This window comes from Prosthecodimorpha hirschii (genome assembly GCF_001305515.1).
Classification (GTDB): Bacteria; Pseudomonadota; Alphaproteobacteria; order Rhizobiales; family Ancalomicrobiaceae; genus Prosthecodimorpha; species Prosthecodimorpha hirschii.
In genome coordinates this window covers 5298200-5355870 of sequence record NZ_LJYW01000001.1, presented here as the reverse complement: position 1 = coordinate 5355870, position 57671 = coordinate 5298200, and the positions used below count along the sequence as shown (strand labels likewise).

Below are 57671 nucleotides of genomic sequence, written 5' to 3'. Positions count from 1 at the left end.
TCCCGTGCCGGATCGCCTCCCAGCCGGCCGGCGCCACCGGGAGTGTCGGCCGCGATCCCGTGCCGGATCGCCCCCTCAGCCGGCCGGCGCTACCGGGAGCGCCGGCAGCGGCGTCAGCTGCCCGGGCGCCTCGACCCGGCCGGCGACCAGTTCGACGCCGAGGCCCACCGGCAGCGGAATCCGGTGCACGTTCAGCGTCAGCGCGACCATGCAATAGTAGCCGACCAGCGCGGTCAGTTCGACCACGCCGCCCTCGCCCCAGCGCGCCAGCACCGCCTGATAGGCCGCCTCGCCGACATCGCCGCCGGTCAGCATGTCGCGGACGAAATCGTAGACCTCGCGATCGGCCGGGTCGGCGAGCGCCGGCGCCGCGCCGTCGCGGATCGCCTCGATCGTCGCGACCTCCAGCCCGGCCGCCTCGGCCGCCCGGCGATGCACGCCCCATTCGAGCTCGCTGTTCCAGACCCGTGCGGTCATCAGCACGGCGAGTTCGCTGAGCCGGGTCGGCAGCCTCGTGCGGTAGCGCAGCGTCTCGCCCAGCTGGCTCCAGCGTTCGGCCAGTTCCGGATTGTGCAGGGCGGCGCGCAGCGGCCCGACCAGCTCGCCGCGCCGGCCGTTGATGATCGCATCGCGCACGCGCTTCTGCTCGGCGCTCATGCCGTCGGCATCGGGCAGCGAGATGCGCGCGCCGGTGCGGGTCGCCGCGATGGGCATGCGGCCGGCCGATGGCGTCGCGGTCATCGGGCGACCTCGCCGGCGAGGCCGAGTTCGGCCAGGATCTCGGCCGTGTGCTCGCCGAGGAGCGGCGGCGCGCGGTCGAAGGCGAGCGGCGCGTTGGCGAAGCGCATCGGGCTGACCACCTGCTTGACGGTGCCGGCGAGCGGGTGCGGCAGCTCGCGCAGCATCTCGCGATGCTTGATCTGGGCCTCCTCGAACACCATCGGCACGGTGTTGATCGGCCCGCACGGCACCTGGGCGGCGCCGAGGGCTGCGAGCCAGTGGGCGAGCGGCTGGGTCAGAAAGCGTTCGCAAATCAGCGGATGCAGGATGTCGAGATGGGTGACGCGGGCCGCATTGGTGGCGAAGCGCGCGTCGCCCGACCATTCGGGACAGCCGAGCACCTCGGCGAAGCGGCGGAACTGCTCGTCGTTGCCGACCGCCAGCACCAGGTGGCCGTCGGCGACCGCGAACACGTCCTGCGGCTGGATGTTCGGGTGCCGGTTGCCGCGCCGGATCGGCGCCGTGCCGGAGACCAGATAGTTCATCGCCTGGTTGGCGAGCATGGCGACCGAGACATCCAGCATGGCGATGTCGACGAAGTCGCCCTCCCCGGTCTCCGCCCGCCGCGCCAGGGCGGCCAGCACCGCGACGGTCGCATACATGCCGGTCATGATGTCGACGATCGGCACGCCGACCTTCTGCGGCCCGCCGCCGGGAAGATCGTCCCGCTCGCCGGTGACGCTCATCAGCCCGCCCATGGCCTGGATCATGAAGTCGTAGGCGACCTCGCTCTTGCGCGGTCCGGTCGTGCCGAAGCCGGTGATCGAGCAGTAGATCAGGCGCGGATTGACCGCCTTCAGGTCGTCGAAGCCGAGCCCGTAGCGGGCGAGCGTGCCGACCTTGAAATTCTCCAGCACGATGTCGGCCGTGCGGGCGAGCGCGACCACGACCTCGCGGCCCTCCGGCGTCGCGATGTCGACCTCGACCGAGCGCTTGCCGCGATTGACCGAGAGATAGTAGCCGGATTCCTGCGTGCGGCTGCCGTCGGCGGCGGCCAGATAGGGCGGCCCCCAGCGACGCGTGTCGTCGCCCTCCCCGAGCCGCTCGACCTTGATCACGTCGGCGCCGAGATCGGCGAGAATCTGGCCCGACCAGGGGCCGGCCATGATGCGGCTGAGATCCAGCACGCGGATATGCGAGAGCGGTCCGGCCAAGCCTCAGCCTCCCCCAAACACGAGGTCCATGACGGGTCCTTCGTCGGACCCGATATCGTCCTGAACGGCCGTCGCCACGAGCGAGGGCCGCGTTGCCTGTCGTGCCGCCCAGGCCGCGAGCCGCGGATGGGCGGACCGCCAGCCGCTGGTGCGGTAGCGGAAATCGAGTTGGCCGAGCGCGCACAGGATGGCGATCGCCCCGAGCCCGAAGGGCGCCTCGGCGAGCGCATCCGCCTCCCGTTCGAGCGCCGCAAGCGTGGCGATCACCTTGGCGCGGTAGCTCGCCATGGTGCCGGGATCGCCGCCCGAGGCGCCCGTGCGCTCGATGCGCCAGAGCAGCAGATTGTCGGTCAGGCCGTCGCCGAGCGCCTGCCAGCGCAACTGCGTCAGGCGGGCCTCGCCGGATGCCGGCAGCAGGCGTTCGCCGTCGCCGTCACCATCGGGCACCAGCGCGATCAGCGCCTCGGCGATGACGCGCGAATCGTAGAGCGGCGGCAGCCCGTCGCGCAGCAGAACGGGGATCTTGCCGAGCGGGTTCTCCGCCGTGATGACCGGGTTGGGCGCGCCGCGCGGCACCGCGACCGCGCGCACGCAGTCGATCCGGTCCTGAAGGCCGAGTTCGTAGACCAGGATCATCACCTTGCGCACGAAGGGCGAGCGCGGCGACCAGAGCAGCCTCATCGCCGGCCCTCCCCGCCCGTCATCGGGTCGGCTGCACCGTCGCGCTCCCAGGCGTCGAGCGCCTCCGCGATCGTGGCCAGGAAGGCGTCCGGCCGCTCGAAGACCGGGACATGGCCGGCATCGGCGATCGCGGCGAAACGGGCTTTCGGGATCGCGGCCGCCATGGTCCGCATGGTGTCCGGCATGGCGCCGTCCTCGGCGCCGGCGACCAGCAGCGTCGGCACGGCGATGCGGCCGAGGACCGCGCTCTCGTCGTAGCTCTTCAGCGCCGAGGCGGCCGCGACGAAGCCCTCGAGCGGGGTCGCCGCCACCATCGCGCCGAGCCGTTCGGCCATCGGCGTGCCGAGCCGTTCGGGCCTGAGCCAGCGCCGCACCGTCGCCTCGGCGAGCGCGGCCATGCCGTCCGCCCGGGCCAGCGCGATCCGTTCCTGCCAGAAGGCCGCGCCGGTCGCCGCGCTCTTCGCCTGCCCGTCGACCAGGATCAGGCCGCCGAACCGGCCGGGCGCCCGCGCCAGCGCGGCCAGCCCGGTCGGCACCCCCATCGAGAGGCCGACATAGAGGCAGCGCCCGACGCCGGCCGCATCGAGCACCTCGATGAGATCCGCGCCGAGTTCGGCCATGGCGAGCGGGTGCGGCGGCACCGCCGAGCGGCCGTGACCGCGCTGGTCGTAGCGCAGCAGGTTGAAGCGGCGGCCGAGCGGGCGGATGACCTCGTCCCAGAGCGACAGATCGGTCAGCAGCGAATTGCCGAACACGATCCAGGGCGCGCCGTCGCCGGCCCGCTCGATCTCCAGGTGGAGGCCCATGGCTTTCATGGTCAGCGGCCGACGAAGACGGGCGGGCGCTTCTCGACGACCGCCCGGGTCGCCTCGCGGGCGTCCTCGGTGGTCATCAGGCGGGTCGAGAAAGACTGCTCCAGCTCGTAGCCGTCCTCGGTCTGCATGAACTCGACGCGGTTCAGCGCCTCCTTGGCCATGCGCAGGCCGATCGGCGCCTTGGCGGCGATGACGGCGGCCATGGCCTGCGCGGTCGCGGCCAGGTCGGCATAGGGCACGACCTCCTGCACGAAGCCGACCCGCCACGCCTCGCGCGCATCGATCGGCTGGCCGGTGAAATACATCCGGCGCAGGAGGCCCTGCGGCAGGTGGCGGGTCATATGGGCGGCGCCGCCGCAGCGCCCGACATTGATCTCCGGCATGCCGAAGCGGGCATGCTCGGCCGCGATGCGGATATCCGCCACCGAGGCATAGACGCAGCCGGCGCCGAAGGCCGGGCCGTTGACGGCGGCGATCACCGGCACGGGGGCATGGCGCACCGCCGCGAAGGACCGGCGCACGATGGCGGCGCGCTTCGGGTCGTCCTGGATGGTGGCGGCCAGGAACTCGTTCAGGTCGAGGCCGGCGCAGAAGGCCTTCTCGCCCGCCCCGGTGAAGACGATCGCGTTCACGTCGTCCCAGGCCTTCGCGGCCTCGAAGGTCTCGGCGATCTCGCCATAGAGCGCGAGCGTCAGTGCATTGACCGGCGGCCGGTCGATGGTCACGGTCGCGATTGCGTTCTGCTTCTCGAACTTCAGCGTCATGCCGTTCCTCCCGCCCGATTCCCGCCGATCGCGGCGACGGCCTCGCGCCCGGCGCGGACCCGAGGCCCGTCCGTGTCGCGTCCGTGCCGAGCCGATCCCGGAACCGGTGTGCCGGCCGCCCCGTCCCGCGCACGGGACGCCCGGATCGAAACCCGGAGCGGCTTGTTAAATGATAAAGCTAGCTTTATGTATTTTCTCGATCCGGGGCTTGTCAATCGCCGCCCGGTCCGGGCAAGCCCGAGCCGGCCGGTCCGGCCGCCCGGCACGGTCCGGCCGCTCGCCATGGCCCCGCCGCCGCAACGCCGCCAGGCCTCGCCCGTCAACCGCCACCCGCAGGAACCCGACCCGTGTCCCCAGCCGAGACCGATGCCGCCGCCCTTCGCCTGATCGACCGCCCCGGCGGCATCCGCATCGGCTACCGGGTTGCGGGCGACGGCCCGCTGGTGATCCTGATCGCCTCGACGGGACGCTGCGCGGCCGAACTCCGGCCGCTCGCCGAGGCGCTGAACCGCCACGGCTTCCGCGTCGCCCGCCCCGAGCCGCGCGGCATCGCACCCTCCGTCGGGCCGATGACCGGCGTCACCTTCCATGATTTCGCCGCCGACTTCGCCGCCGTGATCGAGGCCGAACGCGCCGCCGGCACCGGCCTGCCGGCGATCGTCGCCGGCCACGCCTACGGCACCTGGATCGCGCGCACGCTCGCCAGCGACCGGCCGGATCTCATCGACGGCGTCGTGCTGCTCGCCTCCGGCGCGCGCGCCTGGCCGGCCCATCTCTCCGCCGCGATCACGGCCATCAACGATCCCGCCACGGCACCGCAAGACCGGCTCGCCGCGCTGCGCCTCGGCTTCTTCGCCGAGGGCAACGACGCCACCGAATGGCTCGACGGCTGGCATCCCGCCGTCGTCGCCAGCCAGCGCGCCGCCCGCGCGGCGACCGCCCAGGAGGACTGGTGGTCGACCGGCGTGGCGCCGATCCTCGACCTGATGGGCGGCGCCGATCCGTTCCGCCCGGCCGGGTCCGAACGCGAACTCGTCGACGAATTCGGCCCGCGCGTCACGGCCGCGGCCGTCGAAGGGGCGAGCCACGCCATGCCGGCCGAGAAGCCGGACGAGGCCGCCGCCGCGATCGCCGCCTGGTGGCGCGGCCTTCATCCCTGACCGGAGGACCGGCGGCCGGCACGCCATCAGCTGACCTCCAGCCAGGCGCGCCGGATCTCGTCGTCGGCCTGGAAGGCCTCGACCGAGCCGGAAAAGACGATTTCGCCGCGCCCCATCACGAAGACCCGGTCGGTCAGGCGCATGACCATGGCGAGCTTCTGCTCCAGGAGCAGGATGGCGAGGCCGCGCCGCTTCATCTCCAGGATGGTCTCGGCCAGCGCCTCGACCACCTTCGGGGCGAGGCCCTCGGTCGGCTCGTCGATCAGGATCACGTCCGGATTGCCGAGCACCGAGCGGAACAGGGTCAGCATCTGCTGCTCGCCGCCCGACAGGAACCCGGCCTTGACGTTGCGCCGCTCGCGCAGGCGCGGGAACACGTCGTAGAGCTCGTCGATCGTCCAGGCCGGCCGCCCGGACCGTCCCGCCTTCATGCCGAGGATCATGTTCTCCTCGACCGAGAGGTTGCGGAAGATCTGGCGATCCTCCGGCACATAGGCGACCCCGGCGCGGGCGACCTCGTGGGCCGGCAGGCCGGCGAGATCGCGCGTGCCGATCCGGACCGCGCCGCGGCTCGGCGGCAGCAGCCCCATCACGGCCTTGCAGGTCGACGAGCGGCCGGAGCCGTTGCGGCCGAGGATGGTGGCGATGGTCGCGTCCGGGACCTGGAAGGTGACCCCGTTCAGCACCTTCACATGGCCGTAGGCGGCGTGCAGGTTGGCGACGTCCAGCATCAGTGCTCCCCATCGCCCAGATAGGCTTCGCGCACCCGCGGATCGGACCGGATCTCGGCCGGCGTGCCGGTCACCAGGATGCGGCCGTTGACCAGCACGGAGACACGGTCGGCGAGCGTGAAGACGACGTCCATGTCGTGCTCGACCATCACCAGCGTGCGGCCCTCGGTCATGCGGCGGATGAATTCGATGATGTGCCGGGTCTCCTCGCGCGACATGCCGGCGGTCGGCTCGTCGAGCAGGATCACCGAGGCGCCGGTGCCGACCGTCATGCAGATCTCGACCGCGCGCTGCTCCGAATAGGCGAGATCGGCGGCGCGCTTCCCGGCCTGCGCGGCGAGATTGGCGCCCGCGATCAGCCGGTCGGTCTCCTCGGCGATCTGCGCCCAGACCGGGCCGATGCGCATCAGGCTCCAGCGCTTGCCGAACCGGCCCATCACGGCGAGCAGGATGTTCTCGCGCACGGTCAGCCGGTCGAACACATGGGTGATCTGGAACGACCGGCCGAGCCCGGCCCGGTTGAGCGCATGCGGCACCAGGCCGCCGATCGACGTGCCGTTGAGGGCGATCAGGCCGGAGGTCGGCGCGAAGGCGCCCGAGATCAGGTTGAACAGCGTCGACTTGCCGGCGCCGTTCGGGCCGATCAGGGCGTGGCGTTCGCCCTGGCGGATGTCGAGGTCGATCGCCTCCAGGACGCGCACCACGCCGAAGGTCTTGGCGACGCCCTCGAGCTTCAGGGTGTTGGCGTTCATGCGCTTTCTCCCGGGCGGGTCTGGTCGGCGCGGGGGCCGGGGCGCCCGGCGAAGAGCCGCGGCAGGATCGGCCGGCCGGCGCCGAGGGCAAGACGGCTGCCGCCGATCAGCGCGACGAGGCCGACCAGCCAGGGCCACGGCGTCAGCGGCGCAAACGAGATCGCGAAGATGCGGACCGGCGGCCAGACGCCCTTCAGCGACGCGATCTCGGCGCGGTAGGCCTCCGAGCAGATGGTGCCGGTCAGTTCGATCAGAAGCACCAACCCGGCCATCGCCAGCACGGCGCCGGCAAGTCCGGCGAGATCGCCGAGGCCGATGAGCGGCCCGGCGCCATCGCGCACGCGGCGCCAGCGGGCGAGGATCGCCCCGCCGATGCCCTCGGGGGCGAACAGCACCGTGACCACGAAGACGACGCCCAGATAGAAGGGCCAGAAATGCGACAGGCTGGAGCCGAAATAGGCGAAGCTGGTGGTCAGCGCCGCGCCGATCACCGGCCCGAGGAACACGCCCGCCCCGCCGATCACGGTGTTGAGCACCACGAAGGCCGATCCGGCACCGCCGAACAGCACCATGCTGGCGGATTCGTCCGAGATCGCCAGCAGGCCGCCGGCGAGGCCGGACACCGCCGCCGACAGCGCGAAGACCACCGTCTTGACCCGGTGCGCGTCGTAGCCGAGGAAGCGGATGCGCAATTCGCGCTCGCGGATGCCGCGCACGACCAGCCCGAAGGGGCTGCGCTGCAGGCCGTAGAGGGCCAGGAGCACGATCAGCGTCCAAACGAGCGTCAGATAGTAGACCGAGCCGGTCGACTGGAAATCGAGCGGGCCCCAATTGGTGCGGATCGAGCGAATGCCGGCCTCGCCGCCGAACAGCCCCTCCCATTTCTGGGCCAGCGCGCTGACCAGTTCGGCGATCGCCACCGTGATCATGGCGAAATAGACGCCCGACCGGACGGTCGCGAACCAGCCCGCCACCAGCCCGAACAGGAAGCCGGCACCGGCGCCGACCAGCGGCAGCAGCGGCGTCGGGAAGGCTCCGCCGCGGTCGATCGCATCCATCATGTAGATGGTCGCGAAGGTGCCGACGCCGTAATAGGCGGCGTGCCCGAAGGACGGCAGCCCGGCCTGGCCCCAGAGCAGGTTGAAGCCGAGCGCGAACACCGCCGCGATCATGATCTTGTTGGCGAGATTGAGCGTGGCGAGCCCGCCGAAGGCCGGCAGCGCGACGAGCGCCGCGGCGGCGACGAGGCCGAGAAGGACGAGGACGATCCTGGACATGGGGTCAGACCCGCTCGTCGCCGGCGATGCCCTGGGGCCGGATCATCAGGACCAGGAGCATGAGCAGGAAGGGGAGGACGCCGGCCGTGTTGGCGATCGGCACGTTGAGGAGCGTGCGGGCGGTCTCCGCCGATACGATGCCGACCTTGGCGAGGAGGTCGCCGAAGGTGGTGTCGACATAGACGACCGCATTGACCAGCACGCCGATCACCAGCGAGGCGATCAGCGCGCCGGAGAGCGAGCCGAGCCCGCCGACCACCACGACCACGAAGACGATGACGCCGAGTTCGGTCGCCATGTTGGGGTTGGTCGTGTAATAGGCCCCGCCCATCGCGCCGGCGAGCCCGGCGAGGCCCGCGCCGACCGCGAACATGCCGGAGAAGATCGCCGAGACATTGTAGCCGAGCGCGCGCACCATGTCGGGATTGAGCACCGCGGCGCGCACCACCAGGCCGATCCGGGTGAAGCGCAGCAGGCAGAAGATGGCCGCGAACATGGCGATCGCGGTCGCCCCGATCAGCACCCGGAAGAAGGGATACTGCACCGCCCCGATCGAGAAGGCGGCGAAGCGCAGGCTCTCGGGCACCGGATAGGAGACGGCGTAGGGGCCGAAGAACACCTTGACCAGTTCCTCGAAGGCGAAGGACAGGCCGAAGGTCAGGAGCAGTTCCTGGACATGGCCGTGACGCCGGACATGGCGCAGCAGCGTCCGCTCGCAGAGGAGCCCGATCAGGGCGACGCCGAGCGTGCCGAAGACGATCCCGCCCCAGAAGCCGAAGATGCGGGTCGCCGCGAAGGCCAGATAGGCGCCGAGCATGTAGAAGGAGGCATGGGCGAAGTTGAGGATGCCCATCATTCCGAAGATCAGCGTCAGGCCGGAGCTGATCATGAACAGCAGCAGCCCGTAGATCAGCCCGTTGAGCAGGGCGACGACGATGGTATCCATGCACTCCGGCTCCGGCGCATCGGGCAGAGGCCCGATCGGGACGACCCGTCAGGATCGCAGGTTTTCGCCCGGCAGGCCCCGGGAGCCGGCGCCGGAACGGCGCGGCCCGGGTCCCGCCGGGAAGGCAGGTCCGCTCAGTTGCGTACCATCTTGCATTCCGGATTGACCGGCATCGAGGTCTCCTCCGCGCTCAGCAGCTTGACCGGCTTGAAGCCCATGTCGGTGCCGTCGAGCTTGCGCGCGGCGTCCTTGGAGACCACCGAGACGACCAGCGGCAGCTGCAGCTGGTGGTCGTCGGCGCGCATGGAGAGATCGCCGAGCGGCCAGGGCGTCTTGCTCGTCTCCATGGCGGTGATCAGCGCCTTGATCGGCAGTTTCGGGGCGGCCGGAACCTGCTTCATGGCATGGGTCAGCATGGTCAGGGTGATCAGGCTGTTGCTCATGAAGGCGACCGGATCGCGCCCGGTCGCGGCATTGAACGCGGCCCGATAGGCCTCGCCCTTCTCGCCGCCCGCCTGGGCGTTGAAGATCTGGGCGGTGTAGTTGCCGAGCGCGGCCGGGCCGGCGGCGGCGAGGTTGCCGGGCTCGTCGAGGAACATGCCGGCGAACTTGGCCGGAAGGCCGGCCGAGGAGGCCGCCTGCAGGATCAGCTGCAGGTCGCTGCCGCCGCCGGCGGTGAAGATGGTCTCCGGAGCGACCGCGCGCGCCTTTTCGACGAAGGACGAGAAATCCTTGATCTTGAACACGTCGTGGCGCGCGGTGCCGACCACCTCGTAGCCGTAGGTCTTGGCGTTGGCGACGGTCGCCGCCTCCATGTCGCGGCCCATCGTGTAGTCGGGCTGCAGCGAATAGACCTTCTGGCCGAGCGCGCCGGTCTCCTTCATCACCTTGGCGAGGGCGTTCTGGCGGATATAGGGCGTCGTGGTGAAGCGGAAGGAATAGTAGCTGCAATCCGCGCCGGTGAAGTTCACGCCCTCGGCGCCGACGATCAGCAGGATCGCCGGATCGTCCGGGTTGCGCTGGTTCCAGCGCTTGATGTCGGCGAGATTCTGCGCGGCGAGCGGCGAGGTGCCGGCGCCGATGAAGATGCGCGCACCGTCGGCGACTGCCTGCTTGAAGCGGTCGGCCGCGCCCTGCGTCGTGCCCTGGTCGTCATAGACGGAGACCTCGACCGGGTTGCCGTTCCAGCCGCCCGCGGCATTGAACGGCTTGACCACGAAATCGATGGTCGGATCGTACATGGCGCCGATGAAGGCCATCGAGCCGGTCTTCGGCGTCAGATAGGCGACCTTGACCGGTTCGGCCGCAGCGGCGGCGACACCGAGCGCCAGAGCCGGGACGGCGGCGGCGACAAGCTTGAGCACGGGATGCATCCGTTTCCTCCGACATGAGGCAAGTCCCGGTCGGAGCGCGCCGCTCCGACCGGCGGGGACTTGCGTCGAGACTGTGAGCAGAGCCGCCGGCGATCGCCACGGATCCCGGGCCGCTCTGGGGTCCGGGCTTCTGGGGGCCCGGTTCGGCGTTCCGTCCGCTCGCGCGACCGGATTTCGGACCGGCCCAAAGGCCGACCGACCGGCGCAGGCTAGGCGGCCATCCGGTAAAAGTCAATAATATGACTTTTCGATTTAAGCGTCTTTTTCACCGCATCGGCACGAAGGCCGGCAGGGCCTCGATGCGGCCGATCCAGCGCCGCACGGCCGGATAGGGATCGAGGTCGACGCGGCCTTCCGGCGCCAGCGCGACATAGGGAAAGCAGGCGATGTCGGCGACGGTGGGGCGGTCGCCGACGAGCCAGTCGCGGGTCGACAGCCAGGTCTCCAGGATCGCCAGCGCCCGGCGCGCCTCGGCTTGCGCGGCGGCGATGTCGGCCGGCGCGCCGATCAGGAAATGCAGCCGCGCCGCCTGCAGGCCGACGGCGATCTCCTTGGCGGCGAAGGCGAGCCACTGGGTGACCTCGCCGAGCCCGCGCGGATCCGCCGGCAGCCAGGCGGGCGCATGGCTGGCGGCGAGATAGACCAGGATGGCCTGGCTGTCGAACAGCACGGTCTCGCCGTCGACCAGGACCGGGATCTGTCCGCGCGGATTGAGCGCCAGGAAGTCCGGCGTCTTGTGCGCCCGCGCCGCCACGTCGACGGTGACCCGCTCCGCCGCGATGCCGGCGAGCGCCAGGAACAGGCGCACCTTGTAGCCGTTGCCGGAGGCCGGATGGTCGTAGAGCTTCATGGGACCGCCATGCGCAGGATGGGTTTCACGACCTCTCCCGACGCGGCCGCGGCGAAAGCCGCCTCGATCGCGTCGAAGGGGAAGAAGCGGACCAGCCGGTCGAACGGAAAGCGGCCCTGCCGCCAGAGGTCGATCAGACGCGGGATGAAGACCGGCGGGTTGCTGTCGCCCTGGATCACGCCGCGCAGGGTCCGCCCGTAGAGCAGCGTCGCCGCGGGAATCGCGATGTCGCCGGTGCCGGCCGCCGCCCCGGTCACCGCCGCGGTGCCGCCCATGCGCAACGCCTCCAGCGCCAGCCGCACCGTCGCGGCATTGCCGACGCATTCGACCGCGCCATCGACGCCGCCGCGCCCGGCGATGGCGCGGATCTGGTCGAGCGCCCCCTCCCCGGCCATGACGGCATGGCTCGCGCCGAGATCGAGCGCGAGATCGAGCCGCGCCGCATCGCGGTCGACGGCGATGATCGGAAAGGCTCCGGCGGCCCTGGCCGCCATCACGGCGGCAAGCCCGACGGCACCGGCCCCGATCACCGCCAGCGCACTGCCGGGCGCCGGCTTCAGCACGTTCAACACCGCCCCGGCCCCGGTCTGGAAGCCGCAGCCGAGCGGCCCCATCAGGTCGACCGGCACGTCGGACGGCAGCCTGACGAGGGCGCGCGCGGCGACCACGACCCGCTCGGCGAAGGAGGATTGTCCGAAGAAGGCCGCCGCCAGCGCGGTGCCGTCGCAGCGGAATACCGGGCTCGTCCCGTCGGCGCGGCCGCCGGAGAAATTGAGCCGCCGCTTGTCCTCGCAATAGGCGGAGCGCGCGTCCAGGCAGTTCGGGCAGGCGCCGCAGCTGCGATAGGTGACGACGACCGGATCGCCCGGCGCGAAACCGGTCACCGCCGCGCCGACCGCCTCGACGATGCCGCTGCCCTCATGGCCGAACACCGCCGGGCGCCGATAGGGCAGATGGCCGTCACGGGCCAGCAGGTCGGTATGGCAGATGCCGGTGGCGACGATCCGGACCAGGACCTCGTCGGCCCGCGGCGCCTCGAGCCGCACGGGTTCGATCCGGATCGCCTCACCCGCTTCGCCGAAAATGGCCGCCCTCGCCTCGAACACCCGCACCTCCCTGGCCCGTTCGATCTCTAGCGGCTGATCGCAATTAAATCAATCATATAGCTTATGAACTATTGAATGCTCAAACTGAGCTCCTTCGCTTGATATCATTCCGAATCCTGCAGAATCGCTGATATAATTGAATACAACGCGTCTCGCGGGATCGGATTGCCGCAGAGCGCGGGGCCCGGCTGCGAAGGGGGGGCTCCTTGTACTGTTTCATTCATGCGGGGCTGCACAAGACCGGCAGCACATCCCTGCAGGAGCTCTTCTTTCAAAATGCGAAGGCGCTTCAGCAGGAAGGCCTTCTCTACCCGACGCTGTCCGCGCGACATCGCCAGCATGTCGGATTGGCCAAGGCGCTGCAGACCCGCAGCGACGACGGCTCCGCCCTGATTCGCGCCTTCGAGGCCGAGATTGCCACCCAGTCCCATGACGCGCTTCTCCTGTCCGCCGAATGGGTTTCAACGGTCATGAGCAAGCCCGAAGGCTCCCGGCTGGTCGAGTATGTTCGCGCACTCGGTTACCGTCCCGTCGTCTTCGTCTATTTGCGCCATCAACCGCAGATGACAAACTCGCAGTATCTTCAGGGCGTTCGGACGTTGAATTTCTCGGGGTCGCTGAGCGAATTGATCGAGTCGAGGCGCGAAACCTCCACAGATAACAAGGGCTTCCTTCCGCAAATCGAGAGCCTCGGAGACGATATCGTGTTTCGCCCGTTCAACGAGCAGATGCGAAGGGGCGGCGTCGAACGCGATTTCCTGACCGCGCTGGACCGTCGGCTCGATCGGCAGGGACGCCTCGCGGCCTTCGCGGATCGTTCCCAGGGGAAGCGCGAGAACGTCTCGACGGAGGGGCCGATCCTGGTCGAGGTGCTGCGCGGCATGCGCCGGCGCATCGAAGGTGCGCTGTCGAGGCGCGAGCGCACGCTTCTGGCCCGCAAGGCCGTCGCCATGTGCACGCGGCGGGTCGGACCGGAACCGACCTATTGCGGCCTCGACACCGCGCTCGCACAGTCGATCGAGGAGCGCCATCGGGCCGCCAACGACGCGATCGCGCGGGCCGCCTGGAACATGAGCTGGGAAGACGCCTTCGGTGCCGATGTCGGGCGGACCTACCAGTGCAACGACCTGCATGTGACCGGCAACCGCGCCGGTCTGGTTGCCGCACGTGCCATGATCGAACGGCTTGTCACCCTGGCGCCCGGCTGGATCGAGACGCTGCGGCAGCGGCAGGCGTCCGAAACCGACCCCGCGAAAGCATTCGCCTGATGCCGACCGGCCGCCCGCCTGCCCGCGACAACCCCGCCGCCGGGATCACCGGGCGCGTCGCCCTGGTCGGCTGCAACGGCTTGATCGGACGCGCGGTCACGCGGCTCATCGGCCCGGTGCTCGGCGAGCGCCTGACCCTCGTCAACCGATCCGAGCTCGGTCCCGCCTTCGAACGCTGGGCGCCGTCGGCGCGGCGCGCGATCGCCGACCTTGCCGAACCCGATCGCGTCGCCGCGGCCTGCGGCGATGCGGAGATAGTTGTCGATCTAGTCGCCGACGGCACGCCGGTTTCGGTCCATGGTTTCGATCTGCGCCGGATCCACCAGCTGGCCGCCCTGCGATGCGACGTCCACGCCGCTCTGGCCGCGCGCCCGGGACGCCATCTGATTCTCACGTCCTCGGGCGGCGCCGTCTATGGCGAAGCCGGCGAAACGCCGGTGTCGGAGAACCGGGCCGAGCGGCCGGCCGCGCCCTATGGTCTCCTCAAGCTGTCGATCGAACAGGGTCTCGCCCATGTCGGCCGGGCCACGGGCCTGACCTGGACCGTCCTGCGGATCGCCAATCCCTATGGTCCCGGCCAGCAGGTCCGTCGCGGACAGGGGGTCGTCGCGGCCCTGGTCGAGGCGTCTCTCAACGACATCCCCTTCCAGCTGCGCGGCGACGGTGGCGAGATCCGGGATTTCGTCCATGTCGCCGACGTCGCCGAGGCGATCGCCCTGACGGTTCGCGGCGGCCGCGATCTGGCCGGCGAGATCATCAATATCGGCAGCGGCGCCGGCCGCAGGATCGGCGACCTGATCCGCCTCGTCGAGGAGGCCGGCAGGCGTCCGATCCGGGTCGAGACCATGCCGCAGATGCCCGGCGAGATCCGCAGCAACATTCTCGACGTCGGCAAGGCGGCGCGCCTGCTCGGCTGGCAGCCGCATCGCTCGCTCGAAAGAACCATCCAACTCCTGCTCACGGAGCGGACCGGCTCGGCCGGAGAGGCCGCCGACGATCCGCCCGCGGCCGAGGACGCGGCGCCGGCCCGCATGAAGGCGGCCCCGGGTCCCAGGACGAAAGCCACGCCGCCGGGGCCGCTCTGGTTCTTTCTCCACATCCCCAAGACCGCGGGCAGTTCGCTGCGCTCGGAACTGGCCGGCGGCCTCGCCCCGAACGCCAATGTCACGGTGGCGCCGGCCGATTCCGGCCGATCCTTCGAGGCCCGTCGCGATGCGGCCTTCGACCGCTTCCTGGCGGAGCACGCGGCAAGGCCGTTCCGCTTCGCCTCCGGACATATGCGCTGGCGGCAGGTGCGCCGGCTGCCGGCCCAGGACCCGCAGGCCCGCCTGACGACCATGCTGCGCGACCCGGTCACCCGCGTCGTCTCGGCCTATCGCTACATGCGCACCCCGCTGCATCCGCCGCATGAGGATTTCATCCGGGAGTTCCCCCGGATCGAGGACTTCATCGAGCATTCGGCCCATCGGAACTACATGGCCCTGTTCCTGTCCGACAGCGACGACGAGCCGGCGGAGGCCATCGTCGACCGGCTCGACTCGGCCTTTGCCTTCGTGGGGCTTTACGAGGACTACAGCCTGTCGCGCGCCGTCCTGCTCAGGCTGGCCGGTGTCGCCGCCGCCGAGGAAAGGCATGTCCGCAAGACGCCGGACCTGCCCGTCAACGAAGTGACGGCAAGCGCGGACCTCGAGCGCCGCATCCGCGCCCGCAACGAGCGGGATTGCGAGATCCATGCCCTCTGGCGCGACCGCTTCGAGCGGCGCCGGGCCGAATTCCTTGCGTTCCTGGCTGCGCCGTCGGACGCACGTCCGGCGGGTCCGGGTGGGGCGCTGTCTTGAGGACCTCTGCATTGTCTGACAAACGTGGTCTGCGTTCCCTCGCCATCGCGGCCGAGCCGTCGCCGGCTGTCGGCGAGGGCCCCCTTACGATGCCTGGCCGGCTGCAGGCCCGGTTGATAGCCCTGCCTCCGGCCGACGCCCTGGTCGCCTCCGGCCGTTTCGATGCCGCCTTCTACGCCGCGGCCACGGGGCGTGGCGGCACGGCCGAGGCCCTCGCGGCCCACTACCTGGAGACCGGCGCGGCTGCGGGAACGGCGCCCAGCCGGGACTTCTCGGCGGCCGACTATTGCGGCTGGTATGCCGACGTTCCGCGCCTGCCGCCGGAAGCCTTCCTGCATTTCGTGCGCCACGGCCAGTTCGAGTTCCGCTGCCCCTCGCTCGCGCAGGCCTGGTTCGACGGCGCGATGATCATGGCGACAGGCCTGTTCGATTATTCCGGCTATGCCAAATGGCGCCAGTTGGACAATCAGTCCGCGGTCGCGTTGCTGCTCGACTATGCGGTTCATGGCGCGCCCGGCGGCGTGGCGCCCTGGGCCGGCCTCGAGCCCGCCTTCGTCGCCCGCCTCTACGGCCCGCTCCTGACCGGCTATTCCAATCCGCTCGTCTTCTTCCTGGCCAACCGCCATCGCCCCTGGTGCCATCCGAACGCGGCCGCCGCCGAGGATGCCGCCCGGGCCGTGCGCGCGAGCGGCGTCCTCGACGAGGCCTTCTACCGCCGCACCGTGCTCGGCGGGCGCACCGACATCGATCCCGCGCTGCATTACGCATCGGTCGGCTACATCACCGGTGCTCCGGCCGCACGCGACTTCGACAGCCGCGCCTACTATGCGAGCAACCCGGACATTGCCGCGGCCGAGATCAACCCGGCCGTCCATTTCGCCGCCCACGGCCGGGCCGAGGGCCGGCGGGGAAGCACGCGGCTGATCGCGCACGCTCTCGACGAAGAGCGCGAATCCGAGGCCGACTGGCCGACGATCCTGATCGTCTCCCACGAGGCGAGCCGCTCCGGCGCGCCCTTCGTCGCCCTGGAACTGGTCTCGGCCTTTGCGGAACGCGCCAATGTGGTCGTCTGGCTCGGCCAGGACGGGCCCCTGCGTCCGGCCTTCGCGCGGGCCGCGGTCGACATCCTGGTCGCACCGATCGACCATGGCAGCGCCGCAGCGGTCATCGACCACCTGAAGGCCCGCCACGCCTTCGACGTCGCGCTGGTCAACTCGGTCGTCGCCGCACCGGCCCTGCCGGCCCTGGCCGCGCGCGGCGTGCCGGCCATCCTCCTGCTGCACGAATGCGCCGACTATGTCTTTCCGGCCGGCACCGCCGCCGCAGCCGTCGCGCGCGCCGCCGCCACCGTCGTTCCGGCGGAATTCGTCGCCGCCTCGGTCAGGGCGGAGTTCGAACGGCTCGGCATGCGGTCGCTCGACCTGCCGCTGGTGGTCCGCCCGCAGGGCCGCTGCGATACCGGTCGCCTGGGCCAGGCGTCGGGCGCGCTGACGGCGGCGGAAGTCCGGGCGCGGCTCGGCATCGACGACGATGCGGCGAAGCCGTTCGTGGTGTTCGGCGCCGGGCGGGTGCAGCCGCGCAAGGGCGTCGAGCTCTTCATCGAGACCGCCCGCCACTATGTCGAGGCCCATGGGCGGGACTGCCGCTTCGTCTGGGTCGGCGGCGGCTACGAACCGCCGGACGATGCCGAATACTCGCTGCACCTCGCCGACCAGGTGGCGAAATCCGACCTCGGCGACGTGGTCTTCTTCTTCGGCGAACAGGCTTCGCTTGCCGGCTTCTGGGCGGTCGCGGATGCCTTCCTGCTGTCCTCGCGCTTCGATCCCTACCCCAATGTCGTGCTCGACGCGCTCTGGGACGGGCTCCCGGTCGTGTGCTTCGAACGCACGACCGGCGCCGCCGATCTCGCCCGGCCGGGATCCGACGACGTCCAGGTGGTGGCCTTCAAGGACCCGGCCGCCGCGGTCCGCGCGCTCGCCACCCTCCGCCCCACCATCGGCGCCGCCGAGCGGACGCGGCGCGCCGAGACCTGGCGGCCGCGCCTCGCCATGGCCGACTATGCGCAAGCGATCTTCGCGCTCGGCATGGAGGTCGCGAAGGCCCCTCCGCCGCAGCCGGCCGAAGCGCCGCCGCGCGCGCTCGACGATCGCGCCTGGTTCGCGGCCGCACAGCCGGCCTGGGCGCTGGCCGACCGGCGCGGGCCGTTCCGCAGCGACGCCGAACTGGCTGCCGATCATGCGCTGGCCCGACGGCGGGCGATGCCGTCGATCGCCCGCGACCTTGCCGCGACGCCCATCGTGCGACGCGCCGGGGCCCGGAACGCCGCGCCCGGGGAAGACCCGGCGGTCCCGCCCGGCCTGCGTGCCGGCCTGCATGTCCATCTGCTGGAGAGTGCCGACCCGGTCGTCCTGCTCACGATCCTCAGGGTCCATGCCGTGATGCCGATCGCGGTGACCTTCGCCAGCCGGGCCGTCGAGGAGCGCTGTCTCAACCGGTTCGCCTTCGTCCGGCAGGTCTCGATCCCGGACGATCCGAAGGCCTTCGAGCCCCCGCGCGCCCTGCTCAGGGTGCTCGCCGCCGACTTCGCCGGGTTCGACCTGGTCGGCAGCATCGCGGTCGGGGCGCCGCCACCGATCGACCGCGGCCGCGCCGGCGCCGATCTGGCCTTTGCGACCGACCGGGCGGCGATCGGCGGCGTCATGGCCGCGCTCGCCGCCCCGGACGGCCCGATGCTCGCCTTCCCGCATTGGCCGGTCGGCGACGGCACCGCGGGCTGCGAGCGGGTCGCCGACCGGCTCGCCGCGAGCCTCGGCCGGCCCGAGCGCCCGCGCGACCGGCCGCGGCCGGCGACCTGGAATTTCTGGCTGGCGCCCGCGCGCTGTCCGGAACTGCTCGAGCCGGCGCTCGGCGCATCCACCGCCGCGCTGGTGCGCGCGGAAAGCGGCGCCGACCGGCAGGCCGGCTTCCTCGCCTTCCTGGCGTCGCTGGCCGATCCGCAGCGACCGATGCTGGCGGTCGATGCCACGGCCCATCTCAGGCGCGCGGCATCCTGCTACCTGCCGTTCGGTGCCTGACGGATCTCGCCCGGTCTTTGTTCACATCCCGTCACATTGCCGCGAGCGCATGGAAAATCCCGAAGGGTGTCATCGCCTTTCGGGCTGGCCCCGATAAAGTCCTGCCGCCAACAGCTTGGAGGAGCGCAGCATGAGCATGGACCGTCGGGCTTTCATCACCACCAGTCTCATCGGCCTCGCCGCGGCCAACGCCACCGGGTTGGCGACCGTGCCGGCGATGGCGCAGGGAACGGCGCCCGCCCCGTCCGCTCTGAAGCCCGGTCCGGCCGCCCAGGTCTACAAGCTCGGCGACTTCGCCGTCGCGGCGCTGCACGACGGCGCGGTGCAGTTCCCGACCCCGCCGAACTTCATCCGCAACCTCTCCGACGCCGACACCGCCGCGGCCTTCGCGGCCGTCGGCCTGCCGTCCGACAAGCTGAGCCTGACCTTCACGCCGATGGTGGTCTCGACCGGCAAGAACCTGGTGCTGTTCGACACCGGCTTCGCCGACAACGGCAGCCCCACGGCCGGCCGCCTGATCGCCAACCTGGCCGCCGTCGGCATCAAGCCGGAGGATATCGACACGGTCGTGATCAGCCATTTCCATGGCGACCACATCAACGGCCTGCGCAACAAGGCCGGAACGCTGATGTTCCCGAAGGCCGAGATCGTCGTGCCGGAGCCCGAATGGGCCTACTGGATGGACGACGCCAAGATGAGCGCCGCCCCGGACGGTCTGAAGGGCAATTTCCAGAACTGCCGCCGGGTGTTCGGGGCGGAAGCCGCCAAGGTGCGCCGCTTCGGCTGGGGCAAGGAGGTCGTGCCCGGCGTGACCGCCGTGCAGGCCGACGGCCATACGCCCGGCCACACCGCCTTCCTGGTCGCCTCCGGCAAGGACCAGCTGATGTATGTCGCCGACATCACCAACAACCCGGCCATCTTCGCGAAGAATCCGGAGCTGAAGGCGATGTTCGACATGGATGCCGACCGCGCCGTCGCCACCCGCAAGGCGATCCTCGACCGCGCCGCCGCCGACAAGGTCCGCGTCGCCTTCTATCACGGCGCCTTCCCGTCGAACGGCTTCGTCACCAAGGCCGGCAACGGCTTCGACTTCACGCCCGCCTTCTGGCAGTGATCCGCTGATGTCCGGGGCCGGTCCCACCGGCCCCGGACCACAGGCCGCAGGATCATCGGCCCTGGGGGTTACCGGCCCCGACTATTCAGACCCCGGGAGCGTCAGTCCCGCCAGGGCACCGGACCGTTCTGGGCGGCGGCGAGCAGCAGCGCCGCGGAGCCGTAGCGCCGGTCGTGGGTGATTTCCATCCCCACCCAGGCCGGCCGCTCGAACGGGACGGCCTCGTGGTCGAGTTCCAGTTCGGCGACGATCAACCCCTCGAGCGGCCCGCCGAAGACGTCGACCGTCCACAGATGCACGCCTTCCGGAACGAAGAAGCGGACCCGTTCGATGATCGGTCCGTGGCAGCGCCGGGCCAGCATTTCGTCGGCGTCGGCGAGGGGAATCTCATACTCGAATTCGTCCCGTGCGATGCCGCTTTTCGGCCCCTTGACGGTCAGCCACGCGGTCCGGGATCCGCGCCGCACCCGCACCTTGTTGGTCCCGCCGCTCGACAGCAAGCCGTCGTGAAGGCGGTCCGAACCGGTCGCACGCCCCCGCCAGCCGTCGTGGGCGACCAGGAACTTGCGCTCGATTTCGATGGCCATGCACCGTCGATCCCTGTTGCCGGATGCGAGGCCGCACCCCGCGTGCGCCGCGCCTCCGATCGCCCCCGCCGCGGAGCCTTGCCTTCGTGCAACGGCACGAACCGCCGGCCAGCAGCCTGCGGCGCCGCCTGCTTGCCTGCCGTCACCCTTCGGGGTGTTCCCGCTTCCGCTGTCACAATCAAGCCGCAAGCGCTTGCGGTCGATCGCCGCGCCAGGCCGGCCCCCCGTCGCGGCAGCCCCCTCCCGGCCGCCCCATCACAACCGCCCCGTCCCCGGATCGGCGGCGCGGGTCTCAGGATCGGGCGCCGATCGCCAGCCGATGCCGCTTCAGGGCCGCGGCGGTGGCGTCCGCGATCGTCCGGCCGCGTTCGTCGGTGCCGCGCCAGGCCGCCTGCCCGCGGCTGCGCGGATCGATCTCCAGGAGCTTCACCGGGCCGGCGACTTCGGTGTCGTCGCGCACCAGGCCGCGCAGGATGCCGTCGAGCGGCGCCGCGACCGGCATCCCGGCGAGATGGCCGACGACCATGCCGCGATAGACCCGCGTGCCGATCTCGAAGGAGGTGCGCCAGCGCCCCTCGCCGGCCGAATAGACGAACCGCTCCCGCCCCAGTCCGCCGAGCGGGTTCGACCGGCCGTCGGCCCTCTCGGTGGCGCCTTCGGTCACCAGTTCGCCGTTGCGACCCGGCCGCGTCTCCACCGCCACATCGCAATTGCGGCCGATCTCGAAACCCGGACCCAGCCCGACGGTCACGGCGGCGAGATGGCGCAGATCCGGGATCAGCGCATATTTGTTCATGCGGGCGTCGATCAGCACGTCGAAGGCCGCAAACGGGCAGAGATCGACGAAGCCGAGCCGGGTGATGCCGATCCGCGCCGGGCCGTCGGCAAAGGCCAGCAGGTCCCGCCCCTGCTCGACCGGTTCCGCCCCGATGCCGTCGACCTGGACATCCTCGCCGAACAGGATGTCGTGAAACGCCATGCCGCGGCGGATCACCGGCGGGTGCGGGTCATGCGACAGGACCACCGCATGGCCGATGCGGTTCAGCCGGATCGCGACCGCAGAGGCGATTTCGTTGGTGCCGAGCACGAGGGCGAGCGGCGCCGCGCGCGGGCCCGCGCCAATTCGGTTGAGCGGCAAGGACGGCCTCCATGGTCAGGTGCGAGCGTTCACGTCGACCGCGCAGCAAGCCTCATGCCGTCCGCCGGGGCCGCAGCGCTCCGCGTCCTCGCCGGCGAATCCGGTCCGACATTGTCGGCTTCCCGACAAACCGGACATGGCGGCTCGTCCCGAACCATGACGCCGGCCCCGCCGCCCGCGCACCCGCGCCCCGCGCCGGTCCCGCATGCGGGCGTCCGGCCCAATCCGCCGGACAGCCATTCGCCCGGGCCATTCCCGTCGACACGACGGCTCCGCTCGTGGTCAAACAGTGATCGGTTCGCAGTCACGGGACGGGCGGGCATCGTCCGTCCCGATCGAACCGCCAGGCTGGCCCGAACGATCCGACAGGAGCCCCCATGACGCTTGCCGCCCTCGCCGCCTCCTTCCTGGCCGGTGCCCTCTACGTTCTCTCGCCCGGCCCGGCCGTGCTGGCCCTGATCGGCATCGGCGCCTCGCAGGGACGGCGGCCGGCGGCGCATTTCGTCATCGGCCATCTGGCCGGCGATACGCTCTGGTGCGGCCTGGCGATCTTCGCCCTGGTCGGCGCGCAGGTGATCGACCAGCATGTCTTCGACGCGATCGCGCTCTTGTGCGCCGGCTATCTCGGCTGGCTCGGCTACAAGGGCGTCACGGCCCGGTCGGCCGGCGCGGCCGACGACGTGATCGGGCGCCGGCCGCTGCGCCGCGGCATCCTGTTCGGCCTGACCAATCCGAAGAGCTACCCGGTCGCGCTGGCGATGTTCTCGGCGCTGTTCGCCGGCCAGGCCGGGACCCTGTCCTTCGAGGCCCTGCCGATGCTGCTGATCGCGGCCTTCGTCGGCTTCCTGATCGGCGACCTGATCCTGGTCTGGATCGTCGGCACGAAGCTGCTGCGCGGCCTCTATCTCCGCCACGCGCTGTGGATCATCCGCGCCACCGGCGCGCTGTTCCTGCTGTTCTCGCTGCGGACCGCCTGGGAAGCCCTGCCGCGCCTCCTGCGCCGCTGATCGCGCGCCGGCGCGACGGCCCTCGCCCGATCGCCTTCGGGCAGCCGGCCGGCGCCGTCACGGCGGCCACAGATCCGGCCGGCGCGAGACGGCATCGAGCACCTGCGGCCAGCCGATCGTCCGCATGGCGCCGGGGATCTTGAGGGCCTGCGTCGGCCGGCCCTCGGCCATGATCAGGACGATCGTCTCGATGCCGCCGCAGGCCGCGTCCCCGCAGGCGATCTCGCTGACCGTGAAGGAGACCCGGTCGTCGACGCCGAGGGCGTCGCGGGTCCAGTCGCGGAGGCGCTGGCGGGCTTCGGCAAGGGCCGGATCGTCGACCTTGCGCGAGAAACGCAGGATCACGCCGCCCGTCCCCAGCGCGGGAAGGGATCGGTGAGCGTCTTCCAGCGCGCCAGCTGCGGCGCCTCCTCGTCGACCAGGCAGGCATCGAGCCGCGCCCTCAGGGCCGCCTCGTCCATCGCGCCGCGTTGGCCGATGAAGACGATCTCCTGCATCCGGTCGCCCCAGACCGGGTCCCACAGCCGGTCGAGCCGGGCGAGCCAGTCGGGGTCCTTCGGCCAGCGCGACTTCTCCACCGCCGAGGCCCAGAAGCCGGTGCCCCCGGTCTCCACCGCGGCCCCCGCCTGGGACAGGTGCGCGCACCATTCCGGCCGCGTGGCGATCCAGAACTTGCCCTTGGCGCGCAGCACGCCCGGCCATGCGCTGTCGACGAAGGCGTTGAACCGGCCTGGATGGAACGGCCGGCGCGCGCGATAGACAAAGGAATAGATGCCGTATTCCTCGGTCTCGGGGGTGTGCTCCTGGGGCCGGTTCAATTCCCGGAACCAGGCCGGATACTGGTGGGCGGCCTCGAAATCGAACCGGCCGGTCATGACGATGCGATCGAGATCGACCGCGCCGTGATCCGCGCAGATGATCTCGGCACCGCCGTTCAGCGCCCGGACCAGCCCGATCACCGCCGCGCGGTCGGCCGGGCCGACCGCCGAGATCTTGTTGATCACGATCACGTCGGCAAACTCGATCTGTTCGACCAGCAGCCCGACCAGCGGCCGGCCGTCTTCGTCGTCGACCGCCAGACCGCGGTCGGCCAGGAAGTCCGAGGAGCCGTAGTCGGCCAGGATGCGCATCGCGTCGACCACCGTCACCATGGTGTCGAGCCGCGCCACGTCGGACAGGCTGGCGCCGGCCTCGTCGCGGAATTCGAAGGTCGCGGCAACCGGCAGGGGCTCGCCGATGCCGGTCGATTCGATCAGCAGGCAGTCGAAGCGCCGTTCCTCGGCCAGACGCCGTACTTCGGTGATCAGGTCGTCGCGCAGCGTGCAGCAGATGCAGCCGTTGCTCATCTCGACCAGCCGCTCCTCGGTCCGCGACAGAGCCGCCCCGCCGTCGCGCACCAGCGCCGCATCGACATTGACCTCGGACATGTCGTTGACGATCACCGCCACCCGGAGGCCGACCCGGTTGGACAATACATGGTTCAGAAGCGTGGTCTTGCCGGCCCCGAGAAAGCCGGACAGGACGGTGACGGGTAGACGGGGATCCTCGGATTTCAACGGCATCGGTGATCTCGTTATGTTACGTTATAACATAACTTATCCCCGACCTTCGCGCCCCGTCAAGCACGGCGCCAGCGAAGCCCTCCCGGCACCCGCGGACCGCCGGCCCCATCGGCGCCGGCCGACCCGCCCTTCATCCGCCCTTCAGGCACCTTCTCCCCGGAGGGGCGAAGGGGAAGGAACCGAGGGTTCGACAACCGTAACCGCAGCGATCTCGCGACCATCTCCTTCTCCCCTTTCGGAAGAAGGGGAAGGAGCCGATGGGCCGTCAAGCGTAACCGCTCAGATCTCGCGACCATCCCCTTCTCCCCTTGCGGGAGAAGGTGGCCGAAGGCCGGATGAGGGGTGCGATATCGCAACGAAACGCGGCGCGGCGGTCATGGCGTAACGCGGCGATTGACCTACTTTACCCTTTGATCCGCGATCGATTTTCGGCATTTTCAAGCGCAGATCGAAACCTTTGCTTTTGGTCCCACCGCTACAACCTCGCCCCACCGACGCGGACCGCCGGCCCCATCCGCGGCGCCCGATCCGCCCCTCCTCTACCCTTCGGCCGCCCGCCCCCGAGGCAGCGAAGGGGCAGGAACCGCCGCGACGGAGACGGGTGCGGGCCCGCCATCGGACCGGCGTCCGGCCAGCAGACGGCGGCGCAGAGCCTCGCGCAACGGGACCTCGCAGGTCCGGTGGAACACGGTCGCGATCGCCAGCACCGATCCGGCATAGAGCGCCCAGAACCAGACCCGATCGGCCGGCGGGACGCTGCCGATGCCTTGCCAGAGCCAGATCAGCCCGAGTTGGATCGGCAGGTGGACCATGTAGACGGCAAGGCTGATCGCGCCCAGGCCGCGCAGCGGGGCGGCAGAGGCCAGACGCCTGAGCGGCGCCAGGGCGGCGATCGCGCCGATCCCGGCCAGCGCGACGAGATCGAACGCGAAGGTCTTGATCCACCAGCAGAAGGGCAGCGTCGCCGCGAGCCCGACCAGCAGCACCGGCGAGGGCCGCGCGCCGGACCGGAGGCAGCGCACCGCCTCGGCCGCCCCGACCGCCAGGAAGAAGCCGATCAGGCCGCGGGCGAAGCCGGTCAGGATGAAGAGATCGGTCTTCAGGAAGATCCAGATGCCGGCGAGGATCATCACCGGCGGCGCGAGCGCGGGGCCAGCGGTCCGCATCGCGAGAAAGAACAGCCCGTAAAGCGCCATCTCCACCGTCAGCGACCAGGACGGATGGTTGAACGCGGTGCCGTCGTTGACCAGCACCAGATTGCCGAGGAAGCCGGCCGCCCCACCCGCTCCGGTCACGCCGAGGCCGCCGGCCAGTGCGATCAGAGCCGCCGTCGCACCGAATCCGGCCAGATGGGCCGGGTAGAGCCGGGTCAGGCGCAGGGCCAGGAAGGTGCCGAAACCGATCCGCCCGGCCGCGATGCGGGCGGCATAGACGTGGTGGAAGACGAGGCCGGACAAGAGGAAGAACAGGTCGACCGCCAGATAGCCGTGCCGGTAGAGCGCGCCGATCCCCGGCAGCCCGGCCCCCGGCGCCGATGCGATGGTCAGGGACGAGTCCTGGTAGGGATCGACGAAATGGACATAGTGCCAGAACAGGGCGACCGCGAGCGCGGCGAGGCCGCGCAGCCCGTCGAGCCATTCGAGCCGGTCGCCGCCGCCGTCCCCCGCCATGCCGTCCGCCCTCCCGGCCACTGGCGGCCGTCAGGGACGGAAGACTAGATCGGAACCATTCACATTCGCTTACAGACGCCAGGACTCGGCGGGGATCTCGGATCCGGCGCGGATCGCAGATCCGACGCGGATCGCAGATCCGACGCGGATCGCAGATCCGACGCGGATCTCCGATCCGGCGCCGCCCTGTCTCGTCCCGATCAGGCTTCCGGCGCCTCGGTGCCTTCGATCTCGATGCCGAAGCCCTCCAGGCCGACATAGCGCCGCGCCTTGCTGGAGATCAGATGGATCGAGCCGACGCCGAGCGCCTTCAGGATCTGCGCGCCGAGGCCGATCTCGCGCCAGTTCTCCGCCCGGATCGACGCCGAGCCGTGGCCCTCGGCCTCGTCGGGGGCATGGGTCGCGCCGTCGACGCCCTTCAGCCCGTCGCGCGGCCGGGAGGCCGAGCGGGCGACGCCGACCGAGCCCTCGCGCAGATAGACGATCACGCCGCGGCCCTTCTCGGCGAAACGCTTCATCAGGAGATCGAGCGTGCGGGAGGGACCGAACACGTCGCCGACCACGCTTTCCAGATGCAGCCGGACCGGCACCGCGCGGCCGTCGCGGATGTCGCCGAACACCACCGCCAGGTGATGCATCGGATCGAACGGCGTGCGGAAGGTGATCGCCTGCGCCTTGCCGGCCGGGGTGTCGATCTCGAAATCCTCGATCTTCTCGACCAGCCGCTCGTTGCGCTGGCGATAGGCGATCAGGTCGGCGACCGAGACTGTCTTCAGCCCGTGCTGGCGGGCGAATTCGGCGACCTGCGCGCCGCGCTTGACGGTGCCGTCGTCATTGACCAGTTCGGAGATGACGCCGACCTGCGGCAGGCCGGCCAGCCGGCAGAGATCGACCGCGGCTTCCGTATGGCCGGAGCGCATCAGCACGCCGCCCTCGCGGGCGACCAGCGGGAAGATGTGGCCCGGGCGGACGAAATCGCCGGCGCCGACATTGGGATTGGCCAGCGCGCGCACCGTCGCGGTCCGCTCCTCGGCCGAGATGCCGGTCGTGGTGCCGTGCCGATAGTCGATCGAGACCGTGAAGGCGGTCGAATGCGGCGCGTCGTTAACCGCCACCATCGGTTCGAGATGCAGCCGGCGGGCCTCCTCGCGGGTGATCGGCGTGCAGACGATGCCGGAGGTGTGGCGGATGATGAAGGCCATCTTCTCGGTGGTGGCATGGACGGCGGCGACGATCAGATCGCCCTCGTTCTCGCGATCGTCGTCGTCGGTGACGACCACGATCTCGCCCTTCTCGAAAGCCCGGATGGCTTCGGCGACGCGTTCCTGCGACATGATCTGCTCCGTGAAGACCCGGTCCCGTCCGGACAGGCCGAGAAAGTCGTTGGGGGTGACGGCGCCGCCGGTGGCCTCGGCGATCCGCGCCGCGGTCTCGCGGCCGATCCAGACCTCCGGATCGTTGCACAAGGCCGTCACCGCGGCCGGCGACAGGCCGGCGCGGCGGGCGAAGGCGGAGCGGCTCTCGCCGCGGCCGGCGAGGAAGTCGTCGAGGCGCATGCCGGGACCTTAGCGCCGGCCCCATTCAGGCGCAACGAAAGAAGCGCCAACCTTTCAGCAATACTGAAGCCCGCCGGACGCAGACCCGGCGCCCGTCGGGATCACCGTCCCGTCTGGCCGCGATGGCGCAGGAAATGGTCGGCCAGCACGATCGCCACCATGGCCTCGCCGACCGGCACGCCGCGAATGCCGACGCAGGGGTCGTGGCGACCCTTGGTCAGGATCTCGGTGGCGTTGCCGGCCTTGTCGATGGTCTTGCGCGGGGTCAGGATCGAGGATGTCGGCTTGACGGCGAAGCGCGCCACGATCGGCTGGCCCGACGAGATGCCGCCGAGGATGCCGCCCGACTGGTTGGAGCGGAATTCCGGCGTGCCGTCCTGCCTCAGATAGATCTCGTCGGCATTCTCCTCGCCGGTCAGTTCGGCCGCGCCGAAGCCGGCGCCGATCTCGACGCCCTTGACGGCGTTGATCGACATCAGCGCGGCGGCGATGTCCTGGTCGAGCTTGCCGTAGATCGGCGCGCCCCAGCCCGGCGGCACATTCTCGGCGACGATCTCGAGCACCGCGCCGACCGAGGACCCGGCCTTGCGGATGCCGTCCAGATAGGCCTCGAAGCGGGCCGCCGCCTCGGCATCGGGGCAGAAGAAGGGATTGCGATCGACCTCGGCCCAGTCCCAGCGGGCGCGATCGATCTTGTGCGGCCCCATCTGCACCAGCGCGCCGCGCACCGTCACGCCGCCCGGCACGGCCGCGTCGAGCACCTTGCGGGCGACCCCGCCGGCCGCCACCCGGGCCGCCGTCTCGCGCGCCGACGACCGCCCGCCGCCGCGATAGTCGCGGATGCCGTATTTGGCGTCATAGGTGAAATCCGCGTGGCCGGGCCGGAACTTGTCGCGGATGTCGTTATAGTCTTTCGAGCGCTGGTCGACGTTGCGGATCATCAGCGAGATCGGCGTGCCGGTGGTGCGCTGGCCGCCGGTGCGCTCGTCCTCGAACACGCCCGACAGGATCTCGACCTCGTCCGGCTCGCGCCGCTGCGTGACGAAGCGCGACTGCCCGGGCTTGCGCCGGTCGAGCCAGACCTGGATGTCGGCCGCGGTCAGCGGCAGCCCCGGCGGACAGCCGTCGACGACGCAGCCGAGCGCCGGCCCATGGCTCTCGCCCCAGGTGGTGACGCGGAAGAGATGGCCGAAACTGTTGTGCGACATGGGTCCACCGGCTGGACGAGGCGGGAGGCTCTTCTATGCCGAACCGGGCAGCGGGGTCAAAGGGCGGGCGGACGGACCGGCATCAGCGGCGCGTTGACACGTCTCGCCCGACCGGCCACTCCGTTCGGGCCCGCACTCACGACCGCATCCCGGGAGCAGGCCTATCAGGCTCGGCCTGCATGGTGTCCGCCTCAAGATCACCAATGAAAACATAGCTTTATTGCACTTCGCCTGCAGAGTGGGCCGCCGGCTCTCCGCTATCGCTCCGGCCGCGAATGCGATGGGAGATCGAATTTCCGCCGCCACAACCCGAGATGATCGCCAATCTCGCAGCGCATCCCCGGACAAGGCCCGTCAGGGCCGCCGATCCGGGGCCTACTCGCGTCCGTTCCGCGTCAAGATCGCGAATGAAAACATAGCTTTATTGCACTTCGTCGGCAGAGTGGGTCCCGGCTCTCCGCTGCGCTCCGGCCGGGAATGCGATGGGAAATCGAGTTTCCGCCGGCACAATCCGAGGTGATCGCCAATCTCGCAGCGCATCCTCGGACAAGGCCCGTCAGGGCCGCCGATCCGGGGCCTACTCGCGTCAGTTCGGCGTCAAAATCGTGAATGAAAACAATAATCTGCGGCGCTCATCCGCAAGGTCGCCCGCGGCTCCGTAGCCGGGATCGCAATCGGACTCCCCAAACCCGATCGTAGCCCTCACCGCTTGATACCCACCGGCGCGAAGACCGGACCGGTGTCCTTGTCGGCGCCGAAGGCGGCGCGGATCAGTTTGGCCTCCTCGGCCAGTTCCTGTTCGCGATGGGCGAATTCCTCGCGCCGGCGGACCACCTCGCGCGACAGTTCCAGGATGCGGATTTCGACCGTCTCGTCGGCGTCCGGGCCGACTTCGGCGACGGCGCGGTCGAGATCGCGTTCCATCGCCTTCAGTTCGATCCGGTCGAGGAAGTGCCAGAGGCAGCGGGCGACGTAATCCTCCGGCGGATGGAACCTCAGGATCGGGAAGCGCTCGCGCAGGCGGTGGCCGCGATGGGTGACGACGCGGCCGTCGGGCTCGATCTCGTCCTCGCCGTGGATCTCCTTCATGAGGAAGAAGAAGCGCTGGTCCATCTCCGAATAGAACTGCGCCACCGACTTGTCGTCGCAATCGGTCGCGATCCGGGTCAATTCGCGCTTGAACGCCTCGTGCGGCTCGATGCCGAAATCGAGATCGATCATGCGGTCGAGCGCGCCCTCGAAGATGTCCGGATACTCGATCGACAGGCCGAGCACGATCCGCTCGACGCCGGCCAGTTCGCCGTCCTGGTGCAAGGCCGGCGCCGGCGCCCCTTTCGGCGCGGCATTGCGGTCGCGCCGCTCGGATTGCCAGAACAGGTTGGAGAGCCGCAGGCGGTAGCGCAGCCGGTAGCCCTTCTGGACGCGCGGATCGCGGATCTCCGCGGTCAGGTCTTCGAGCCGCTTTTCGAGCGCCGCCTTGCGTTCCGGCGTGTCGATGGTCGCGCCGGCGGTCTCCCGCTCCCACAGCACCTCGGCCAGCGGCACGGCGCGCTGGATCTCGGCGAGGAAGGCCTCGCGGCCGCCGCCGGCGATCAGTTCGTCCGGGTCCTTGCCGTCGGGCAGGAAGCAGAAATTGAACGAGAAGCCGCTCTTCAGATGCGGCAGGATGCGGTCGATCGCGCGATGGGCGGCGCTGATGCCGGCGCGGTCGCCGTCGAAGCAGACGACCGGCTCGGGCGCGAAGCGCCACATGCGCTGGATCTGCTCCTCCGTGAAGGCCGTGCCGAGCGTCGCCACCACCGAGCCGATGCCGGCCTGCACCACCGCGATGGCGTCGAGATAGCCCTCCACCACCACGATCTGGCCGCTCTCATGGGCCGCCGCGCGGGCGCGATGGCCGTTGAACAGCATCAGCCCCTTGTGGAAGAGCTCGGTCTCCGGCGAGTTCAGGTATTTCGGCTTGTCGTCGGGTCCGAGCGCGCGACCGCCGAAGGCGACCACCCGGCCGCGCTCGTCCTGGATCGGGATGATCAGGCGGTTGCGGAACCGGTCGTAGCTCGGCCGGCCGTCGTCGGGCTCGATCAGAAGCCCGGCATCGATCATCGAGCGCTCGTCGACGCCGCGGCCGATCAGGTGCCGCTTCAGGGCGTCGCGCTCGGCCGGCGCCGCGCCGATGCGGAATTCGCGGATGGTCTCCGGCCGCAGCCCGCGCCGCTCGGCATAGCCCCGCGCGGTCGCGCCGGCCGAGAGGCGGAAGGTCTCCTGGAAGAACTGGCAGGCCAATTCGACCACGTCGGCGAGGCTGGCGCGCTGGCGCTCGCGCACCACCTCGCGCTGGTCGGGCTTGGGCAGCGGTACCCCGGCCTCCGCCGCCAGCCGCTCGACCGCCTCGGGGAAGCTCAAGCCCTCCGTCTCCATCAGGAAGCGGAACACGTCGCCATGCTTGCCGGACGAGAAGCAGTGATAGAAGCCCTTGTGGTCGTTGACGAAGAAGCTCGGCGTCTTCTCCGGATTGAACGGCGACAGGCCGGCATATTCCCGGCCCTGCTTCTTCAGCCGCACGCGCCGGCCGACCACGGCGGAGACGGGCAGCCGGGCGCGGATTTCGTCAAGAATGTTGGGCGGGAACTTCATGGCGCGATCATACCCGATCGCCCTTGCCCGTGTTCGACTTTCGCCATTGCCATCGACAGGATTTTGCCCGAAGCCCATTCTGCTTGGTCATGAATCCGACCGAGTTTGCGGGGACAGTCCCGCGCGCGGGCGGGTCGCGGCGGGAGGCTGCGGACGCAGGGGGCGACATTCCTTTTCGCCAATGGGCAGGAGACATTCATGCAGATGCTGAAGACCATCGCCGTGGCCGCGCTGATCGCGATCGCCGGAGCCGGCGCGAGCGCGGCGCAGAACATCTATTCGGGCGGCAAGGCCGGCGCCTATTTCGGCACGCTCTGCCCGGCCATGCTGGATGGCCTGCGCAACGAAGGCTTCACGCCGAACTGCGTCGAGACCAAGGGTTCGCTCGACAATATCGAGAAGGTTCTGGCCGACCAGGACGGCATCGCCATGGTGCAGACCGACGCCTTCGCCAACTGGGCGGCCGCCAATCCGGATGCGGCCAAGAAGCTCCATACGATTCGCGCCGACCTCGCCAATGAGGGCGTCTATTTCGTCTCCAAGAACCTGACCCAGTTCGGCGACGTGGTGCGCATCATCACCCGCGTCAAGCTGGTGCTGCCGCCGCAGGGCTCGGGCGCCGCGCAGACCTTCGAGAATATGAAGAAGGTGCTGCCGAACGTCTTCACCCGCATCGAGGCGGCCCAGATCACCTATGCCGAATCGGCCTCCAAGGCGATCGAGATGGCGCTCGCCTCCGACAACACGATCGCGCTTTTCGTCCAGCTGCCCGATCCGGCCAATGCCAACTTCAAGACCGTGGTCGAGAAGAAGGGCCACTTCATCCCGGTCGTCGCCCGCGCGCTGGTCAACCAGCAGGTCAACGGCCAGAATGTCTACGTGATCGAGACCCGCCCGGTGACCGAGGCCGGCTTCATCAAGAACGCCGTCGAGGTGACCACCATCGCCACGCCGATCATGCTGATCACCCAGCCGGCCGACGTGCTGCCGGCCGGCACCAACCAGCGCACCAACAAGGAAGACCTGATCAAGCTGGTCAAGGGCATGCCGCGCGAGAAGCTGCTGCCGAAGTCCGGCCCGACCGTCTCGCTGTTCAACCGCGCCTATTCAGCCAGCCAGACCGTCGCCAAGGATCTGGTCGACAAGGCCGAGGAAGCCATCCGCGGCATGAAGTGACCCGATCGCGCCGACCACCCGGTCGACGCCCTTGCCTTTCCGAGCGGCGCCCCTCCCCGGGGGCGCCGTTGCCGTTTCGGCCCCCGCGATTTTGGTTTTCATTAGCGCCCCATCCTGCGTCCAGCCCTCCCAACGCGGAGGCGAAGGGGCAAGAGCCGGAAGATCAACGCCGCCGATTTCACAGACTCTTCAACGCGCTATCCCCTTCTCCCCTTGGCACGGGCCGAAGGGAAAGGAGCCGACGCACCGCGCGCGCCGATTTCCCCAATCCCGCAACGCGTTATCCCCTTCTCCCCTTGACCCGGAGCGAAGGGGAAGGAGCCGACGCACCGCGCGCGCCGATTTCCCCGATCCCGCAACGCGTTATCCCCTTCGCCCCCCCAAGGGGGGAGAAGGTGCCCGAAGGGCGGATGAGGGGGTCGATCGTCCGTCAACGCCCCAAGGCCGCGGTCCGGCTGCGGGCCTTGCCGACGCGAACCGCGAGACCTGCGCCACGCCGCGGCATCCAGGCCCCCTCATCCGCCCTTCGGGCACCTTCTCCCCCTTGGCAGGGGGCGAAGGGGAAGGAGCCGGGAGATCGGTCGGGTTGATGTCGGCAATCCCTCATCGCGCGCGTCGGTTTCCCCAATCCCACAACGCGTTACCCCCTTCTCCACCCCAAGGGGGGAGAAGCGACTGTCTTGGCTGTCAAGCGGCTTCTGCGCGCCATGGTTGTTTTTCCCGGATGATGGCGTTGAGGATGGTGAGGAGTTTTCGGGCGACGGCGATGATGGCGACCATCTTGGGCTTTCCGGCCGCGACCAGTCGGTCGCGGAAGGCTTTGAGGATGGGATTGTGCTGGGCGGCGACCTGGGCGCCCATGAAGAGGGCCTTTCGGATGGCTTCCCGTCCGCCGCCGATGAAGCTCCTGCCGCGCCACTGGCCCGACTGGCGGGTCCAGGGGGCGAGGCCGGCGAGAGCGGCGATCTGGCGGCGGTCGAGGTCGCCGAGTTCGGGCATTTCGGCCAGCAGGGTCCTGGCGATCTGGTCGCCGATGCCGGGGACGGACTTGAGGAGTTCGGCCTTTTCGAGCCAGGCGGGCGTGCGGCGGACGGCACCGCCGATCTCCTGGTCGATGTCGGCGAGCTCCCGCTTGAGCGCCTCGAGCAGGCGCTCGATGCTCCTGGCCGTGCGCGGGGAGGCCCGCTTCAGCCGCTGGCTCTCGGCACCGATCATGGCGACGATCTGCCGGCGTCGGGCGACCAGGTCGGCCAGCGCCTGGAGCTCGGCGTCGGGCAACGGGCGGATTTCCGGTCGTGTCGCCTCGGCGAAGCGGGCGATCACGAAGGCATCGATCGGGTCGGTCTTCATCCGCTTGCCCATGGCCTGGGCGAAGGCCCGGACCTGGGCCGGATTGACCACCACGACCGGCAGACCGGCGGCGGCCAGGCTGGCCGCCACCACGGTCTCGAAGCCGCCGGTCGCCTCGACGGCGATGCGCGCGGCGCCGAGCGGTTTCACGCGCTCGATCAGGTCCGCCAGACCGTCCGCGGTGCGGGCGACGCGGAAGGGCGCGAAGGCCGGGCCGTTGGCGGCCACGTCCAAGGCGTCCTTGGAGACATCGATACCGATATTGAGAGCGTCCATCCTGTCCCATCCTTGCGCAAACGGGCTTCGCTTCGAGCGGCCCAAGCGACTGTTCGGGTTCGATGGACCGACGGGCGGCGACCCTTGCTTCTCCACGGGCTTTAACGCCCCAAGGTGCATCGGTCTGCCGCCCGACACCGCAACCAATGATATATCATTGGTTGCGGTGTCCAAGTTACAAGGTGCCCGAAGGGCGGATGAGGGGGTCGATCGTCCGTCAACGCCCCAAGGCGGCGGTCGGGGTGCCGGGTCAGCCCTTGGCGAGGCCGAGGGAGACGTATTGGACCGGCTTGCCGGATTTGGAATCCTTGCCGGAAACCGCCAGCGAGAGGCGGTTTGCGCCGCTGACGGTCAGGGTGAGCGTGCTGACCGCGCCGTTCTGCGACGTGACCTGCATCACCAGGCTGTTGCCGGACAGCCGCCCGGACAGGGAGGCCGTGCCGGCCTCGGCGCCGCCCTGGAAGGTGCCGACGAAGGTCTTCTGGTCGCCGCTCCAGGTCAGTTGCACGGCCAGATTGGCCCCCTTGGCGGCGCCGTCGCACTTGCCCGTGACCGTGATCGACGCGCCCGCGGGGGCGCCCTGCAGACGGCAGGTGGTGGCGGCCGGCGCCTCGCCGCCGGATGCGGTGATGCTGCCCGAGCCGGTCCAGGAGCCCGACAGCTTGGCGATGAAATCGGCGCCCTCGTCGGCCCGGGTGACGGACGGGGCGAGGCCGGCTGCGACCACGGCTGCGAAAAGCAATCCCTTCATGCCAATCTCCTACGATGCCGCACCGATGAAACGGACCCTCCGCAAAACCACGGACTGCGGGCTTCGAACGCCATCAGTAGGGATCGCTGCATGCATTGTCGAGATGCTGCACTGCAGCAGTGCCATTCCGTCACACGGTGCTGCCGTTACGGCACAGGTCGGTCGGCCAGGGGCTCGAGGCCGGCCAGAAAGACATCGGGATCGACGACGCCGAGGCTCTCGATATAGCCGGCAAGCGCATCGTCGGTCAGGTCGACGGCGTCGAAGGCCTTGACGATCTGGGCATAGTGGTCGCCGAGCCGGCGCGAGGTCGGGTCCAGGCCGGTCAGGGCGACCAGGCCGGTCGGTGCGCTGTCGAGCACCGTCATGGTCAGATCCGGTCGATACCGCTGCAGGATCGGGACCAGTTTCCAGACGTCGCCGGTCCAGGCCGATCGATAGACGGGATCGCGCCGTGCCGCCGGATGGGGCCGGCGCTCGGTCATTTCGGCATTGATCGGGATGCAGTCGTGCAGAAAGACGATGCTGCCCGGATGGGCATAGCGTTCCGTATTGATGAAGTCGCGCAGCAGATACTCGTACTGGTGCATCCCGTCCAGAAAGGCGACATCGTAGCCACCGGGCAGGTAGCGGAACAGATCTTCGCTGGCGAAGAAGTCGTCGCTGGTCATCTGAAACAGAAAGACGCGCGACTTGCCGCGTGTGAAGTCGTTGGCGACCCGGCCCATCTGCGGGTCGACGCCGACGGAATCGCACCCGAAGCAGGCCATGCTGGCGCCGAGATTGACCCCGATCTCGAAATAGCGCTGCGGCTTCCGGCGGCGGTGAACCTCGGCGAGCACCTTCAGATAGGACCGCCCCTTGCGCGGGAAGCGCGGAAACGGGCCGGCCGCGGCGTCTGCGGCGTCCCCGGCGACCGGGTCTGCGGGCGCGTCCGTCATCGGCCTGCCTCCGCCAGCGCCTTCGCCTTCGCCAGCGCCCGGGTCACGAGACGCCGAGCTTCTTCTGCAGGCTGGTCGAGCTGGTCGTGTACTGGAACACGATCCGCTGGCCGGGCGCGACGATGCGCTTGGCCGCCTGCGCCATCAGCGCGACCTCGTGGAAGCCGGACAGGATCAGCTTGAGCTTGCCCGGATAGGTGTTGATGTCGCCGACCGCGAAGATGCCGGGTTCCGACGTCTCGAACTTCTCGGTGTCGACCGGGATCAGATTCTCGTGCAGATTCAAGCCCCAGTCGGCGATCGGCCCGAGCTTCATGGTCAGGCCGAAGAAGGGCAGCATGCGGGTCGCCTGGATCGTCCGTGCGCTCCCGTCATTGAGCTTGACATGGACGCCGGACAGGTGACCGTCGGCGCCGGAAAGACCGGTGACCTGGCCGAGCACCAGGTCGAGCCTGCCCTCGGCGACCAGGTGGCGCATCTGCTCGACCGAATGCGGGGCGGCGCGGAACTCGTCGCGGCGGTGCATCAGCGTCACCCGCCGGGCGATCGGCTGCAGGTTGAGCGTCCAGTCGAGCGCGGAATCGCCGCCGCCGACGATCAGCACGTCCTGGTCGCGGAAGGCCTCCATCCGGCGCACCGCGTAGAAGACCGAGGTCCCCTCATAGGCCTCGATCCCCGGCACCGGCGGGCGCTTGGGCTGGAACGAGCCGCCGCCGGCCGCGATCACCACCACCTTGGCGTGGAACAGGGTGCCGAGATCGGTGGTCACCGCGAAGCCGCCCTCCGGCAGCCGCGCCACCGTCTCGACCATCTGCGAATAGTGGAACACCGGGCTGAACGGCCGCGCCTGCTCCATCAGCTTCTCGACCAGCTCCTGGGCGCCGACGACCGGGTAGCCGGGGATGTCGTAGATCGGCTTCTCCGGATAGAGCTCGGCGCATTGCCCGCCGGGCCGGTCCAGGATGTCGACCAGGTGGCAGCGCATGTCGAGGAGGCCGAGTTCGAAGACCGCGAAGATGCCGACCGGGCCGGCTCCGATGACGAGGACATCGGTGGTGATCACATCGGCGGTGATCACGTCGGGGGCGATGGTTTCGGACATGCGCATGTGACCGGGCGATGGCGGCCGCGCCGCCGGGTTGGGACCCGACCTATAGGATGGTTCGGCCGCGCGGGCCAGAGCGGAGGACTGCGGGGCGACGACGACCGCCCCGACGGCCGCACAAGTGAGCGGACCGGCGGCACGGCCCGGCGCACACAACGAACGCCCTTCGCGGCGACGCCGCGCACCGGATTGCCGCGCAATGGCTTGCAATGACTTGCAATGGCGTGCAATCGCCCGCCGTGACGCCCGGATCGGGGCCGGCGCCTCGGCCGTGCCCGCGATCCGGCCGGGTCAGGCCTGGCGTTCGGGCGTCCGGACGACGAGGCCGTCGAGCGCTGCGGTCACCTTGATCTGGCAGGACAGCCGGGAGGTCGGGCGGACGTCGTAGGCGAAGTCCAGCATGTCCTCTTCCATCGGCTCCGGCGCGCCGACCTTGGCATACCAGGCCTCGTCGACATAGACGTGGCAGGTCGCGCAGGCGCAGGCGCCGCCGCATTCCGCCTCGATGCCGGGCACCATGTTGCGGATCGCGTTCTCCATCACGGTGGAGCCGATCTCGGCCTCCACGGTCTGCTCGGCGCCGGCTGCGGAAATGAAGGTGATCTTGGGCATCGGGGTCTCGGGCTCGGGAGGCAGGGGAAGGGCAGCGCCCGAGATAAAGGCTCACGCGGGAAGGTCAAGACGGCGCGAGGGCACTGTGGCCGATTAGGCCCGATTCCCCAGCTCCTGGCGGATCACCCGGTCGACCGCCTCGACCGCCGCGGTCAGTTCGCCGAAGAGATGCGCGGCGTCGCCGGGGACCCGCTCGGCCATTTCGACCGCCTCGGCGAGCCGGGCGACGCGGAAGGCGCCGATGCCGCGGGCCGATCCCTTCAGGGTGTGGGCCGCCCGGCGGCCGCTGTCGCCATCCGCCGACGACCGGATGCGATCCAGCAGCGCCTGGGACTGCGCCAGGAACATGCCGAGCACCTCGTGCTGCAGGTCGCGGCTGCCGAAGGTCATCCGGTCGAGATGGGCGAAGTCCAGCGGCCGGCCGTCGCCGCCGAGCGGGCGAGCGGCATCCCGACGCACCGCCTCGCAGTCGACATCGCCTCCGTCTCGCATGGCCCGTCCTTTCGCCGATCGTCGACGAGAGAAGCGCCGGAGAGGCCAAGGAGACGTAAATTCCGCTGCCGAAAGAAGGCGATCGCGCATTACGGTAAAAGAAAGGTGGAGGCCGCCGGCCGGCTCAGCGCTCCGCCTTGCCGCCGAGCGCGCGCCGGCCGGCCGCGGTCAGCCGCGCCACCACCCAGTCCGGTTTCGTCGGATTGTCGAACCACGGCTCTGCCCAGCCCTTTTCCAGGCAGGCGCGGATGGTGCGGTGCGGGAACTCCTGCCCGTCGGAATCGAACAGCGGCAGCTTGCCGCCCGGCTGCCCGAGCCCCTGCTCCAGGTAGCGCCGCTGGCTCGGACTGGGCCGGCCGGGCGCCGCCGGAGCCTTCGCGCCCGGTTTTCCCTCGGCCGCCGCGGTCCCCACGCGGCCGCGATCTTTCTGCTTTTTCAAGGAATGCAATGGATCAATCCGGTCGCCCCTGGGCATGGCCGCCCCCGTTAACGATGATGAGGGAAAACCCCCGCCAATGGTTCCAACTTCGTTAATGACATATTACCATCAAGGTGCGGCAACTTACGAGGAGGCTTGAGATTCGGGGTATCCCCCGTATCTTCAAAGCCTTGTCCGGTGAAACCGACGTCGTGCATGAAGCGACGCGGGATCGGTCGTCAGCTTCCAAGGCCATGGAGGCAGCGGCCGACTGAGGGTACCGAGTACGGACGCGAGGCAGTAGATCACGATGGCGACCAATCAAAACAAGCAGATGGATCCTGCCGAGGCTGCCCTTTCGGCCGTCGAGGAAGCCCTGAAGCTGGATTTCGGCGGCCCGGAGGATTCGCCTCCCGCCGCCTCGACGCCGATCGAAACCCCGCCCACGGCGTCCTCCGCGCCACCCCGCCCCGAACGCAAGCCGCCCACCGTCACCAAGCGCATGGTCACGCGCCCGACCGGCGCGCGCTCTCCGCTCGATTCGCTGCCGCCGGAAGAGGAACTGACCGCGATCGTCGAGGCGCCGCCGCCCGCCCCGGCCGCCGCCGAGCGCACCGCCGCGACCCGGATGCCGTCCGCCGCCGCCACGGCGCCGGCGGCCCATGCCGCCGCTCCGTCTCCCGCCGCCGAACCGGTCCGGACTGCGGACGCCCCGCGCCCGTCCGAGGCGCGCACGTCCGAGACCCGTCCCTCCCCGCGGCCGCCGGCCAATGACGACCGCCAGTCGGTCGGCAACCTGATCCACCGCTTCGGCCAGAAGCCCTCGCAGACGCCGCTGTGGATCGCGCTGATCGCCTCGATCGTCTGGCTCGGCCTGGTCACCGTGCTGATCATGACCACCTTCGGCGGCTTCCTGCGCACCGCGACGCTGCCGGAAATGCTGTGGTCGCTCGCCGCCACCCTCCTGCCGGTGATCGCCTTCTGGGTCTTCGCCGTGGTCGCCCGCCGCGGCCAGGAAATGCGCATCGCATCCCGCACCATGACCGAAGTGGCGCTGCGGCTGGCCGAGCCGGAAGCGCTCGCCAAGGATTCGCTGGTTTCGCTCGGCCAGGCCATCCGTCGCGAGATGGCGGCGGTCGGCGACGGTCTCGACCGGGCCGTGGCGCGGGCGAGCGAGCTGGAAGTCCTCGTCCACAACGAGGTCTCCTCGCTCGAACGGGCCTATGGCGAGAACGAGCTCAAGATCCGCAGCCTGATCGAGGAACTGGTCAACCAGCGCGAGGCGATCACCAACAATGCGGAGCGGGTGCGGGCCGTGATGGTCGGCGCCCACGAGACGCTGGCCGCCGATCTGGCCCAGATCCATTCGCGCGTCACCGACGCCGTCTCGGATGCGACCGGCCATCTCAGCTCGACCCTGATGGAGCGCGGCGTCGAGATCGCGACCCGGATCGACGTCTCGTCCGAGAACCTGATCAATTCGATCGCCAACCGCGGCACCCAGGTCGTCGACCGTCTGGTCGTGACCACCCGCGAGGTCACCGATCAGTTCGCCAATGTCGGCGAGGAAGTTGCCGATCGGATCGTCACGGCCGGCCAGATCGTCGCCGACACGCTGTCGATGAAGGGCAGCGACATCTCCGACAAGCTGACCCGCACCGGCAACGAACTGGTCGAGACCTTCTCGCGCCAGAGCGCGGACCTGACCGAATCGGTCGGCCGGATGAGCACCGACGTGGTCCAGACCCTGTCGAGCCGGACCGACATGGTCACCGAGGCGCTGCACCGCACCACCTCGACCCTGGTCGAGACGGTGACCGACCGCGCCAGCTACGTCACCGATGCCTTCGCGACCACCGGCACGGCGCTGATCGACACCCTGACGGAACGCTCGACCAGCGTGAACGAGACCCTGGAGCGCACCGGCGCCTCGGTCATCGACCGCCTGGCGCAGACCGGCGCGACGATGATCGACACGCTGAACGAGCGCAGCGGCTTCTTCACCGACCAGTTCCAGACCACCGGCACGACCCTGATCGAGACGCTGACCGAGCGCTCCACGGTCGTCAACGAGACGCTGCGCGATACCGGGTCGACCCTGATCGACACCCTAAACGACCGCAGCCGCGCCGTCGTCGACAACATCTCGATCACCGGTTCGACCCTCATCGAGACGCTGACCGAGCGGTCGAGCGCGCTCAACGAGACGCTCAGCCGCACCGGCGCGACCCTGATCGAGACGCTGACCGAACGCAGTCAGGCGGTCACCGAGGCCCTGTCGTCGACCGGCGGCACGCTGATCGACACGCTGACCTCGCGCTCGACCCATCTCAACGAGACGCTCAGCCGTACCGGCGACACGCTGATCGAGACGCTGACCGAACGTTCGACCCATCTCAACGAAACGCTCAGCCGCACCGGCGATACGCTGATCGACACCCTGACCGAGCGCAGCCGTTCGGTCACCGACAATCTGTCCTATACCGGCGCCTCGCTGATCGACACGATCACCGAGCGGGCGGATTCGGTCGCCCAGATTCTGTCCTCGACCGCCGCCAATCTGATCGACACCCTGAGCGAGCGCAGCATCGCCGTCACCGAGAGCCTGGCCCGCACCGGCGACACGGTCGTCGAATCGCTCGCCGACCGCAGCCGCTTCATCACCGATTCGCTGTCGGCGGCCGCCGACCAGCTGATCGAGTCCATGCTCGAGCGCTCCGCCTCGGTGAGCGAGGCCCTGTCGTCGACCGGCGCCACCCTGATCGGGACCCTGACGGATCGTTCGGGCGAGCTGAACGACACCTTCCAGCGCACCGGCTTCTCGCTGATCGACACGCTGACCGAGCGCTCGACCACGCTCAACGACACGCTGAACCGGACCGGCGACACGCTGATCAGCTCGCTGACCGAGACCGGCTCGTCCCTGACCGAGGCCTTGAGCAGCACCGGCAGCCATCTGCTGGCCACGCTGACCGAGCGCTCGACCACCCTCAACGACACCCTGAGCCACACCGGCGGGACGCTGATCGCGACCCTGACCGAGCGCACGACGACCCTCAACGACACGCTGAGCCGCACCGGCGATACGCTGATCGACACCCTGACCGAGCGTTCGACCACCCTCAACGACACGCTGAGCCGCACCGGCGACACGCTGATCGACACCCTGACCGAGCGCTCGACCACCCTCAACGATACGCTGAGCCGCACCGGCGATACGCTGATCGACACGCTGACCGAGCGCTCGACCGCCCTCAACGACACGCTGAACCGCACCGGCGACACGCTGATCGGATCGCTGACCGAGACCGGCACGTCGCTGAACCACTCGCTGTCGCGCACCGGTACCGACCTGACCAACACGCTGGCGCGGACCGGCAGCGATCTGACCCGGACGCTCGCCTCGACCGGCGACAACCTGATCGGAACGCTCTCGGCGACCGGCGAAGGCCTGATCGGAACCCTGACGCAGACCGGCACGAACCTGACCGAGACGCTGGCCTCGACCGGCACGCTGATCACCGACACGATCCTGACCCGCGGCCAGGAGGTCAACGAGGGCCTGCTGTCGCACGCCTCGGTGATCGACCAGACCCTGTCGCGGACCGGCAACGAGATCGTCTCGATGATCGCGACCCGCGGCACGGAAGTGTCCGATACGCTGTCGCGCGCCACCGAGGATCTCAACCAGCTCTTCGTCGGCCACTCGCGCGAGGTGTCGGACACCATCAACGCCACCGGCACCAAGATCGTCGAGGCGATCGTGTCGCGCGGCAGCGAGGTCAACGAGGCCCTGAAGGGCACGGGCCAGTCGCTGGTGGTCGATCTCAGCCTGCGCGGCTCGGAGATCACCGAACGGCTCGACACGGCCGGCATGCAGATCGCCGAGATCATCGCGATCCGCGGCGGCGACCTGAACCGCGCGCTGGACGATGCGATCGGCCGGCTGAACACCACCATCCTGACCAATGGCGACGTGCTCGCCGACCGGCTCGACGCCACCAGCGACCGCATCCGCGAATCCATCGTCATGCGCGGTGCCGAACTGGAGGATGCCGTGGTCTCGGCCGGGCGCACCCTGGACCAGATCATCGGCTCGCGCGCCGCGGACTTCCGCGACCGCCTGCATGCTAGCCTGGACGTGGTCTCGGGCGACATCTCCACCCGCACCGGCGAACTGGCCGAACGCCTGGCCAAGGCCGGCTCGGAAGTCGCCCGCCTCGTCGCCGCCCAGGGCGATCTCGTCACCGACCGTATGAACGCGACCGGCGGCGACTTCCTCGGCCGGCTCGCCAGCCAGGGCCAGGAGATCACCACCGGCCTGTCCGAGCGCATCGCCGCCATCGACGAGATCGTCGGCGTGCGCGCCGTGCAGGTGGTCGAGACGCTCGGCCAGCGCTCCGAACAGATGCGCGACCTGCTCGAGCGTCGCCTCGGTCTCGTCGACGAGACCCTCACCCGCAAGACCGTCGCCCTGGTCGATGCGCTGCAGAGCCGCACCGACGAGCTGGCCGAGACGATCGAGAGCCGCACCTCCAGCCTGTCGGCGGCCCTCGACGGCAAGCTGGCCCATTTCGGCACGTCGCTCGACCGCAAGGCGGACGAGGTCGGCCTGATCCTCCAGGAGCGCGCCGTCTCCTTCGAGCAGACCGTCGCGGCCCGCGTCGACCGCGTGGCGGCGACCTTCGCCGAGCGCACCGATGCGTTCAACGACACGGTCCGCACCCGCACCGAGAAGATCGAAGAGGCGCTCGACACCCGCGCCCGCCAGATCAGCGAGACCTTGATGGACCGGGCGCGCGATATCGCCCGCACCTTCGTCGAAGGTCACACCGCCATCTCCACCGTGTTCGACAGCCGCGTGGCGGAACTCTCGACCTCGCTGGTCGGCCGCGCCAAGGAGGTCGGCGACCAGATCAGCGATCAGGTTTCCACCCTCAACGCGACCCTCGGTATGCGCGTGACCGAGATGACCGAAACCCTCGGCGAGCGGGCCGGCTTCTTCGACCGGCTGCTGCAGGAGCGCATGTCGGCGATCGGCAGCACGCTCGGCCAGGAAACCGAGAAGGCCCGCCAGATCGTGCTGCGTTCGGTCGGAGAGGCGACCGAGGGCATGCTGATCAAGTCCGAGGAGGCGCGCCGGACCATGGTGGCGACCACCGAGGAGGTCGCCGCCCGCCTGGAACAGTCGGTCATCTCGCGCACCTCCGCGGTGGTGGTCGATCTCGAGAAGTGCACGACCGAGATCTCCGCCCTTCTGGAAGGCCGCGGCGGCCATCTGATCGAGACGCTCGATCTCCGGGCGACCGAGCTCGCCGAACGCTTCGCCAGCGCCGAGAAGTCGATCGTTTCGACCGTCGAGGCCCGGACCGAAGACCTGGCCTCGACGCTGGCGACCGCCCACGACGTGTTCGACCGCACGCTCGACCGGCGCCATCAGGACATCGTGACCGTCCTCGACGGGCGCACCAACGGCCTGATTTCGAGCATCACGGCCGCCCACGACATGCTGGCGCGGACCCTGGAGGCGCGTCAGAACGACATCGCCTCGGTGCTCGACGAACGGACCAGCGGCCTGATCGCCGGTCTGTCGACGGCCCACGATGCGCTCGCCCGCACGCTCGAAGCCCGGCAGGGCGACATTGCCGGTCTGGTCGAAACCCAGGCCGCGGGCCTGCTGTCCAGCCTCGCCGCGACCCAGGACATGCTCGCCCGCTCGCTCGATCAGCGCCGCTCGGCCATGGCCGGCGAGATCGAGGCGCGCGCCAACAGCCTGATCGACGGTCTGGCGAGCGCTCACGACCGGCTCGCCGGCATCCTCGAAGTCCGCCGCAGCGAGATCGCCGATCTGGTGTCCGGCCATGCCGGCGGCCTGCTCTCGGGCCTCGAGGCGACCCACGACCGGCTGGCGCAGTCGCTCGATCAGCGCAAGTCGTCCATGACCGCCGCAATCGACGAGCGCGCCAGCGGCCTGATCTCCGCTCTGGCGACCACGCATGAACGCCTGGCCACCGTGCTCGAGGCGCGCCGCGGCGAGATCGCCGACCTGGTCTCCGATCAGGCCGGCGGGCTCCTGGCCGGCCTCGCGGCGACCCACGACCTGCTCGCCGGGACGCTGGAACAGCGCCAGACGGCCCTGACCTCGGCGCTCGACGAACGCGCCAGCGGCCTCCTGGCCGGCCTCGCCGCCGCCCATGACCGCCTCGCCGGCGAACTGGAAAGCCGCCGCAGCGAGCTCGGCATCCTGGTCGAGAGCCGGACCGATGCGTTGATCGGCCGGCTGGCGAATACCCACGACATGTTCGCCAGCACGCTGGAGACCCGGCAGGCCGAAATGGCCTCGCTGGTCGAGGAGCGGGCATCGGACCTGGTGGCCAGTCTCGCGGCTGCGCACGACCAGCTCGAACGCACGCTGGAGACCCGGCAGGGCGAACTGGTCGCCCACACCACCCAGGCCCGCGACGGCATCGCGGAGGTGCTCGACAGCCGCTCGGCCGACATCTTCGGCAAGCTGCAGGGCGCGCAGGACCAGCTCTACAAGGGCCTCGACAGCCGTTCGGCCAATCTCGCCGACAAGATCGGCCATGCCGGCGACCTGCTGCTCGACGCGCTCGAACGCAAGGGCCGCGACGTGGCCGAGACCTTCGCGGTCCAGGGCGTCGAAGCCTCCCGGATGGTCTCCGAAGCCTCCGATCGCCTGCGCACCGAGATGGGCGAGATCATGGAGCGGCTGACGCAGTCGAACATGGTGCTGCAGTCGGTGATGAGCCGGACCGGGGAAAGCCTGCGCGAGATCGAGCAGAATCTCGACCGCCAGAGCGGCGAAGTGAAGAGCGCCCTGGAGCAGGCCGTCTCCGACACCCAGGTGGCGACCGCCACCATCGCCCGCGAAGTCGGCACCCTGCGCGAGGTTTCGGCCGGCGTGCTGAAGGACGTGGTCGACCTGACCTCGAAGTTCGACCAGACCGCGGGCCGCCTGCACGATGCCGGTGCCGAGGTCGGCGGCGCCAACGACCGGCTGGTCCGCTCGATCGAGCAGCGCCAGCAGACGCTGGAGGCCATGAACGAGGCGCTGGCCGAGAAGACCAAGACCATCGACGAGCTGGTCCGCGCCTTCGCCGGCACGATCAGCCAGAGCCTCGCGGCCGCCGAAGCGCGCGCCCGCGATGTCGGTGCCTCGCTGACCGGCTCGACCGAGGGCGCGATCCGCTCCGTGCTCGGCCAGCTGGAGACCCTGCGGACGACCGCCGATCAGGAAGGCAACAAGGCCTCCTCGACCTTGAAGTCGATCCAGGACGCCATGGTGGCGGACCTGTCGCGGACCGTGTCGGACACCACCGCCCGCTTCGGCGAGGCGGCGGAGAAGATGCGCGACGCGGCGCGGATGATGCAGGGCGAACTCGACAAGACGCGCGAAGAGCTGCGCCGCGGCGTGTTCGAACTGCCCAAGGAGACCGAGGAATCGACCGCCGCGCTGCGCCGCGTCGTCACCGAGCAGCTGAAGGCGCTGAACGAGCTGACCAACCTCGCCAGCCGTCAGGCCGCCGCCTTCGATGTCACCGTCCCGGCCGCCGAACCGCCGCGCCGCGGCAGTGGCGCCGCGTCCGCCTCGGCCGCCATGGTGGTCGAACGGCCTGCGGTCTACCGGGACGCGGAACCGCGCCGGATCGAGACGGCCAGGATCGAGACGGCCCGGCCCGAGCCGGTCCGCGCGGTCGAGCCGGCTGCCCGCGTCGAGACCCCCGCCGTCGAACCGATCCGGCCGGAACCGGTGGCGCGCATCGAGACGCCGCGCGCCGAGCCGAGCCGGGTGCCGGCCGCGCCGCTGCCCGAGGCGCGCCGCGCCGCCCCGCAGCCGCCGGCCGATCCGGAACCGCGCAGCCGCGACGGCCAGTCGCGCGGCTGGGTCGCCGATCTCCTGCGCCGCGCCTCGCGCGACGAGGAGGAGGACGCCGCCGCACCGGAACCGGTCGCCGAAGCCCCGGCCCCGTCGGCCCCAGCCCCGTCTGCGCCGCGCGCCGCCGGCTCGGGATCGGGCGCGGAAGGTCTCGGACAGGTCGCCTCCGACATCGCCCGTGCGATCGACGACCGCACCTTCCTGGATCTGTGGGATCGTCACCGCGCCGGCGAGAAGAGCGTCTTCACGCGCCGGCTCTATACCCTGCAGGGCCAGCAGACCTTCGACGAGATCCGTCGCAAGTATCACCGCGACCTGGACTTCCGGTCCGTGGTCGACCGGTACTGCGACGATTTCGAACGGCTCCTGGACGAGGTCGGCAAGACGGACGGCGACGGCATCATGTCCCGCTCCTACCTGACCTCCGATACCGGCAAGGTCTACACCATGCTGGCCCATGCCGCCGGCCGCCTCGACTGAGGCCGCCCGGCCGGCATCGACGAGACCATCCGAAGCCCCGGGGCAGCACCCCGGGGTTTCTCTTTGCCGGCGACCGCCCGGCGATCCGGCGATCCGACGGGCCGACCGCCCAGCCATCCGACGGGCCGGCCATCCGACGGCGCCACGAGCCGGGGCACGCCCGACCCATCGCAGCCGTGCCGGCCGGCGGTCGCCGCTGTGCTCCCCTCTGTCCACAACCGGCTGGACCGCCCTGGCCGCGGTCGGCCCATCCGGATGCAACCGGCCTTGCCGGGCCCGGCCGAACCGCGGCACAGTGCGGGGGACGGGAGGGCCGGCCCTGCCCCGGCGCTACAGCCGGCGGCGCACGGCCATGGCCCTGCTCCCGCCGCGCCGCCGGCCGACACCGCGCGCCCCGCGCCTGCGATCGCCTGCCGAAGCTGCCTGTCTGTCCGAGGTCGTCATGGAAATCGCCCATCCCTACCTGCTCTTCCTCGGCGACGTGCCCGACGCGCTCGCCGCCAAGACCGCGCTCGGCATCGTCGACTGGCGGCCGGAATGGTGTCTCGGCCAGCTCCGCCTGCCCGGATGCGCGGCCGACGCGAAACTGCCCGACATGACCATCGCCGAAGCCGCCGCGGCGGGCGTGCGGACCATGGTGGTCGGCGCCGTCAATGCCGGCGGCGTCCTTCCGGATCACTGGGTGGTGCCGATCGTCGAGGCGCTGCATGCCGGACTGGACGTGGCCAGCGGCCTGCATATGCGGCTCGCCGACGATCCGGAAATCCGGGCCGCGGCGGAGCGGACCGGGCGCAAGCTGCACGACGTGCGCCACACCAGCGAGCGCTTCCCGACCGGCAAGGGCACGAAGCGCCCGGGCCTCAGACTGCTGACGGTGGGCACGGATTGCTCGGTCGGCAAGAAATACACCGCCCTGGCGCTCGAAAAGGCGATGCGGGCGCGCGGCTATGCGGCCGATTTCCGGGCGACCGGGCAGACCGGCGTGTTCATTTCCGGCCGCGGCGTCGCGATCGATGCGGTGGTGGCGGATTTCATCTCCGGGGCGGTCGAATGGATCGCGCCGGCGGCCGATCCGGACCACTGGGACCTGGTCGAGGGCCAGGGCTCGCTGTTCCATCCCTCCTTCGCCGGGGTGTCGCTCGGCCTCCTGCATGGCGCGCAGCCCGACGCCTTCGTGGTCTGCCACGAACCGACCCGGACGCGCATGCGCGGCGTCCAGCATCCGCTGCCGAGCATCGCCGACGTGATCGACCTGACCGTCCGCTGTGGCCGGCTGACCAACCCGGCGATCCGCTGCGTCGGCATCGCGATCAACACAGAGCATCTCAACGATGTCGACGCCGCGCGCACCATCGCGGCGGCGGCCGACGCGCACGGATTGCCGGCCAGCGACCCGATCCGCTTCGGACTGGAACCGATCGTCGACGAGATCGAAAGGCACTGGCCGCGATGACCGGACCCCATCTGAGCGTCGCCGTCGAGCGCTTCCCGATCGCCGGCAGCTTCACCATCTCGCGCGGCAGCCGCACCGAAGCGGTCGTCGTGACCGCGACGCTGACCATCGACGGCGCGACCGGACGCGGCGAATGCGTGCCCTATGCCCGCTACGGCGAGACCGTCGAGGACGTGGTCGCCGCGATCGAGGCGGTCGGCCCGGAGATCGCCGCCGGACGGATCGGTCACCCCGACCTCGCGGGCGCCATGCCGGCCGGCGCGGCGCGCAATGCCGTCGATTGCGCCTTCTGGGATCTGGCGGCCAAGCGCAGCGGCGTCCCGGCCTTCCGGGCGGCCGGGCTCGACGCGCTGAAACCGTTGGTCACCGCCTATACGCTGAGCCTCGGCACGCCGGACAGCATGGCGGAGGCCGCCCGCGCGGCCGCACACCGGCCGCTCCTCAAGGTCAAGCTCGGCGGCGACGGCGATCCCGAGCGCATCCGCGCGGTGCGTGCCGGTGCACCCGACGCGATGCTGATCGTCGACGCCAACGAGGGCTGGACGCCCGAGAACCTTGCCGACAACCTCGCGGCGGCGGAAGCCGCCGGGGTCCGGCTGATCGAGCAGCCCCTGCCGGCCGGCCGCGACGGCGCGCTCGCCGGCATCGCGCGCCGGGTGCCGGTCTGCGCCGACGAAAGCCTGCACGGCAGCGGCGACCTCGCCGCGCTCCGGGACCGCTACGACGCCGTCAACATCAAGCTCGACAAAGCCGGCGGCCTGACCACGGCCCTGGAGATCGTCGCGGCGGCCGAGCGGGCCGGCCTCGCCGTGATGGTCGGCTGCATGGTCGGCACCTCGCTCGCCATGGCGCCGGCGATCCTGGCCGCCCAGCGCGCCGACTTCGTCGATCTCGACGGCCCGCTGCTGCTCGCCCGCGACCGCGCTCCCGGCCTGACCTATGACGGCTCGACCGTCTATCCGCCCGAGCCCGCGCTCTGGGGCTGAGGCCGCCGCGCGAATAGGGTCACGATGACGACGCCCGCCATGGCGACCAGCGCCATGGCGGGGAAGCCGTCCAGGCCGTAGGTCTTGTAGAGGGCGCCGGACGCGAAGGTCGCCAACGCCATGAACAGCCCGTTGAAGGTGACGAGCAGGCTCTGCGCGGAGCCGGCCAGACCCGGCAGGGCGGCGCGGGTCAGGTAGGCCATGGTGCCGATATGCACCGCGCCATACGAGAAGGCGTGCATCGCCTGCACCGCGCCCCAGGCGCCCGGCGATGCGAGGCTCGGATAGATCAGCCAGCGCGCCGCCGCGACCAGGCCGCCGAAGGCGATCAAGGTGACCGGGTTGACCCGCGCCACGATCCGGCCGGCGGCGGCGAACAGCGTGATCTCGGCGATCACGCCGACGATCCAGACCACCCCGATGGTCGCCTCGCTCATGCCCTGCGCGGTCCAGGCGAGCGAGGCGAAGCTGTTGTGCATGGCATGGGAGGCATGGATGCAGGCGGTGCCGATCATGACCGCAATCAGGGCGCCGTGGCCGAAGAGATCGGCGAAGCGCACCGCCGGCCGGCCTTCCGCCGCCGCCGCCGTCTCGACCGGAGGCATCGCGGCGACGGCGATCACCTGCAGGGCAAAGGCGGCGGCGAGCAGCCAGAAGATCATGCCCGCGTCGGTGCGGGCGACGATCAGGCCGGATATCAAGGTCGCGGCGATGAACGAGACCGAGCCCCACAGCCGCATGCGGCCGTAGTCGGCACCGTCCCGGCGGACCAGCCCGACGGCGATCGCCTCGGCACCGGGCAGCACGCCGTTCCAGGCGACGGCGGTCACGATCATCACCGCCAGGATGGTCCAGAAGCCGATGGCGACCGGAAAGAAGGCGAAGGCCAACAGGGCGGCGACCGCATAGGCGAGCACGGCGAGGCGCCGGTCGCGGACCCGGTCGCTGGCGATGCCGAGCATCGGCGCGGTCGCGACCCGGAACAATGTCGGGATGCCGATCACCAGCGCGATCTCGGTATCGGACAAGCCGCGGTGGTTCAAGAGAACCGGATAGAACGGCAAGTGAACGCCGAAGGTCACGAAGATTGCCGCATAGGCCAAACCCATGCGGCCGCCGGGGGATAAGAATGTCATTGTGATTGCTCGAACTTGGGCGGGCACTTAAACTTGAATGAAAGATTCGGTCGATATGGAATCGTGTTCGTTCCGGCTTTTTTGCTGCGGCCCGGAACACGACACCAGCGGCACGGCACGAACGGCGGACCGCATGCAAGGCGACGGAGAAGTCACCGGTCTCCCCATCGAGGATTATCAGGCGATCGAGGATGCCGTCATGGAGACGGCCCGCGGGCGCTGGTTTCTGGCCGAGTATGCCCGCCGCCATCGTGCTGCCGATACCGACGCCATCGTCTCGTCGATCGAGCGCCTGGAGCGGGTGATCAAGCGCGACCGGCAGGTGCCCGACATCGACCGGATCAAGCTCGATCTGGCCGACATGGCCGAGGCGATCCAGCGGACCAAGGTCGAGATCGCCCAGATGCAGTTGGAGACGGTCGAAGGCGGCCGTTTCGCTCAGGCCTCGAACGAACTCGACGCCATCGTCAGCCAGACCGAGGACGCCACCGAGACGATCCTGTCCAACACCGAGCGGGTGCAGGAGATCGCCTGGACGCTGCGCGAGGACGGCATCGACGGCGCCTTGTGCGACCGGCTCGACAGCCACGCCACCGAAATCTACACCGCCTGCTCGTTCCAGGACCTGACCGGCCAGCGCACCCGCAAGGTGGTCACGGTGCTGCGCTATCTGGAGAGCCGGATCGGCTCGATGATGTCGATCTGGGGCATGGGCGATGTCGAGGACATGCCCGTCGCCGGCGGCTCCGCGACCGTCAGCCCGCAGGATTCGCGGCCGGACGCGCATCTCCTCAACGGCCCGGCCCTCGCCGGCGAGGGCATCGAGCAATCCGCCGTCGACGACATCCTGGACATGGCCGTCGATGCTCTGCCCGAGCCGGATTGGTCGGCCGACGAAACCGCAGCGTCCTTCGCGGCGGACGGCCCGGCCGTGGAATTCGACGGCCGGCAGGCCGCCATGGCGATGCCGGTCCGGCTGTCCTCGGCCGATTTCGAGGTCGGCTCCCGCCAGGACTATGCGACGATCGACGACGACATGATGATCGTCGTGCCGGTCGAACTCGAATTCGTCGGTGCCGACGAGGCCGACGTGTTCGCGCGCGCCCCCGTCGCCCGCGCGGTCCCGCCGGTGGACGACCGTCCGGTCCACGGGCATCAGGTCTCGGCCGCCGAAGCCGCGATGGCGACGGACGCGAGCCTGCTCGCCACGGCGGATGTGTTCGCCATGCCGATCCCGGCGGGCGAGGCGCCGTCGGACGAAACCGGCGCAGCTCCGGAGCCGGCGGACCGGATCGCACCGGCCGCGGACATCTTCGCCGCAGCCGCCGAGGAGGCGGCATCGCGCGAACCGCGCCTCCGGCCGAGCCGGATCGCCGCGCCCGCGACCCTCGGCAATGTCGCCCTCGCGCTGGAGATCGAGGCCGAGCCGGCCGCGCCCGCTGCCGCCGCCGAGCCGGTCTTCGCGCTGGTGCGCAGCGAGGATCCGATCGCCCGTCTCACCCCGACCGAGAAGCTGATCGTCTTCGGCTGAGCCTCTGTTCGGCCGGCCTGTCTGGCCGGCCGCGGCGCCCCCGACGACAACAGCCCTAACGACGACAGCCCTGACGACAACGCCCCAGGCGACAATGCCCCAGGCGTTGCCTTTCCCGTGCCGGTAGCCGCCCGCCCCGCCGGGACGCGGACGTCCGGGCGGAGAGGCAGGCTGTCGGTCGCTGCCGATCGAGCCGGTCGCGGTCCTTACCGACCGCGCCGGGCCGAACCGGCTTCAGGACGTGCCGGGGCTTCAGGCGGCGACGGCGCCGGCCAGGATGGCGGGATCGACATTGCCGCCGGATAGGACGATGGCGACGATCTTGCCGCTGAGATCGACCTTGCCGGAGAGGGCCGCCGCCAGCGCGACGGCGCCGCCGGGTTCCAGCACCAGCTTCAGTTCGCGCGCCGCATAGCCGACCGCCGCCAAGGCTTCGGCATCGGAGACGACGAGGCCGCGGGCGATGCGCGGCTTGTTCAGCGCGAAGGACAGCACGCCCGGCATCGGCGTCAGCAGCGCATCGCAGACCGAGCCGGCGGTGCGGGTGTTGCGCAGCCTTTCGCCGGCCGCGAAGGACCGGGCCTGATCGTCGAAGCCTTCCGGCTCGACCGGATAGATCGCAGCCGACGGCACCAGCGTCTTGATCGCCAGCGCCACGCCTGCGGTCAGCCCGCCGCCGCCGCAGCAGACCAGCACCACGTCGGGGGTCAGGCCCCGCGCGCGCAGGTCCTCGACGATCTCGAGCCCGATCGTGCCCTGCCCGGCGATCACGTCGCGATTGTCGTAGGGGTGGACCAGGGTCGCCCCCTTCTCGGCCGCGATGGCCTCGGTCAGCGCATCGCGATCCTGGCTGGAGCGGTCGTAGGAGACGACCGTGGCGCCGTAGCCCTCGGTGCGCTCGCGCTTGATGGCCGGGGCGTCGGACGGCATCACGATGGTGGCCGGCAGGCCGTGCAGGGCCGCGGCCGCCGCCACGCCCTGGGCATGGTTGCCGGACGAACAGGCGACGACGCCGTTCGCGCGCCGGTCGGCCGGGATCTGCGAGACGGCGTTGAAGGCGCCGCGGAACTTGAAGGAGCCGGTGCGCTGCAGGCATTCCGGCTTCAGGAAGACGCGCGCATTGAGCTTCGCGTCGAGCGCCGGCGAGGTGACGAGCGGCGTCCGCACGGCCTCGCCCTCGATGCGCACGGCCGCCGCCAGGATGTCGTCATAGGTGGGTAGCGCCTGGTCCGTCATGGCCGATCCTCCGGATGGGGCCGAGAGCCGTACCAGCCGGAGCGCGACGCGGCAACCCGTTGCGTCCGCGGGTCCGCCGCGACCGAACGGCAGCGCCATGACCGGATCCAGGCCCGGCCAGGGGCGCCGCCGCGCCAGGGGGTCCCGCCGTCAGGCCGCCTGCACGGTGCGCCGGCGCCGCTGCGCCTGTTCGATCGTGTCGACGAACTGCTGCGTCGCCCGTTCCCAGGTGAAGTCGGCCGCCCGCGCCAGCGCCGCCTCGCGCGGGATGTCGAGCGCCGCGAGGCAGGCCTCCTGCAGGTCGTTCGACAGCACGCCCGACCCGGTGTCGCCGATCACGTCGACCGGACCCATCACCGGGTAGGCGGCGACCGGCACCCCGCAGGCCAGGGCCTCGATCAGCACGTTGCCGAAGGTGTCGGTCAGCGACGGGAAGACGAACACGTCGGCCGCCGCATAGAGCCGCGCCAGGTCCTCGCCCGTATGGGTGCCGAGGAAATGCACGTCCGGATAGCGCTTCTTGAGCGAGCCGAGGACCGGGCCGTCGCCGACGATCACCTTGGAGCCGGGCAGGTCCAGATCCAGGAAGGCCTCGATATTCTTCTCCACCGAGACGCGGCCGACATTCATGAAGATCGGGCGCGGCAGGTCGAGAATGCGCTCGGTGCGCGGCCGGAACAGGCTCTGGTCGACCCCGCGCGACCAGATCGCCAGGTTGTTGAAGCCGCGATCGGAAAGATCGCGACGCAGGCTTTCGGTCGCCACCATGCAGGCCAGCCCGCGATTGTGGAACCGCTTCAGCCAGGCATAGGACCAGGATTGTGGCACCGGCAGGCGCGCGGACAGATATTCCGGAAAGCGCGTGTGGTAGCTGGTCGTGAAGCCCGGCCCGTGGCCGTTGACGACCTTGGCGGTCATCAGGCCGAGCGGACCTTCGGTGGCGATATGGACATAGTCCGGCCGCGCCGCCTCGATCCGGCGGCGGACCCGGTTGATGCCGGTCAACGCCAGCCGGATCTCCGGATAGGTCGGGCACGGCAGGGTCGGGAACTCGGCCGGGGTGAGCAGGTCGACCTCGATGCCGAAGCGGCGGATCTCCTCCGACAGGCGTTCGAGCGTGCGCACCACGCCGTTGATCTGGGGGCGCCAGGCATCCGTCACGATCAGGATTTTCGTCATGCGGCGCCGAGGACCTCCGCGCGGGCTGCGGGGGCGAGCGCCTCGGCCGGCTTCGTCCAGGTGAGGATTTCCATGCGACCGTCATGGTGTTCGGCGACCGCCGTGCAGCTCTCGACCCAATCGCCGGTATTGACGTAGGTGATGCCGAACCGGTCGTGGATCGCCGCGTGGTGGATATGGCCGCAGATCACGCCGTCCGCGCCGAGCCGGCGGGCCTCCGTGGTCAGGGCCTGTTCGAAGGCGCCGATGAAGCTGACCGCGTTCTTGACCTTCAGCTTGGCCCAGGCCGACAGCGACCAGTAGCCGAAGCCGAGCCTGCGGCGGGCGATGTTGAAGCCGGTATTGACGCCAAGCGCGAAGGTGTAGGCCCAGTCGCCGAGATGGGCGAGCCACTTGGCGTTGCGCACGACGACATCGAACTGATCGCCATGGATGACGACGAAGCGGCGGCCGTCCGCGCTTTCGTGCACCAGGCTGTCGACGATCTCGACGCCGCCGAAATGCGAGCCGAGATAGTCGCGCAGGAACTCGTCGTGATTGCCGGGCAGGTAGACGATGCGCGCGCCCTTGCGGCCCTTGCGCAGGATCTTCTGGACCACGTCGTTGTGGCTCTGCGGCCAGTACCACGAGCGCTTCAGGCGCCAGCCGTCGACGATGTCGCCGACCAGATAGACCGTCTCGGCATCGTGCAGGCGCAGGAAATCGAGCAGCAGGTCGGCCTGGCAGCCGCGCGTGCCGAGATGCACGTCGGACAGGAACAGCGCGCGAAAATGCCGGGGCTTGGGCTCCGCGGGATCGGGGGCTTCGGGCACGGCCGGATCGCGGCCGATCATGGCCGGCAGTTCCGCGGCCCGGAACGGTAGGGCAGTCATCGTGGCGGTTCCGGATGGCAACATGGGCTCCAGGAACACGATTCCGATCTCGCTTTTGTGACGCCCTCGATCCGACGCCGCAAAGGTCTGCGGTTTCCGCCGCAAAGGGTCGCGGTCGAGGGAACGCGGGTCCCGCAGCAAAGGTACGAGGAATGCGTGCCGGGCAGTTGCCAGCCGCCCGGCCCTCGCGCATGATCCGCCGCCCTCCGAACGCCCCCGCTCCGGCGTGCCGGCGACGGATGGGACAGCAAGAGGGAGACCCGAGGAATGAAGCTTGTCCGTTTCGGCGCGAAGGGCGCCGAGAAGCCCGGTATCGTCGCCGCCGACGGTTCGATCCGCGATCTGTCCGGCCTTGTTCCGGATTTCGCCGGCGACGGCCTGACGCCCGCCGCGCTCGACCGGATCCGCGCGCTCGATCCCCTCAGCCTGCCCGAGGCGCCGCAGGGCGTCCGTCTCGGCTCCTGCATCGCGCGCACCGGCAACTTCATTGCGGTCGGCCTGAACTATGCCGACCATGCCGCCGAGAGCGGCCTGCCGGTGCCGAAGGAGCCCGTGCTCTTCAACAAGGCGCCGAACTGCCTCGCCGGCCCGGACGACGATGTCGTCCTCCCACCGGGCGCGACCAAGGGCGACTGGGAAGTCGAACTGGCCATCGTGATCGGCAAGACCGCCTACCGGATCGAAGAGAAGGACGCCGTCGCCCATATCGCCGGCTATGCCGTCTGCAACGACCTGTCCGAGCGCGAATGGCAGACCGAGGGCACCGGTCAGTGGGTCAAGGGCAAGGCCGCCCCGGGCTTCGGCCCGCTCGGCCCCTGGCTCGTGACCCCGGACGAGGTCGGCGACGTGCAGGCGCTGGACATGTTCCTGGACCTGAACGGCAAGCGCGTGCAGAAGGGCTCGACCCGGACCATGATCTTCAGCGCCGCCTTCTGCGTCGCCTACATCTCCAAGTTCATGCAGCTCGATCCCGGCGACGTGATCACCACCGGCACCCCCCCGGGCGTCGGCCTCGGCATGAAGCCGCCGCTCTACCTGAAGGTCGGCGACACGATGCATCTCGGCATCGAAAAGCTCGGCGAGCAGCGCCAGACCGTCGTCGCCTACCAGGGCTGAGGCCCGGGCCCGGCCGCTGAGCGGCCCCGCCCATCGCCCCCGATCTCTCCCTCGGCTCCTTCCCCTTCTACCTCTTGGGGGGAGATGGGGATAGCGCGTTGCGGGATCGGGGAAATCAGCCCCCGATCCCTCGGCCCCTTCCCCTTCGCCCCCTGTAAAGGGGGAGAAGGTGGCCGAAGGCCGGATGAGGGGGCCTGGATGCCGCGGCGGGGTGAAAGTCCTGCGGTTCGGGTCGGTATTGTCGGCGGCCGGACCGCCGCCTCGGGGCGTTGACGCGCGATCGACCCCCTCATCCGCCCTTCGGGCACCTTCTCCCCCCTTCAGTGGGAGAAGGGGATAGCGCGTTGTTGGATTGGGGAAATCAGCCCCCGATCCCTCGGCCCCTTCCCCTTCGCCCCCTGCGTTGCTGAGAAGGGGAAAGACCCGCACGCGCACGAATCCGCCGCTGCGGCCGAAGACCGGCCCGACGGGGTCGACCAAGGCGGGGGGGCGACGACGGCGGGCCGACGGGTTCCCTCGCGGCTATCCCCTCAAAGCGCGGAAATGGCCGATCAGGCCGGCGGTGGAGCCGTCGCGGGTGTCGGGGTCGGCGTCGCCCTTGACGACGGGCAGGAGCTCGGTGGCGAGTTGCTTGCCGAGTTCGACGCCCCACTGGTCGAAGGAATTCACGTTCCAGATCACGCCCTGGACGAACACCTTGTGCTCGTAGAGGGCAAGCAGCCGGCCGAGGGTGAAGGGGTCGAGCTTGCGGTAGAGGATGGTGTTGGACGGGCGGTTGCCGGGGAAGACCTTGTGCGGGGCGAGCGCCGCGATGGCCTCCTCGTCGAGGCCGGCGGCGGCCAGTTCGTCGCGGACCTCGTCGAGCGTCTTGCCGCGCATCAGCGCCTCGGACTGGGCGAGGCAGTTGGCGACCAGCTTGGCGTGGTGGTCCGACAGCGTCTCATGGGGTTCGGCGGCCAGCAGGAAATCGACCGGGATCGGGTCGGTGCCCTGGTGGATCAGCTGAAAGAAGGCGTGCTGGCCGTTGGTACCCGGCTCGCCCCAGACGACCGGACCGGTCGACAGCGCCACCGGACGGCCGTCGCGGCGCACGCGCTTGCCGTTCGATTCCATGTCGAGCTGCTGCAGATGGGCGGCGAAGCGCGACAGGCGCTGGTCGTAGGGGATCACCGCCTGCGAGGCCATGCCGAACACGTTGCGGTACCAGACGCCAAGGAGGCCGAGCACGACCGGCAGGTTGGCCTCCAGCGGCGCGGTGCGGAAATGCTCGTCCATGGCGTGGCCGCCGGCGAGGAAGCTCTCGAACCGTTCCGAACCGACCGCGATGGCCACCGGCAGGCCGATCGCCGACCAGACCGAATAGCGCCCGCCGACCCAGTCCCAGAAGCCGAAGATGCGGTCCTCGCGGATGCCGAAGGCGGCACATTTCGGCACCGCGGTCGAGACCGCGGCGAAATGGTCCGGCACCGCCGCCTCGCCGAGCCGGTCGGCGACGAAGGCGCGGGCGGTCGCCGCGTTGGTCATGGTCTCCAGCGTGGTGAAGGTCTTGGAGGCGACCAGGAACAGCGTCGTCTCGGCATCGAGCCGCTTCAGGGTGTCGGCGATATGGGCGCCGTCGA

Annotated in this window: 44 protein-coding genes (1 of these 44 cut by a window edge); 12 read left to right on the top strand and 32 right to left on the bottom strand. The window is 70.1% G+C overall.

Features of this window, described 5'->3' with window-relative positions:
* Nucleotides 1-75 precede the first annotated feature (75 nt).
* Genes ABB55_RS23505 through ABB55_RS23485 form a run of 5 tightly spaced genes read right to left on the bottom strand, consistent with a single transcriptional unit; the run spans nucleotide 76 to nucleotide 4194 of the window.
* A complete protein-coding gene (locus ABB55_RS23505) occupies nucleotides 76-741 on the bottom strand; it encodes a carboxymuconolactone decarboxylase family protein (RefSeq protein ID WP_244472106.1) in 666 nt (221 codons plus the stop codon).
* Nucleotides 738-1934: a CaiB/BaiF CoA transferase family protein gene (locus ABB55_RS23500; RefSeq protein WP_054360989.1), complete on the bottom strand. Its 1197-nt coding sequence runs from the start codon at nucleotides 1932-1934 to the stop codon at nucleotides 738-740. The genes ABB55_RS23505 and ABB55_RS23500 overlap by 4 nt, the downstream gene beginning before the upstream one ends.
* A gap of 3 nt (nucleotides 1935-1937) precedes the next feature.
* Nucleotides 1938-2615, bottom strand: coding sequence for a glutathione S-transferase family protein (locus ABB55_RS23495; protein ID WP_054360988.1), 678 nt, complete (start codon nucleotides 2613-2615; stop codon nucleotides 1938-1940).
* Nucleotides 2612-3421 (bottom strand): alpha/beta fold hydrolase, encoded by an 810-nt coding sequence (locus ABB55_RS23490; protein WP_160321301.1) that lies wholly within the window; start codon nucleotides 3419-3421, stop codon nucleotides 2612-2614. The genes ABB55_RS23495 and ABB55_RS23490 overlap by 4 nt, the downstream gene beginning before the upstream one ends.
* An 11-nt stretch (nucleotides 3422-3432) precedes the next feature.
* Nucleotides 3433-4194, bottom strand: coding sequence for an enoyl-CoA hydratase-related protein (locus ABB55_RS23485; RefSeq protein WP_054360987.1), 762 nt, complete (start codon nucleotides 4192-4194; stop codon nucleotides 3433-3435).
* 347 nt (nucleotides 4195-4541) lie between these two features.
* Here ABB55_RS23485 and ABB55_RS23480 point away from each other — a divergent pair, with 347 nt between their 5' ends.
* Nucleotides 4542-5354 carry an alpha/beta fold hydrolase gene (locus ABB55_RS23480; protein ID WP_054360986.1) on the top strand — a complete coding sequence of 271 codons (813 nt, stop codon included), beginning with the start codon at nucleotides 4542-4544 and terminating at the stop codon, nucleotides 5352-5354.
* A 26-nt stretch (nucleotides 5355-5380) separates the two neighbouring features.
* Here the strand turns inward: ABB55_RS23480 and ABB55_RS23475 are convergent, their stop codons facing one another.
* From ABB55_RS23475 to ABB55_RS23445, 7 genes are all read right to left on the bottom strand, one after another.
* The gene (locus tag ABB55_RS23475; protein WP_054360985.1) at nucleotides 5381-6085 is read right to left on the bottom strand and encodes an ABC transporter ATP-binding protein; all 705 of its coding nucleotides are present in this window, start codon (nucleotides 6083-6085) and stop codon (nucleotides 5381-5383) included.
* Nucleotides 6085-6837, bottom strand: coding sequence for an ABC transporter ATP-binding protein (locus ABB55_RS23470; RefSeq protein WP_054360984.1), 753 nt, complete (start codon nucleotides 6835-6837; stop codon nucleotides 6085-6087). The genes ABB55_RS23475 and ABB55_RS23470 overlap by 1 nt, the downstream gene beginning before the upstream one ends.
* On the bottom strand, nucleotides 6834-8114 hold the full coding sequence (locus ABB55_RS23465; protein ID WP_054360983.1) for a branched-chain amino acid ABC transporter permease: 1281 nt from the start codon (nucleotides 8112-8114) through the stop codon (nucleotides 6834-6836). The genes ABB55_RS23470 and ABB55_RS23465 overlap by 4 nt, the downstream gene beginning before the upstream one ends.
* Nucleotides 8115-8118: 4 nt before the next feature.
* Complete coding sequence (locus ABB55_RS23460; RefSeq protein ID WP_054360982.1) at nucleotides 8119-9060, bottom strand: branched-chain amino acid ABC transporter permease; 942 nt, start codon at nucleotides 9058-9060, stop codon at nucleotides 8119-8121.
* Nucleotides 9061-9194: 134 nt separating this feature from the next.
* The gene (locus tag ABB55_RS23455; protein ID WP_160321300.1) at nucleotides 9195-10424 is read right to left on the bottom strand and encodes an ABC transporter substrate-binding protein; all 1230 of its coding nucleotides are present in this window, start codon (nucleotides 10422-10424) and stop codon (nucleotides 9195-9197) included.
* 274 nt (nucleotides 10425-10698) lie between these two features.
* Nucleotides 10699-11283, bottom strand: a complete 585-nt coding sequence (locus ABB55_RS23450; protein ID WP_054360980.1) for a glutathione S-transferase family protein — start codon at nucleotides 11281-11283, stop codon at nucleotides 10699-10701.
* Nucleotides 11280-12389: an NAD(P)-dependent alcohol dehydrogenase gene (locus ABB55_RS23445; RefSeq protein ID WP_054360979.1), complete on the bottom strand. Its 1110-nt coding sequence runs from the start codon at nucleotides 12387-12389 to the stop codon at nucleotides 11280-11282. Before ABB55_RS23445 ends, ABB55_RS23450 begins: the two co-directional genes overlap by 4 nt.
* A 206-nt stretch (nucleotides 12390-12595) precedes the next feature.
* Here ABB55_RS23445 and ABB55_RS23440 point away from each other — a divergent pair, with 206 nt between their 5' ends.
* From ABB55_RS23440 to ABB55_RS23425, 4 genes are all read left to right on the top strand, one after another.
* Nucleotides 12596-13657 (top strand): hypothetical protein, encoded by a 1062-nt coding sequence (locus ABB55_RS23440; protein ID WP_054360978.1) that lies wholly within the window; start codon nucleotides 12596-12598, stop codon nucleotides 13655-13657.
* Nucleotides 13657-15495 carry an NAD-dependent epimerase/dehydratase family protein gene (locus tag ABB55_RS23435; RefSeq protein ID WP_054360977.1) on the top strand — a complete coding sequence of 613 codons (1839 nt, stop codon included), beginning with the start codon at nucleotides 13657-13659 and terminating at the stop codon, nucleotides 15493-15495. Before ABB55_RS23440 ends, ABB55_RS23435 begins: the two co-directional genes overlap by 1 nt.
* Nucleotides 15496-15584: 89 nt before the next feature.
* Nucleotides 15585-18569, top strand: a complete 2985-nt coding sequence (locus tag ABB55_RS23430) for a glycosyltransferase (RefSeq protein WP_054360976.1) — start codon at nucleotides 15585-15587, stop codon at nucleotides 18567-18569.
* A gap of 130 nt (nucleotides 18570-18699) precedes the next feature.
* The gene (locus tag ABB55_RS23425) at nucleotides 18700-19683 is read left to right on the top strand and encodes an MBL fold metallo-hydrolase (RefSeq protein ID WP_244472105.1); all 984 of its coding nucleotides are present in this window, start codon (nucleotides 18700-18702) and stop codon (nucleotides 19681-19683) included.
* A 101-nt stretch (nucleotides 19684-19784) separates the two neighbouring features.
* Here the strand turns inward: ABB55_RS23425 and ABB55_RS23420 are convergent, their stop codons facing one another.
* Both ABB55_RS23420 and ABB55_RS23415 read right to left on the bottom strand, forming a co-directional pair.
* Nucleotides 19785-20270: a CYTH domain-containing protein gene (locus tag ABB55_RS23420; protein ID WP_054360975.1), complete on the bottom strand. Its 486-nt coding sequence runs from the start codon at nucleotides 20268-20270 to the stop codon at nucleotides 19785-19787.
* A gap of 292 nt (nucleotides 20271-20562) precedes the next feature.
* Nucleotides 20563-21408, bottom strand: coding sequence for a hypothetical protein (locus ABB55_RS23415; protein WP_054360974.1), 846 nt, complete (start codon nucleotides 21406-21408; stop codon nucleotides 20563-20565).
* 377 nt (nucleotides 21409-21785) lie between these two features.
* Here ABB55_RS23415 and ABB55_RS23410 point away from each other — a divergent pair, with 377 nt between their 5' ends.
* Nucleotides 21786-22415: a LysE family translocator gene (locus ABB55_RS23410; RefSeq protein WP_054360973.1), complete on the top strand. Its 630-nt coding sequence runs from the start codon at nucleotides 21786-21788 to the stop codon at nucleotides 22413-22415.
* A gap of 57 nt (nucleotides 22416-22472) precedes the next feature.
* Here the strand turns inward: ABB55_RS23410 and ABB55_RS23405 are convergent, their stop codons facing one another.
* The 6 genes from ABB55_RS23405 to dnaG form a co-directional block, all read right to left on the bottom strand.
* Nucleotides 22473-22760 carry a hypothetical protein gene (locus tag ABB55_RS23405; protein WP_181184029.1) on the bottom strand — a complete coding sequence of 96 codons (288 nt, stop codon included), beginning with the start codon at nucleotides 22758-22760 and terminating at the stop codon, nucleotides 22473-22475.
* A complete protein-coding gene (locus tag ABB55_RS23400) occupies nucleotides 22757-23977 on the bottom strand; it encodes a GTP-binding protein (RefSeq protein WP_054360972.1) in 1221 nt (406 codons plus the stop codon). The genes ABB55_RS23405 and ABB55_RS23400 overlap by 4 nt, the downstream gene beginning before the upstream one ends.
* A 539-nt stretch (nucleotides 23978-24516) precedes the next feature.
* Nucleotides 24517-25647 carry an acyltransferase family protein gene (locus ABB55_RS23395; protein ID WP_054360971.1) on the bottom strand — a complete coding sequence of 377 codons (1131 nt, stop codon included), beginning with the start codon at nucleotides 25645-25647 and terminating at the stop codon, nucleotides 24517-24519.
* Between the two features lie 200 nt (nucleotides 25648-25847).
* Nucleotides 25848-27203, bottom strand: coding sequence for a 3,4-dihydroxy-2-butanone-4-phosphate synthase (ribB, locus tag ABB55_RS23390; RefSeq protein ID WP_054360970.1), 1356 nt, complete (start codon nucleotides 27201-27203; stop codon nucleotides 25848-25850).
* Between the two features lie 101 nt (nucleotides 27204-27304).
* Entirely contained in the window at nucleotides 27305-28411 is a 1107-nt protein-coding gene (gene aroC, locus ABB55_RS23385) for a chorismate synthase (RefSeq protein ID WP_054360969.1), read from the bottom strand.
* 702 nt (nucleotides 28412-29113) lie between these two features.
* Nucleotides 29114-31045 (bottom strand): DNA primase, encoded by a 1932-nt coding sequence (gene dnaG, locus ABB55_RS23380; protein WP_054360968.1) that lies wholly within the window; start codon nucleotides 31043-31045, stop codon nucleotides 29114-29116.
* 198 nt (nucleotides 31046-31243) lie between these two features.
* Between dnaG and ABB55_RS23375 the strand changes: the two genes are divergently transcribed.
* Nucleotides 31244-32221 (top strand): TAXI family TRAP transporter solute-binding subunit, encoded by a 978-nt coding sequence (locus ABB55_RS23375; RefSeq protein WP_054360967.1) that lies wholly within the window; start codon nucleotides 31244-31246, stop codon nucleotides 32219-32221.
* Between the two features lie 687 nt (nucleotides 32222-32908).
* On the opposite strand, the gene ABB55_RS23370 is transcribed toward ABB55_RS23375, so the two are convergent.
* From ABB55_RS23370 to ABB55_RS23340, 7 genes are all read right to left on the bottom strand, one after another.
* Nucleotides 32909-33847 carry an IS110 family RNA-guided transposase gene (locus tag ABB55_RS23370; protein ID WP_054360966.1) on the bottom strand — a complete coding sequence of 313 codons (939 nt, stop codon included), beginning with the start codon at nucleotides 33845-33847 and terminating at the stop codon, nucleotides 32909-32911.
* 250 nt (nucleotides 33848-34097) lie between these two features.
* Nucleotides 34098-34598, bottom strand: a complete 501-nt coding sequence (locus ABB55_RS23365; RefSeq protein ID WP_054360965.1) for a hypothetical protein — start codon at nucleotides 34596-34598, stop codon at nucleotides 34098-34100.
* 146 nt (nucleotides 34599-34744) lie between these two features.
* The gene (locus ABB55_RS23360; RefSeq protein WP_054360964.1) at nucleotides 34745-35539 is read right to left on the bottom strand and encodes a class I SAM-dependent methyltransferase; all 795 of its coding nucleotides are present in this window, start codon (nucleotides 35537-35539) and stop codon (nucleotides 34745-34747) included.
* 43 nt (nucleotides 35540-35582) lie between these two features.
* Complete coding sequence (locus ABB55_RS23355) at nucleotides 35583-36641, bottom strand: NAD(P)/FAD-dependent oxidoreductase (protein WP_054362255.1); 1059 nt, start codon at nucleotides 36639-36641, stop codon at nucleotides 35583-35585.
* 294 nt (nucleotides 36642-36935) lie between these two features.
* Complete coding sequence (locus tag ABB55_RS23350) at nucleotides 36936-37256, bottom strand: 2Fe-2S iron-sulfur cluster-binding protein (RefSeq protein WP_054360963.1); 321 nt, start codon at nucleotides 37254-37256, stop codon at nucleotides 36936-36938.
* A gap of 93 nt (nucleotides 37257-37349) precedes the next feature.
* Entirely contained in the window at nucleotides 37350-37748 is a 399-nt protein-coding gene (locus ABB55_RS23345; RefSeq protein WP_054360962.1) for an Hpt domain-containing protein, read from the bottom strand.
* Between the two features lie 124 nt (nucleotides 37749-37872).
* A complete protein-coding gene (locus ABB55_RS23340) occupies nucleotides 37873-38223 on the bottom strand; it encodes a hypothetical protein (RefSeq protein ID WP_200912062.1) in 351 nt (116 codons plus the stop codon).
* A gap of 253 nt (nucleotides 38224-38476) precedes the next feature.
* On the opposite strand from ABB55_RS23340, the gene ABB55_RS23335 reads away from it, so the two are divergent.
* The 3 genes from ABB55_RS23335 (at nucleotide 38477) to dgcA (ending at nucleotide 48982) form a co-directional block, all read left to right on the top strand.
* Nucleotides 38477-46543: an apolipoprotein A-IV repeat region-like domain-containing protein gene (locus ABB55_RS23335; RefSeq protein WP_054360961.1), complete on the top strand. Its 8067-nt coding sequence runs from the start codon at nucleotides 38477-38479 to the stop codon at nucleotides 46541-46543.
* A 442-nt stretch (nucleotides 46544-46985) separates the two neighbouring features.
* A complete protein-coding gene (gene dgcN, locus ABB55_RS23330) occupies nucleotides 46986-47996 on the top strand; it encodes an N-acetyltransferase DgcN (protein ID WP_054360960.1) in 1011 nt (336 codons plus the stop codon).
* Nucleotides 47993-48982, top strand: coding sequence for an N-acetyl-D-Glu racemase DgcA (gene dgcA / locus ABB55_RS23325; protein WP_054360959.1), 990 nt, complete (start codon nucleotides 47993-47995; stop codon nucleotides 48980-48982). Before dgcN ends, dgcA begins: the two co-directional genes overlap by 4 nt.
* Here dgcA and ABB55_RS23320 read toward each other — a convergent pair.
* Nucleotides 48952-50091, bottom strand: a complete 1140-nt coding sequence (locus ABB55_RS23320) for an MFS transporter (RefSeq protein WP_054360958.1) — start codon at nucleotides 50089-50091, stop codon at nucleotides 48952-48954. The genes dgcA and ABB55_RS23320 overlap by 31 nt on opposite strands.
* A gap of 160 nt (nucleotides 50092-50251) precedes the next feature.
* Here ABB55_RS23320 and ABB55_RS23315 point away from each other — a divergent pair, with 160 nt between their 5' ends.
* The gene (locus tag ABB55_RS23315) at nucleotides 50252-51649 is read left to right on the top strand and encodes a protein phosphatase CheZ (RefSeq protein ID WP_054360957.1); all 1398 of its coding nucleotides are present in this window, start codon (nucleotides 50252-50254) and stop codon (nucleotides 51647-51649) included.
* 252 nt (nucleotides 51650-51901) lie between these two features.
* On the opposite strand, the gene ABB55_RS23310 is transcribed toward ABB55_RS23315, so the two are convergent.
* From ABB55_RS23310 to ABB55_RS23300, 3 genes are all read right to left on the bottom strand, one after another.
* Complete coding sequence (locus ABB55_RS23310) at nucleotides 51902-52885, bottom strand: threonine ammonia-lyase (protein ID WP_054360956.1); 984 nt, start codon at nucleotides 52883-52885, stop codon at nucleotides 51902-51904.
* Between the two features lie 150 nt (nucleotides 52886-53035).
* The gene (locus ABB55_RS23305; RefSeq protein ID WP_054360955.1) at nucleotides 53036-54064 is read right to left on the bottom strand and encodes a glycosyltransferase family 4 protein; all 1029 of its coding nucleotides are present in this window, start codon (nucleotides 54062-54064) and stop codon (nucleotides 53036-53038) included.
* Complete coding sequence (locus ABB55_RS23300) at nucleotides 54061-54897, bottom strand: UDP-2,3-diacylglucosamine diphosphatase (protein WP_054360954.1); 837 nt, start codon at nucleotides 54895-54897, stop codon at nucleotides 54061-54063. The genes ABB55_RS23305 and ABB55_RS23300 overlap by 4 nt, the downstream gene beginning before the upstream one ends.
* 306 nt (nucleotides 54898-55203) lie before the next feature.
* On the opposite strand from ABB55_RS23300, the gene ABB55_RS23295 reads away from it, so the two are divergent.
* Complete coding sequence (locus ABB55_RS23295) at nucleotides 55204-56052, top strand: fumarylacetoacetate hydrolase family protein (RefSeq protein ID WP_054360953.1); 849 nt, start codon at nucleotides 55204-55206, stop codon at nucleotides 56050-56052.
* A gap of 522 nt (nucleotides 56053-56574) precedes the next feature.
* Here ABB55_RS23295 and pgi read toward each other — a convergent pair.
* Nucleotides 56575-57671: the 3' portion of a glucose-6-phosphate isomerase gene (gene pgi / locus ABB55_RS23290; protein ID WP_152982289.1), read on the bottom strand. It continues 538 nt past the right edge of the window; 1097 of the gene's 1635 nt are visible here — the last part of the coding sequence; its start codon lies beyond the right edge, outside the window — the gene reads right to left on this strand; it ends in the stop codon at nucleotides 56575-56577.

What these genes read in the sequence shown, in the direction of transcription:
- ABB55_RS23345 (WP_054360962.1), bottom strand. Translation starts at nt 37,748, where the DNA reads ATGCGAGACGGAGGCGATGTCGACTGCGAGGCGGTGCGTCGGGATGCC.
- dnaG (WP_054360968.1), bottom strand. Translation starts at nt 31,045, where the DNA reads ATGAAGTTCCCGCCCAACATTCTTGACGAAATCCGCGCCCGGCTGCCC.
- ABB55_RS23375 (WP_054360967.1), top strand. Translation starts at nt 31,244, where the DNA reads ATGCAGATGCTGAAGACCATCGCCGTGGCCGCGCTGATCGCGATCGCC.
- ABB55_RS23505 (WP_244472106.1), bottom strand. Translation starts at nt 741, where the DNA reads ATGACCGCGACGCCATCGGCCGGCCGCATGCCCATCGCGGCGACCCGC.
- ABB55_RS23350 (WP_054360963.1), bottom strand. Translation starts at nt 37,256, where the DNA reads ATGCCCAAGATCACCTTCATTTCCGCAGCCGGCGCCGAGCAGACCGTG.
- ABB55_RS23470 (WP_054360984.1), bottom strand. Translation starts at nt 6,837, where the DNA reads ATGAACGCCAACACCCTGAAGCTCGAGGGCGTCGCCAAGACCTTCGGC.
- ABB55_RS23465 (WP_054360983.1), bottom strand. Translation starts at nt 8,114, where the DNA reads ATGTCCAGGATCGTCCTCGTCCTTCTCGGCCTCGTCGCCGCCGCGGCG.
- ABB55_RS23320 (WP_054360958.1), bottom strand. Translation starts at nt 50,091, where the DNA reads ATGGGTTTGGCCTATGCGGCAATCTTCGTGACCTTCGGCGTTCACTTG.
- ABB55_RS23475 (WP_054360985.1), bottom strand. Translation starts at nt 6,085, where the DNA reads ATGCTGGACGTCGCCAACCTGCACGCCGCCTACGGCCATGTGAAGGTG.
- ABB55_RS23365 (WP_054360965.1), bottom strand. Translation starts at nt 34,598, where the DNA reads ATGAAGGGATTGCTTTTCGCAGCCGTGGTCGCAGCCGGCCTCGCCCCG.
- dgcN (WP_054360960.1), top strand. Translation starts at nt 46,986, where the DNA reads ATGGAAATCGCCCATCCCTACCTGCTCTTCCTCGGCGACGTGCCCGAC.
- ABB55_RS23460 (WP_054360982.1), bottom strand. Translation starts at nt 9,060, where the DNA reads ATGGATACCATCGTCGTCGCCCTGCTCAACGGGCTGATCTACGGGCTG.
- ABB55_RS23370 (WP_054360966.1), bottom strand. Translation starts at nt 33,847, where the DNA reads ATGGACGCTCTCAATATCGGTATCGATGTCTCCAAGGACGCCTTGGAC.
- ABB55_RS23295 (WP_054360953.1), top strand. Translation starts at nt 55,204, where the DNA reads ATGAAGCTTGTCCGTTTCGGCGCGAAGGGCGCCGAGAAGCCCGGTATC.
- ABB55_RS23410 (WP_054360973.1), top strand. Translation starts at nt 21,786, where the DNA reads ATGACGCTTGCCGCCCTCGCCGCCTCCTTCCTGGCCGGTGCCCTCTAC.
- ABB55_RS23310 (WP_054360956.1), bottom strand. Translation starts at nt 52,885, where the DNA reads ATGACGGACCAGGCGCTACCCACCTATGACGACATCCTGGCGGCGGCC.
- ABB55_RS23495 (WP_054360988.1), bottom strand. Translation starts at nt 2,615, where the DNA reads ATGAGGCTGCTCTGGTCGCCGCGCTCGCCCTTCGTGCGCAAGGTGATG.
- ABB55_RS23355 (WP_054362255.1), bottom strand. Translation starts at nt 36,641, where the DNA reads ATGTCCGAAACCATCGCCCCCGACGTGATCACCGCCGATGTGATCACC.
- ABB55_RS23315 (WP_054360957.1), top strand. Translation starts at nt 50,252, where the DNA reads ATGCAAGGCGACGGAGAAGTCACCGGTCTCCCCATCGAGGATTATCAG.
- ABB55_RS23420 (WP_054360975.1), bottom strand. Translation starts at nt 20,270, where the DNA reads ATGGCCATCGAAATCGAGCGCAAGTTCCTGGTCGCCCACGACGGCTGG.
- ABB55_RS23395 (WP_054360971.1), bottom strand. Translation starts at nt 25,647, where the DNA reads ATGGCGGGGGACGGCGGCGGCGACCGGCTCGAATGGCTCGACGGGCTG.
- ABB55_RS23360 (WP_054360964.1), bottom strand. Translation starts at nt 35,539, where the DNA reads ATGACGGACGCGCCCGCAGACCCGGTCGCCGGGGACGCCGCAGACGCC.
- ABB55_RS23425 (WP_244472105.1), top strand. Translation starts at nt 18,700, where the DNA reads ATGAGCATGGACCGTCGGGCTTTCATCACCACCAGTCTCATCGGCCTC.
- ABB55_RS23435 (WP_054360977.1), top strand. Translation starts at nt 13,657, where the DNA reads ATGCCGACCGGCCGCCCGCCTGCCCGCGACAACCCCGCCGCCGGGATC.
- ABB55_RS23400 (WP_054360972.1), bottom strand. Translation starts at nt 23,977, where the DNA reads ATGCCGTTGAAATCCGAGGATCCCCGTCTACCCGTCACCGTCCTGTCC.
- ribB (WP_054360970.1), bottom strand. Translation starts at nt 27,203, where the DNA reads ATGCGCCTCGACGACTTCCTCGCCGGCCGCGGCGAGAGCCGCTCCGCC.
- ABB55_RS23450 (WP_054360980.1), bottom strand. Translation starts at nt 11,283, where the DNA reads ATGAAGCTCTACGACCATCCGGCCTCCGGCAACGGCTACAAGGTGCGC.
- ABB55_RS23300 (WP_054360954.1), bottom strand. Translation starts at nt 54,897, where the DNA reads ATGATCGGCCGCGATCCGGCCGTGCCCGAAGCCCCCGATCCCGCGGAG.
- ABB55_RS23340 (WP_200912062.1), bottom strand. Translation starts at nt 38,223, where the DNA reads ATGCCCAGGGGCGACCGGATTGATCCATTGCATTCCTTGAAAAAGCAG.
- ABB55_RS23490 (WP_160321301.1), bottom strand. Translation starts at nt 3,421, where the DNA reads ATGGGCCTCCACCTGGAGATCGAGCGGGCCGGCGACGGCGCGCCCTGG.
- ABB55_RS23430 (WP_054360976.1), top strand. Translation starts at nt 15,585, where the DNA reads ATGCCTGGCCGGCTGCAGGCCCGGTTGATAGCCCTGCCTCCGGCCGAC.
- dgcA (WP_054360959.1), top strand. Translation starts at nt 47,993, where the DNA reads ATGACCGGACCCCATCTGAGCGTCGCCGTCGAGCGCTTCCCGATCGCC.
- ABB55_RS23485 (WP_054360987.1), bottom strand. Translation starts at nt 4,194, where the DNA reads ATGACGCTGAAGTTCGAGAAGCAGAACGCAATCGCGACCGTGACCATC.
- ABB55_RS23335 (WP_054360961.1), top strand. Translation starts at nt 38,477, where the DNA reads ATGGCGACCAATCAAAACAAGCAGATGGATCCTGCCGAGGCTGCCCTT.
- ABB55_RS23305 (WP_054360955.1), bottom strand. Translation starts at nt 54,064, where the DNA reads ATGACGAAAATCCTGATCGTGACGGATGCCTGGCGCCCCCAGATCAAC.
- aroC (WP_054360969.1), bottom strand. Translation starts at nt 28,411, where the DNA reads ATGTCGCACAACAGTTTCGGCCATCTCTTCCGCGTCACCACCTGGGGC.